This is a genomic window from Lentzea sp. NPDC020367, from assembly GCF_044387305.1.
Taxonomy (GTDB): Bacteria; Actinomycetota; Actinomycetes; order Mycobacteriales; family Pseudonocardiaceae; genus Lentzea.
Genome location: NZ_JBIRVV010000004.1, coordinates 113620 through 171290, shown reverse-complemented (window position 1 = coordinate 171290; position 57671 = coordinate 113620). Strand labels below are relative to the sequence as shown.

53 protein-coding genes (2 of these 53 only partly in view) are annotated in these 57671 nt (G+C 69.3%); 24 read left to right on the top strand and 29 right to left on the bottom strand.

Annotation, left to right across the window (positions count from 1 at the left end):
• Positions 1-473: the 5' end (the start) of an NAD(P)/FAD-dependent oxidoreductase gene (locus tag ACH413_RS18465; RefSeq protein WP_360034683.1), read on the bottom strand. It extends 790 nt beyond the left edge of the window; only the first 473 of its 1263 coding nucleotides appear in the window; it begins with the start codon at positions 471-473; its stop codon lies off the left edge, out of view.
• 41 nt (positions 474-514) lie between these two features.
• Between ACH413_RS18465 and ACH413_RS18460 the strand changes: the two genes are divergently transcribed.
• Positions 515-1822, top strand: a complete 1308-nt coding sequence (locus tag ACH413_RS18460; protein WP_360034686.1) for an FAD-binding oxidoreductase — start codon at positions 515-517, stop codon at positions 1820-1822.
• The gene (locus tag ACH413_RS18455) at positions 1716-1988 is read left to right on the top strand and encodes a Rieske 2Fe-2S domain-containing protein (protein WP_360034689.1); all 273 of its coding nucleotides are present in this window, start codon (positions 1716-1718) and stop codon (positions 1986-1988) included. Before ACH413_RS18460 ends, ACH413_RS18455 begins: the two co-directional genes overlap by 107 nt.
• Here ACH413_RS18455 and paaZ read toward each other — a convergent pair.
• The 6 genes from paaZ to ACH413_RS18425 all read right to left on the bottom strand — a co-directional run bounded on the left by paaZ (position 1985) and on the right by ACH413_RS18425 (position 8182).
• On the bottom strand, positions 1985-4006 hold the full coding sequence (paaZ, locus tag ACH413_RS18450) for a phenylacetic acid degradation bifunctional protein PaaZ (protein ID WP_360034692.1): 2022 nt from the start codon (positions 4004-4006) through the stop codon (positions 1985-1987). The two genes, ACH413_RS18455 and paaZ, sit on opposite strands and share 4 nt — an antisense overlap.
• A 101-nt stretch (positions 4007-4107) precedes the next feature.
• Positions 4108-4593: a CAP domain-containing protein gene (locus ACH413_RS18445; RefSeq protein WP_360034695.1), complete on the bottom strand. Its 486-nt coding sequence runs from the start codon at positions 4591-4593 to the stop codon at positions 4108-4110.
• On the bottom strand, positions 4578-4952 hold the full coding sequence (locus ACH413_RS18440) for a cysteine/serine endopeptidase inhibitor (RefSeq protein ID WP_360034698.1): 375 nt from the start codon (positions 4950-4952) through the stop codon (positions 4578-4580). The genes ACH413_RS18445 and ACH413_RS18440 overlap by 16 nt, the downstream gene beginning before the upstream one ends.
• A 27-nt stretch (positions 4953-4979) precedes the next feature.
• A complete protein-coding gene (locus ACH413_RS18435) occupies positions 4980-5720 on the bottom strand; it encodes a thaumatin family protein (RefSeq protein WP_360034700.1) in 741 nt (246 codons plus the stop codon).
• A 30-nt stretch (positions 5721-5750) separates the two neighbouring features.
• Entirely contained in the window at positions 5751-6968 is a 1218-nt protein-coding gene (locus ACH413_RS18430; RefSeq protein ID WP_360034703.1) for a helix-turn-helix transcriptional regulator, read from the bottom strand.
• A complete protein-coding gene (locus ACH413_RS18425; RefSeq protein WP_360034705.1) occupies positions 6965-8182 on the bottom strand; it encodes a LuxR C-terminal-related transcriptional regulator in 1218 nt (405 codons plus the stop codon). Before ACH413_RS18425 ends, ACH413_RS18430 begins: the two co-directional genes overlap by 4 nt.
• 222 nt (positions 8183-8404) lie before the next feature.
• Between ACH413_RS18425 and ACH413_RS18420 the strand changes: the two genes are divergently transcribed.
• Positions 8405-9382, top strand: a complete 978-nt coding sequence (locus ACH413_RS18420) for a hypothetical protein (RefSeq protein WP_360034708.1) — start codon at positions 8405-8407, stop codon at positions 9380-9382.
• Here the strand turns inward: ACH413_RS18420 and ACH413_RS18415 are convergent.
• The gene (locus ACH413_RS18415; RefSeq protein ID WP_360034711.1) at positions 9379-10278 is read right to left on the bottom strand and encodes a LysR family transcriptional regulator; all 900 of its coding nucleotides are present in this window, start codon (positions 10276-10278) and stop codon (positions 9379-9381) included. The genes ACH413_RS18420 and ACH413_RS18415 overlap by 4 nt on opposite strands.
• Before the next feature lie 71 nt (positions 10279-10349).
• On the opposite strand from ACH413_RS18415, the gene ACH413_RS18410 reads away from it, so the two are divergent.
• Positions 10350-11018: a nitroreductase family protein gene (locus ACH413_RS18410; RefSeq protein ID WP_360034714.1), complete on the top strand. Its 669-nt coding sequence runs from the start codon at positions 10350-10352 to the stop codon at positions 11016-11018.
• A 29-nt stretch (positions 11019-11047) separates the two neighbouring features.
• The gene (locus ACH413_RS18405; RefSeq protein WP_360034717.1) at positions 11048-11911 is read left to right on the top strand and encodes an AraC family transcriptional regulator; all 864 of its coding nucleotides are present in this window, start codon (positions 11048-11050) and stop codon (positions 11909-11911) included.
• Here ACH413_RS18405 and ACH413_RS18400 read toward each other — a convergent pair.
• Genes ACH413_RS18400 through ACH413_RS18385 form a run of 4 tightly spaced genes read right to left on the bottom strand, consistent with a single transcriptional unit; the run spans position 11889 to position 17525 of the window.
• On the bottom strand, positions 11889-13070 hold the full coding sequence (locus ACH413_RS18400; RefSeq protein WP_360034720.1) for a hypothetical protein: 1182 nt from the start codon (positions 13068-13070) through the stop codon (positions 11889-11891). The genes ACH413_RS18405 and ACH413_RS18400 overlap by 23 nt on opposite strands.
• A 3-nt stretch (positions 13071-13073) precedes the next feature.
• On the bottom strand, positions 13074-13889 hold the full coding sequence (locus ACH413_RS18395) for an SDR family NAD(P)-dependent oxidoreductase (RefSeq protein WP_360034723.1): 816 nt from the start codon (positions 13887-13889) through the stop codon (positions 13074-13076).
• A gap of 29 nt (positions 13890-13918) precedes the next feature.
• The gene (locus ACH413_RS18390; protein WP_360034725.1) at positions 13919-15865 is read right to left on the bottom strand and encodes an NB-ARC domain-containing protein; all 1947 of its coding nucleotides are present in this window, start codon (positions 15863-15865) and stop codon (positions 13919-13921) included.
• A 10-nt stretch (positions 15866-15875) separates the two neighbouring features.
• Entirely contained in the window at positions 15876-17525 is a 1650-nt protein-coding gene (locus ACH413_RS18385; RefSeq protein ID WP_360034728.1) for an AMP-binding protein, read from the bottom strand.
• A 94-nt stretch (positions 17526-17619) separates the two neighbouring features.
• On the opposite strand from ACH413_RS18385, the gene ACH413_RS18380 reads away from it, so the two are divergent.
• Entirely contained in the window at positions 17620-18411 is a 792-nt protein-coding gene (locus ACH413_RS18380; RefSeq protein WP_360034730.1) for a LuxR C-terminal-related transcriptional regulator, read from the top strand.
• A 77-nt stretch (positions 18412-18488) separates the two neighbouring features.
• Here the strand turns inward: ACH413_RS18380 and ACH413_RS18375 are convergent, their stop codons facing one another.
• Positions 18489-19235, bottom strand: a complete 747-nt coding sequence (locus ACH413_RS18375; RefSeq protein ID WP_360034733.1) for a transposase — start codon at positions 19233-19235, stop codon at positions 18489-18491.
• Positions 19192-19656 carry a hypothetical protein gene (locus ACH413_RS18370; RefSeq protein ID WP_360034736.1) on the bottom strand — a complete coding sequence of 155 codons (465 nt, stop codon included), beginning with the start codon at positions 19654-19656 and terminating at the stop codon, positions 19192-19194. Before ACH413_RS18370 ends, ACH413_RS18375 begins: the two co-directional genes overlap by 44 nt.
• Before the next feature lie 241 nt (positions 19657-19897).
• Between ACH413_RS18370 and ACH413_RS18365 the strand changes: the two genes are divergently transcribed.
• A complete protein-coding gene (locus tag ACH413_RS18365; protein WP_360034738.1) occupies positions 19898-20320 on the top strand; it encodes a nitroreductase family deazaflavin-dependent oxidoreductase in 423 nt (140 codons plus the stop codon).
• Here ACH413_RS18365 and ACH413_RS18360 read toward each other — a convergent pair.
• Together ACH413_RS18360 and ACH413_RS18355 are read right to left on the bottom strand one after the other, a co-directional pair.
• A complete protein-coding gene (locus tag ACH413_RS18360) occupies positions 20276-20839 on the bottom strand; it encodes a hypothetical protein (RefSeq protein ID WP_360034741.1) in 564 nt (187 codons plus the stop codon). The genes ACH413_RS18365 and ACH413_RS18360 overlap by 45 nt on opposite strands.
• The gene (locus ACH413_RS18355) at positions 20836-21399 is read right to left on the bottom strand and encodes a WHG domain-containing protein (RefSeq protein ID WP_360034744.1); all 564 of its coding nucleotides are present in this window, start codon (positions 21397-21399) and stop codon (positions 20836-20838) included. Before ACH413_RS18355 ends, ACH413_RS18360 begins: the two co-directional genes overlap by 4 nt.
• Before the next feature lie 130 nt (positions 21400-21529).
• Here ACH413_RS18355 and ACH413_RS18350 point away from each other — a divergent pair, with 130 nt between their 5' ends.
• Together ACH413_RS18350 and ACH413_RS18345 are read left to right on the top strand one after the other, a co-directional pair.
• Positions 21530-22960 carry a trypsin-like serine protease gene (locus tag ACH413_RS18350; RefSeq protein ID WP_360034746.1) on the top strand — a complete coding sequence of 477 codons (1431 nt, stop codon included), beginning with the start codon at positions 21530-21532 and terminating at the stop codon, positions 22958-22960.
• A 212-nt stretch (positions 22961-23172) separates the two neighbouring features.
• Positions 23173-24390, top strand: coding sequence for a family 16 glycosylhydrolase (locus ACH413_RS18345; RefSeq protein WP_396425019.1), 1218 nt, complete (start codon positions 23173-23175; stop codon positions 24388-24390).
• Between the two features lie 96 nt (positions 24391-24486).
• Here ACH413_RS18345 and ACH413_RS18340 read toward each other — a convergent pair whose 3' ends face one another.
• Genes ACH413_RS18340 through ACH413_RS18330 form a run of 3 tightly spaced genes read right to left on the bottom strand, consistent with a single transcriptional unit; the run spans position 24487 to position 26372 of the window.
• Positions 24487-25344 (bottom strand): ornithine cyclodeaminase family protein, encoded by an 858-nt coding sequence (locus ACH413_RS18340; RefSeq protein WP_360034749.1) that lies wholly within the window; start codon positions 25342-25344, stop codon positions 24487-24489.
• Positions 25345-25369: 25 nt separating this feature from the next.
• On the bottom strand, positions 25370-25531 hold the full coding sequence (locus ACH413_RS18335; protein ID WP_360034752.1) for a DUF397 domain-containing protein: 162 nt from the start codon (positions 25529-25531) through the stop codon (positions 25370-25372).
• A 10-nt stretch (positions 25532-25541) separates the two neighbouring features.
• Positions 25542-26372 carry a DUF5753 domain-containing protein gene (locus tag ACH413_RS18330; RefSeq protein ID WP_360034755.1) on the bottom strand — a complete coding sequence of 277 codons (831 nt, stop codon included), beginning with the start codon at positions 26370-26372 and terminating at the stop codon, positions 25542-25544.
• Here ACH413_RS18330 and ACH413_RS18325 point away from each other — a divergent pair.
• Positions 26296-26688 carry a zinc finger protein gene (locus tag ACH413_RS18325; protein WP_396425018.1) on the top strand — a complete coding sequence of 131 codons (393 nt, stop codon included), beginning with the start codon at positions 26296-26298 and terminating at the stop codon, positions 26686-26688. The genes ACH413_RS18330 and ACH413_RS18325 overlap by 77 nt on opposite strands.
• Positions 26670-26918: a hypothetical protein gene (locus ACH413_RS18320; protein ID WP_396425017.1), complete on the top strand. Its 249-nt coding sequence runs from the start codon at positions 26670-26672 to the stop codon at positions 26916-26918. The genes ACH413_RS18325 and ACH413_RS18320 overlap by 19 nt, the downstream gene beginning before the upstream one ends.
• A 15-nt stretch (positions 26919-26933) precedes the next feature.
• Here ACH413_RS18320 and ACH413_RS18315 read toward each other — a convergent pair whose 3' ends face one another.
• The 3 genes from ACH413_RS18315 to ACH413_RS18305 are packed head-to-tail and all read right to left on the bottom strand — an operon-like array spanning position 26934 to position 33446.
• Positions 26934-28718 (bottom strand): hypothetical protein, encoded by a 1785-nt coding sequence (locus ACH413_RS18315; RefSeq protein ID WP_360034760.1) that lies wholly within the window; start codon positions 28716-28718, stop codon positions 26934-26936.
• A complete protein-coding gene (locus ACH413_RS18310) occupies positions 28715-31510 on the bottom strand; it encodes a helicase HerA-like domain-containing protein (protein ID WP_360034763.1) in 2796 nt (931 codons plus the stop codon). The genes ACH413_RS18315 and ACH413_RS18310 overlap by 4 nt, the downstream gene beginning before the upstream one ends.
• A gap of 31 nt (positions 31511-31541) precedes the next feature.
• Positions 31542-33446, bottom strand: coding sequence for a hypothetical protein (locus ACH413_RS18305; protein WP_360034766.1), 1905 nt, complete (start codon positions 33444-33446; stop codon positions 31542-31544).
• A gap of 83 nt (positions 33447-33529) precedes the next feature.
• Here ACH413_RS18305 and ACH413_RS18300 point away from each other — a divergent pair, with 83 nt between their 5' ends.
• Positions 33530-33844 (top strand): DUF4190 domain-containing protein, encoded by a 315-nt coding sequence (locus ACH413_RS18300; protein WP_360034769.1) that lies wholly within the window; start codon positions 33530-33532, stop codon positions 33842-33844.
• On the opposite strand, the gene ACH413_RS18295 is transcribed toward ACH413_RS18300, so the two are convergent.
• On the bottom strand, positions 33828-34679 hold the full coding sequence (locus tag ACH413_RS18295; protein ID WP_360034772.1) for a hypothetical protein: 852 nt from the start codon (positions 34677-34679) through the stop codon (positions 33828-33830). The two genes, ACH413_RS18300 and ACH413_RS18295, sit on opposite strands and share 17 nt — an antisense overlap.
• A gap of 23 nt (positions 34680-34702) precedes the next feature.
• On the opposite strand from ACH413_RS18295, the gene ACH413_RS18290 reads away from it, so the two are divergent.
• The 3 genes from ACH413_RS18290 to ACH413_RS18280 all read left to right on the top strand — a co-directional run bounded on the left by ACH413_RS18290 (position 34703) and on the right by ACH413_RS18280 (position 40164).
• On the top strand, positions 34703-37816 hold the full coding sequence (locus ACH413_RS18290; protein ID WP_360034775.1) for a phosphodiester glycosidase family protein: 3114 nt from the start codon (positions 34703-34705) through the stop codon (positions 37814-37816).
• A gap of 48 nt (positions 37817-37864) precedes the next feature.
• Positions 37865-39547: a DEAD/DEAH box helicase gene (locus tag ACH413_RS18285; protein ID WP_360034778.1), complete on the top strand. Its 1683-nt coding sequence runs from the start codon at positions 37865-37867 to the stop codon at positions 39545-39547.
• Between the two features lie 80 nt (positions 39548-39627).
• Positions 39628-40164, top strand: a complete 537-nt coding sequence (locus ACH413_RS18280) for a hypothetical protein (protein ID WP_360034781.1) — start codon at positions 39628-39630, stop codon at positions 40162-40164.
• Here ACH413_RS18280 and ACH413_RS18275 read toward each other — a convergent pair.
• The 5 genes from ACH413_RS18275 to ACH413_RS18255 all read right to left on the bottom strand — a co-directional run bounded on the left by ACH413_RS18275 (position 40161) and on the right by ACH413_RS18255 (position 46735).
• Entirely contained in the window at positions 40161-40898 is a 738-nt protein-coding gene (locus ACH413_RS18275) for a methyltransferase domain-containing protein (RefSeq protein ID WP_360034783.1), read from the bottom strand. The two genes, ACH413_RS18280 and ACH413_RS18275, sit on opposite strands and share 4 nt — an antisense overlap.
• Positions 40899-41088: 190 nt before the next feature.
• Positions 41089-44490: a S8 family serine peptidase gene (locus ACH413_RS18270; RefSeq protein ID WP_360034786.1), complete on the bottom strand. Its 3402-nt coding sequence runs from the start codon at positions 44488-44490 to the stop codon at positions 41089-41091.
• 64 nt (positions 44491-44554) lie between these two features.
• Complete coding sequence (locus ACH413_RS18265) at positions 44555-44953, bottom strand: VOC family protein (RefSeq protein ID WP_360034789.1); 399 nt, start codon at positions 44951-44953, stop codon at positions 44555-44557.
• On the bottom strand, positions 44950-45750 hold the full coding sequence (locus ACH413_RS18260) for a helix-turn-helix domain-containing protein (RefSeq protein ID WP_360034792.1): 801 nt from the start codon (positions 45748-45750) through the stop codon (positions 44950-44952). The genes ACH413_RS18265 and ACH413_RS18260 overlap by 4 nt, the downstream gene beginning before the upstream one ends.
• A 10-nt stretch (positions 45751-45760) precedes the next feature.
• On the bottom strand, positions 45761-46735 hold the full coding sequence (locus ACH413_RS18255; protein ID WP_360034795.1) for an ROK family transcriptional regulator: 975 nt from the start codon (positions 46733-46735) through the stop codon (positions 45761-45763).
• 38 nt (positions 46736-46773) lie between these two features.
• On the opposite strand from ACH413_RS18255, the gene ACH413_RS18250 reads away from it, so the two are divergent.
• The 9 genes from ACH413_RS18250 to ACH413_RS18210 all read left to right on the top strand — a co-directional run bounded on the left by ACH413_RS18250 (position 46774) and on the right by ACH413_RS18210 (position 57292).
• A complete protein-coding gene (locus ACH413_RS18250; protein WP_360034798.1) occupies positions 46774-47781 on the top strand; it encodes a Gfo/Idh/MocA family oxidoreductase in 1008 nt (335 codons plus the stop codon).
• The gene (locus ACH413_RS18245) at positions 47778-48248 is read left to right on the top strand and encodes a heme-degrading domain-containing protein (RefSeq protein ID WP_360034801.1); all 471 of its coding nucleotides are present in this window, start codon (positions 47778-47780) and stop codon (positions 48246-48248) included. The genes ACH413_RS18250 and ACH413_RS18245 overlap by 4 nt, the downstream gene beginning before the upstream one ends.
• A 406-nt stretch (positions 48249-48654) precedes the next feature.
• Positions 48655-50061, top strand: a complete 1407-nt coding sequence (locus ACH413_RS18240; protein ID WP_360034804.1) for a family 2B encapsulin nanocompartment shell protein — start codon at positions 48655-48657, stop codon at positions 50059-50061.
• A 3-nt stretch (positions 50062-50064) separates the two neighbouring features.
• The gene (locus tag ACH413_RS18235; RefSeq protein WP_360034807.1) at positions 50065-51144 is read left to right on the top strand and encodes a hypothetical protein; all 1080 of its coding nucleotides are present in this window, start codon (positions 50065-50067) and stop codon (positions 51142-51144) included.
• A gap of 16 nt (positions 51145-51160) precedes the next feature.
• The gene (locus tag ACH413_RS18230) at positions 51161-52144 is read left to right on the top strand and encodes a hypothetical protein (protein ID WP_360034810.1); all 984 of its coding nucleotides are present in this window, start codon (positions 51161-51163) and stop codon (positions 52142-52144) included.
• A 36-nt stretch (positions 52145-52180) separates the two neighbouring features.
• On the top strand, positions 52181-53581 hold the full coding sequence (locus ACH413_RS18225; protein WP_360034813.1) for a family 2B encapsulin nanocompartment shell protein: 1401 nt from the start codon (positions 52181-52183) through the stop codon (positions 53579-53581).
• 3 nt (positions 53582-53584) lie between these two features.
• Complete coding sequence (locus ACH413_RS18220; protein WP_360034816.1) at positions 53585-54631, top strand: family 2 encapsulin nanocompartment cargo protein polyprenyl transferase; 1047 nt, start codon at positions 53585-53587, stop codon at positions 54629-54631.
• Between the two features lie 23 nt (positions 54632-54654).
• Positions 54655-55596 (top strand): 4-hydroxy-3-methylbut-2-enyl diphosphate reductase, encoded by a 942-nt coding sequence (locus ACH413_RS18215; RefSeq protein ID WP_360034819.1) that lies wholly within the window; start codon positions 54655-54657, stop codon positions 55594-55596.
• Positions 55586-57292 (top strand): 1-deoxy-D-xylulose-5-phosphate synthase, encoded by a 1707-nt coding sequence (locus ACH413_RS18210; protein WP_360034822.1) that lies wholly within the window; start codon positions 55586-55588, stop codon positions 57290-57292. Before ACH413_RS18215 ends, ACH413_RS18210 begins: the two co-directional genes overlap by 11 nt.
• Here the strand turns inward: ACH413_RS18210 and ACH413_RS18205 are convergent.
• Positions 57255-57671 carry the 3' portion of an acyltransferase gene (locus ACH413_RS18205; RefSeq protein ID WP_360034825.1) on the bottom strand. The gene runs 681 nt beyond the window's last position, so the window shows 417 of its 1098 coding nt (coding positions 682-1098); the start codon falls outside the window, past its right edge — the gene reads right to left on this strand; it ends in the stop codon at positions 57255-57257. The genes ACH413_RS18210 and ACH413_RS18205 overlap by 38 nt on opposite strands.

Genomic DNA, 57671 nt, shown 5'->3' with positions numbered 1-57671 from the left:
AGCCACTGCTTCGGGTCCCCTGCCGCCACCGCCGTCTCGAACGCCCTGAGCAGCCTCGACCGCAGGGCGACGGCCTGTTCGAGGGTCTTCATCGGCGGCGCGGACCCGGCCCACTCGTCGTGACCGAAGTAGCTGTCGCGCGAGCCGGCCGCCACGACCAGGGTGTCGTACTCGACCTGACGCGACCTCCCGTCCGTCAGGTCGACGTGCACGCGCTTGGCGGCCGTGTCGAACCCGGTCACCTCGCCCAGCAGGACGTGCGCGTTGCGTTGCCGACGCAGGATCGCCCGGAACGCCGGCGCGATGTCGCCCGCGGGCAGCAGCGCCGTCGCCACCTGGTAGAGCAACGGCTGGAACAGGTGGTGGTTCGTGCGGTCGATCAGCGTGACCTCGGCGTCCGCGCGCTTGAGCCCGCGCACGACGCCCAGGCCGCCGAACCCACCTCCGACGACGACTACCCGGTGTTTGCCCATGTAGATCGCATACCCGCTGAAGGCCGCGGGTATCCGCCGCCATGACCACCACCGCTGAGAAGTCGCTCTGGCTCGCCGCGCTCCCGGCGACGGCACGTGCCCCGCTGACCGGCGCGCACTCGTTCGACGTGGCGGTGGTCGGCGGCGGCATCACTGGCCTCACCACCGCGTTGCTGCTCAAGCGCCGCGGCCTGCGCGTGGTCGTGCTGGAGGCAGACCGGGTCGCGTCGGGCGCGTCCGGCAACAACACCGCCAAGGTCACCGCGCTGCAGTCCACCGTGTACTCGCGGATCCGGAGCACGCACGGCCTGGCCGCCGCGACCGACTACGCCACGGCGTCCCTCGCCGCCGTGGCCCAGGTCGCCGAGCTGGCCACCGGCATTTCCTGCGACCTGCGCCGTGCACCGGCCGTCACGTACGCCTACACCGAGTCCGAGGTGCGCGACGTCGACCACGAGCTCATCACCGCTCGCCAGGTCGGGCTCCCGGTCAGGGCGATCGGCGACGTCGGCCTGCCGTTCGAGGTGCACGCGGCCGTTCGGCTGGACGACCAGATCGCGCTGCACCCGGTGAAGTACCTGCGAGGCCTGGCCGACGCGATCGACGGCGACGGCAGCCTGGTGTGCGAACACAGCCGCGTGCTCGACGTGAGCGGGCACCGGGTGTCCACCGCGGACGGTCGCGTCACCGCCGAGAAGATCGTGATCGCCACGCACTACCCGGTGCTGGACCGGGGTCTGTACTTCCCCCGCCTGGAACTGACCCGCGCCTACTGCGTCGCGGCCCGCGTCAGCACACCGCCGCAAGCACTCGCCATCAGCACCGGCAGCCCCTCGTGGTCCATCTCGGCGCACGAGGACAAGCTGATCCTCGCGGGCCAGAGCCACCCGACCGGCAAACCCGTCGTGGAACCGTTCCGCCGCCTGGAGGACTTCGCCCGAAAGCACTGGCAGGTCGAGGAGATCACCCACCGCTGGTCGGCGCAGGACCCGACGTCCTACGACCACCTGTCCGATGATCGGGAGCTATACGCCGGGCAACACCACGCTGTTCACCGCCACCGGCTACATGAAGTGGGGCCTGACCAGCGGCACGTTCGCCGCGGCACTGCTCGCGGACCTGGTCACGGGCAAGCCGAACGACCTGGCCGACCGGTTCAGCCCGCACCGGGTGTCGCTGAGGTCGTTGCCCACGCTGATGAGGAAGAACGCCGAGGTCGCGCTGGAGATGGTCGGCGACCGCGTGCTGCCGGCCGACGCCACCTCCAGCGAAGACCTGCCGCGCGGCCAGGCCCACGTCGTCCGCGACGGCCTGGGCAAGACGGGCGTCTACCGCGACGACGACGGTGAGCTGCACGCGGTGTCGATGCGCTGCACGCACCTCGGCTGCCTGGTGCGGTTCAACGCCGCCGAGCGCAGCTGGGACTGCCCGTGCCACGGCTCGCGGTTCGACGTCGACGGTGAGGTGCTGGAGGGGCCGGCGACCCGGCCCCTCCCCCGCAAGGAACCGCGTTAGCTCTTGGCGACCAGCGTGAGCACGTCGTACTTCGCGACCGACTCGCCCTTCTGGTTCGCGACGTCCGCGTCCCAGCGGACCTCGCCGTACTCCTGGTCCTCGCGCGGCGTGATCTGCTTGACCGTCAGCGTCACGGTCAGCTGGTCGCCGGGGAACGTGGGCGTGACGAACCGCAGGTTCTCCAGCCCGTAGTTGGCCAGCACCGGTCCTGGCTCCGGCGAGACGAAGAGCCCCGCCGCGAACGACACCACGAGGTAGCCGTGCGCGACCCGGCCGCCGAAGAACGGGTTCGCCGCGGCGGCTTCCTCGTCCATGTGCGCGTAGAACGTGTCGCCGGTGAACTCCGCGAAGTGCTCGATGTCCTCCAGCGTCACCTCACGCGGCCCGGCCACGACCGTGTCGCCCAGACGCAGTTCGGCGAGCGTCTTGCGGAACGGGTGCACGGCGTCCTCGCGACGAGGCGCGCCCGTCACCCAGCGGTTCGTGATGGCGCTCAACGCGCGCGGGCTGCCCTGCACGGCCGTGCGCTGCATGTGGTGCAGCACGCCGCGCATGCCGCCCATTTCCTCACCACCACCGGCCCGGCCAGGGCCGCCGTGCACGAGCATCGGCAGCGGTGAACCGTGCCCGGTCGACTCGCTGGCGTCCTCGCGGTCCAGCACCAGCAACCGGCCGTGCCACGGCGCCACGCCGATGACGACGTCGCGCACGAAGTCCGTGTCGGCGGAGACGATCGAGCCCACCAGCGAACCGGCACCACGCGCGGCCAGCGTCACGGCGTCGTCCAGGGACGAGTACGGCATCAGCGTCGACACCGGCCCGAACGCCTCGACCTCGTGCGGCTGCACGGCGTCGGCGGCGGCGCGCAGCAGCATCGGCGACATGAACGCGCCGCGCTCGGCGTCAGCGTCCACAAGAGACAGAGCGCCGTCGCCGTAGACGACAGAAGCGTTCTCCCGCAACGCCTTCAGCGACCGCAGCACCTCCTCGCGCTGTTCCAGGCCGGCCAGCGCGCCCATCTTCACCGACTTGTCGGCGGGGTTGCCGATCACGACCTCCGCCAGCTTCGCGGCCACCGCCTCACCGACCTCGTCGATCAACGACGCGGGCACCAGCGCGCGCCGGATCGCCGTGCACTTCTGCCCGGCCTTGGTCGTCATCTCGGCCACCAGCTGACCGACGAACAGGTCGAACTCGGGCGTGCCCGCCACGGCGTCCGGCCCGAGGATCGAGCAGTTGAGCGAGTCGGCCTCGGCGTTGAACCGCACCGACGACCGGATCACGGCCTGGTGCGTGCGCAGGTGCTGGGCCGTGGACGCGGAGCCGGTGAAGCCGACCAGGTCCTGCTCGGTCAGGTGGTCCAGCAGGTCGCCCGCCGAACCGCAGACCAGCTGCAGCGACCCCTCGGGCAGCAGCCCGGAGGCGAGCATCAGCTCGACCATCTTCTCGGTCACGTACGCCGTCTGGGAAGCGGGCTTGATCAGCGACGGCACGCCGGCGATGAACGCGGGCGCGAACTTCTCGAGCGGCCCCCACATGGGGAAGTTGAAGGCGTTGATCTGCACCGCGACACCGTGCAACGGCGTGCAGATGTGCTGGCCGACGAATGTGCCGCCCCGCCCGAGCGGTTCGACGGGCCCGTCGACGTAGACCTTGTCGTTCGGCAGCTCGCGCTTGGCCTTGGACGCGTACCCGAGCAGCACGCCGAAGCCGCCGTCGATGTCGATCCACGAGTCGGACTTCGTCGCCCCGGACCGCGCGGACAGCGCGTACAGCTCGGCCTTGTGCTCCTTCAGGTACAGCCCGAGAGCCTTCAGCAGCTGCGCGCGCTGGTGGAAGGTGAGCTCGCGCAACGCGGGCCCGCCGACCTCGCGCCCGTACCGCAGCGCCGCCCCCATGTCGACGCCCGCCGACGAGATCCGTGCGATCTCCTCGCCCGTCACGGCGTCGTGCAACGGCGCGCCCTCCGCCGAAGGCGTGTGCCACCCACCCGACACGTAGCTGCGCAGCAAGCTCATCGAGCCAACCCTTCTCGCTGGGCGCTGGATCTTCAGCGACCCGACCACCAGGCAACGTATCAGGGGTGGCGGAGGGTGGCGCAGCGCTCGGCGGACGGGGTTCAGCGCGTTCCGAAGTCCTGCGTCCAGTAGTGGCCGTAGGTGGTGTTCTGCCGGTACTGGTGGCCGACACCGATGTCACGCAGGGCGCAGTTCAGGATGTTGGCGCGGTGCCCGGAGCTGTTCATCCACCCGCGCACGACGTCGGCGGCGGTGCCGTACCCGGCGGCGACGTTCTCGGCGGCCCTGGTCCAGCGGGTGTAGCCCGCCCGTTCGATCCGGACGACCACGGTGCTGCCGTCCGAGCCCGTGTGGCCCATGAAGTTCTTCGCGGCCATGTCGGCCGAGTGACGCTGTGCGGCGGTGCTCAGCGCGGCGTTCTGCTTCAGGGCGGGGCAGCCTGCCTTGGCGCGTTCGGCGTTCGTGAGGGCGATGACGTCCTCTTGCACGGTGGCCGCCGCGGCCTGGGGTGTGAGTGTGGCGGCCAGTGCCAGGGTCGCGGCGGCGAGCAGGGAGGCGCGCGACGCGATCATCAGACGATCTCCCACGTCACGTTGATGATGCCGACCGCGGTGTCGGCCAGGCCGGCGAAGGCGGGCTGGCTGAGGTCGATCTTGTTGCTCGCGCAGCTCGGGCACTTGTCCTTGATCGGCACCGTGATGGTCCTGCCGTTGTGCGTGACCCGGATCGACTTGCGGCACAACGGGTCGTTGTTCGGGTTGGGTGTCGTCCACAGCGCGGCGGGGGCCGCGACCAGCAGCTCGGTCGCCGCGTTGATCTTGGTGCCGCAGGCGCCGTAGCCGGCGTCGTTGTAGTAGCTGGCGGTGCCGCTGACAGCCGAGGCGGTGCCGGTGAACACGAGCGACAGGACCGCGGCCGCGCCGAGCACCTTGACGGTGGACCTCATGGTTTTCCTTTCGCGGTGGGGACCGTTTCAGGCCACGGAGTGGAACGTGACCTTGAAGCCGCTGCAGTTCGCGCACTGGAACACGGTCTGGTTGCCGGGTTCGGTGTCCTGCCGGGACCAGGCGTAGGCCTTGGGGCAGCGGGATTTGATGGTGTTGCTGTAGTCGGTCGGCGCGTCGCGGTTGGGGTTGACGCAGTTGATGCGCTGACCGTTGGCGCCGTACTTGACGTACGCGGGGTTGCAGCGGGGCAACAGGTTCTCGGTGCACCCGGCGGTGCTGCACGACGTGGACCCCGGCGGTACGACCGCGTTCACCGCGGCGATGGACACCGGCACGGAGAAGGCGTTGACGTAGCTGACGTTGTACCAGGGCGCGAGCGTGTCCCGGGAGTCGAAGTTGAACTCGGCGAGGCTGGCCGGCTGTTCCCCGGTGACGCAGCGGGCGGCCTGGACTCCGCAGTCGCCCACCGCACAACGGAAGTTCGCACCGGAGGTACCGGTGCACCCCTGCCGGGCGAAGAACGTGCCGCGCCAGTGGCCGGGTGCGGAGGTCTCGGGGATCGTGATGGTCGCGGACTGGCCGTTGGTCAGCGTCGGCAGGTTCGTCAGCGCCTGGGAACCGTCCGCGTTGACCGTGCTGCCGACCCAGATCGTCTGTCCGGTGTTGTTGACCAGGGTGACCGTGTGGTTGATCGCCGCGTTCGCGGTCGGCAGACCGGCGACGGCGAACGTGAGCGCGAACAGGGCCGCGAGCAATCGGGTGAGCATCTGCGGGCTCCCTCCGTCAGAGCTCCACGATCACCCGGAGGAGCCCGCGGGGGCATCACGGTCGGTCCGCAAGGTTTCCTGGTCGGGCCCGGCCCACCCGGTCACCCGCAACTCCCGCCGGCCCGACAGCCCGAGCTTGCGATAGACCCTGGTCAGGTGTAGTTCGACGGTCCGCGTCGCCATTGCGAGCCGGGCCGCGATCGCCCGGTTGGGCAAGCCCGCGCGCACGAACCGGGCGATCTCCGTCTCGACTGGCGTCAGCACCGGTTCGTCGACGCGCGCAGCGGCGGTCATGGCCTTCTCCGCCCGCCGCACGATGGCGGTGTCGCCGACGTCCAGGGCCGTGGCACGCGCTTGTGCGTAGATCTCGTACGCCTGCCTGCCCTGTGCGGTGAGCCGGGCGCCGTAGTCGCAGAGCACTTCGGCGAGTTCCATCCGGGCGTGTGCCAGTTCCAGCAAGCGAATCGCCCGCTCGTACGCAGCGAGGCCCTCACCGCCGGGAGAACTGGCCGCGACCGCCGCCAGGCTCCAGCCAAGGGCTCTCGGCTCGCCCCACCGGACCGCGGCGGCGTGTTCCTCCGTCGCCAGGCGCAGGGCCTCATCGGTGTCACCGCACGCCAGCGCGGCGCGAGAGGCCCACGAGCGCCACGGCATGACGGCGGGGTTGAGGACACCGGCCGCGGTGAACTCCCGCCCGCACGCGAGATGCCCCGCCAGGGCGTCCCGTGGACGGCCCGTCGCCATCGCCACCACCGCACCGGCCGCGAGCAGCAGCGCACGATCGGGGTGGTACCTCGCGTCAAAGCCGTGGCCGAGCAGCACGGCCTCGGCGGCACGCGGTTCCCCTCTGGCGACGAGCAACTCCACCGACCAGAGCAGCACCACCGGGCGGATCTCGTCCTCGACTCCGTTGTCCCGCAACACGTCCAGCAACGACGAGCACCGCGCGAGATCGCCGGTGCGGCGCGCCACGCCGGCTCGGGCGAGCACCATGTGCTCTGCCATCACCGGGTCGCCGGGACTCTCGTCGAGCAGGGCGAGGCTGTGCTCGTCGGCGGCCACGAGCTCGCCCGCGCAGACCAGCGTCCCCACCGCGCGCGACATGCACGGCGCGTGCTCCCGGCAGCCGGGCGTCGCCAACGCCAGTTCGGCCGCCTGGACGGTTTCGGTCCAGTTCTCCCCCACCGCGAGCAGACGCGTCGAGACCGCCGCAGGGCACTCGGGGTCAGGACAAGGCGCCCACCTCACGCCGTGGGGACCAACGCCCGGCGCAGACCCGGCCGCCCCGCCACCCCCATCTTGCGGTAGACGGCGGTGAGGTGGATCTCGACGGTGCGCACCGTCAGGTTCAGCTCGGCTGCTATCTCCCGGTTCGATCTGCCCGACCTGGCCATCAGGGCGATCCTGCGTTCCCGGCCGCTCAGGGCGGACTCGCCGTCGTTGCGCAACAGCCGCGACGCCAACGCGTCCGCCTCGCGAGTCCACTGTGGACATGATGCGGTCTCCCGCAACCGCCGGGCGTGCTCACGGGCCCGTTCGATCTCACCGCGCGCGAGCAGGAGCTGAACCAGGTCGTGACGCGCACGCAGCGCCTCGCCCGCGGCCGGTTCCAGCCAGGTGAGCGCTTCCTCGAGCAGGACGTCGTCACCGCCGCGCGCCAGGGCGCAGGCGTGCAGGGCGAGTCCGATTCCCCTTGGCGCGCCCCATCTTCTGGCGGCGACCAGGTCCTTGTCCGCGCAGATCCGCGCGAGCACGAGATCTCCGAGATCGGCGGCGGCCAGCGCGGCGGACGACCTCCAGGGCAGCACCGCCGGGTTGACGACACCCCACTCCGCGAGCCGCCGTCCGCAGTCGAGGAACTCGTCCAGCGCCAGGGCGCTCTGCCCCTGTGCCAGCAGGAGCCGGCCGCGGGCGAAGCACAGCTCGGCGCTGTCCGGGCCCTCGGTCTCCAGCACGGCGTGCGCCCGGTCGAACTCGCCGGTCTCCGTGAGCGCCAGGGCCAGCCAGGCGACCGCGACGCCCCGTGGCCGGACGCCGTCCAGCAGCCGCGCCGCCGCGCGCGGATCGCCGCGCAGCAACATGATCCGTCCGCCGAGGAGTTCGTGGCCGGTGGCCGCGATCCAGTGCCGGTGCGCCAGGCCGACCTCGCCGGCGTGGACCAGGACCGTCACCGCCTGCCAGAACGTGCCCGCGTCCAGCGGCCGGGCCGAGGCCAGCACGCGCTGGGCGATGCCGGACGCCTCGGCACGGCCGGTGCCGCGATTGACCGCCTGCACCGCCCGGAAGAGGGCCGGATCGGATCGCCCGCGCGTTTTCGGGAACCCCGGCAGGTAGGCGAGAGCGGCAGGCTCCAGCCCCGGTACCGCGTCGCGCGCGAACTCGTCCGCCTCATTCCACCGCCCACTGCGCACCAATTCGAAACGGGTGCGGCGAACCTCCTCGAGCAAACCGTTGTTCGTCATCCGGCGACGTCCTTTCCGAGAAATGCGTCTCATCTCATCTGGACGATCAACTGGTCTGGACCTTACCGCCAAATACGCCTTCATTGAACAGAAAGGTTTGGCCCTCCCCAGCGCGACGAGCGCGACCTCGAGCCTGATAATACGTATTACAGTCTTGTTTCATCGCATCGTCGGCTCTACGGTCCGGATCACCCCGGAGTCCTCGACGCAAAGGAGCGCCCCATGCCACCGAACCGCCGTCAACTGTTACTGGGCACCGCGGGAGCGGCCTTGCTGACGGGAGTCGCGCCTGCCGTGGCGGCGCCGGCGGGCTTCCCGGACTACCGGTACACCAGACTCGCTCTCGTCAAGAACAAGCTTCGCTACAACCCGACCAACGAATTGATCTTTCCCACCATTCGCGGCACAAAAGATCGGATCTCCGGCGCACTGGCGGCCTACTACCTCTACTACGCGCCCCACGACGCACCAGGCGGAATCTGCCTGGCTTACGCGAACTCGCTGGAGGAGGAGTTCACCGAGTACGCCGGTAACCCGATCATTTCAAGGAGCTGGCCGGGCGAGTACAGCGTGTCCCACGTGTCGTCGCCGCACGCGATGTGGAACGACGACGTGAAGCGGATGTACCTGTACTTCCACGGCGAGAACACCGTGACCCGGCTCGCCAGCTCCGCCGACGGCATCCACTTCTCCTACGAGAAGGAGGTGCTGTCCACGCGCCTGCAGCCCGCGGGCACCACCGAGACCTCCTACGCGAGGGTGTTCCGGCACGACCTGCCGTCGCGGAGCGCCCGGTACGTGATGGTGTTCATGATCAACAACAGCACGAACCGCCGGGACATCGGCTGGGGCTGGTCGGCGAACGCACGCGACTGGACGTTCTCCCAGACCCCGCTCGTCCGGCACCAGGACGTGGGCGCGGTCAACGTCGGTGGCCCGCACCTGTTGTTCCGCAACAACAGCGTCTACGTCGTCTACAACACCGACATCGGCAGCGGCGGGAACATCCTCATCACCGAGGTGGGCCTCGACTTCAGCAAGCGCAACCACCTGGGCGTCTTCCACGACTCGACGTCCGGATCACCGGACAACGGCAGGTCGGCCGCACCGTCGTTCGGCACCTACCAGGGCCGGGAGTACATGATCTACGAGGCCGGCGACCGGCTGGCGGGCAACATCGCCATCGCGCGAGCGCTCTAACCGAACAACGCGGCGCAGTGCTCGGCGAACGCTTGCGCACGGCGCGTCAACGGCCCACTCGCCCAGCCGAGCACCACGGGTGTGGTGGGCACGTTGTCGCGCAACGGCACTGCCAGCACCTCCAGTCCCTCGTACGACCGGGCCAGCGCGGGTTGCTGGACGGTCATCGAGTAGCCGATGCCGCGCGCCACCAACGACCGGGCCAGCTCGAAGCTGCGCGCCCGGTGCGTCACCACCATCTCGACACCGGCGGCGGCGAACACCGAACGGAAGTAGCGCTCGCTCGGTGGCACGTCGAGCAGCACGAACGGATCGCCGGCCAGTTCGCTCAACGCCACCGCACGCCGTCGGCGCAACCGGTGATCGGCGGGCAGCAGGACCCTGGGCGGCTGGTCGTACAACGTCCTGGTCGCGATGCCGGGCACCAGGTCCTGGTCGTAGAGGAACGCGATCTCGCACCGTCCGGAGATCAGGTCCTCCCCGATCTCCGGCAGGCTCCCCTCGACGAACCGGACGGACACCTCCGGATGCGCCCGCTCGAACGTCGCGATCGCCGCGGGCAGGTGGAACGGCGCGATCGGCGCGTAACAGCCCACGGTCAGCACTCCGCTCACGGTCGAACTGAGCCCACGCGCCTCGGCACCGAGGTCCCCCATCGCCCCGACGACCCTGCGAGCGTCGGCGAGAACCTGCGTGCCCGCCGCCGTCAACGCGGCACCCCGGCGCGGCGATCGCATGACCAGCCGCAGATCCAGCACCCGTTCCAACTCGCTCAACGCCAAGGAGATCGCGCCCTGCGACACGTGGCACCGCGAAGCGGCGGACGTCAGCGAACCCGTCTCGGCCACCGCGATCAGGTATTCGAGCTGCCGCACCGTCACGTTGGGCAGATTCATGAGCCGAGCTTATAACTGACCGAAGAAACGTGAACTGGCCAAAAGAGTCGCCCACCGGCATCGTCCGAGAAGTGACCCGACCGCACCGCCATCCGTTCATCCCGTACACACCGCCGCGCATGCCGATCGAGGACGGACTCGACCACGGCAGGGCGTTCCACCGGCTGCTCGACGAGCGGAGGTCGGTGCGCTGGTTCTCCCCCGACCCGGTCCCGGCGGAAGCGATCGAACTGGCGGTGCGGGCCGCCAACACCGCCCCGAGCGGCGCGCACCAGCAGCCGTGGCGGTTCGTCGCCACCCAGAGCCCGGAGCTCAAGCGCCGCATCCGCGCTGCGGCCGAAGAAGAGGAACGCCGCTTCTACCACGAGCGCGAGATCCCGGACTGGCACGCGGCGCTCGCCCGGCTGGAGACCGACGCGGACAAGGAGTTCCTGGAGGTCGCGCCCTGGCTGGTGGTCGCGTTCGCGCAGAAGCAGCAGGACGGCAAGAAGACCTACTACACCAACGAAAGCGTCGGAATCGCCTGCGGTTTCTTCATAGCGGCGCTGCACTCGATGGGCCTCGCGACGCTCACGCACACCCCGAACCCGATGACGTTCCTGACCGATCTCCTCGGACGCGACGGCGAACGGCCGTACATCCTGTTCCCGATCGGCTACCCGGCCGACGACTGCGAGGTGCCGGACCTGCACCGCAAACCGCTCGCCGAAGCACTCACGTTCGCCGACGAACTTGCCTGATCCCCCCACCAGCGGGGAGCATCGACCAGGTGGACGAACTACGCGCGTTGCTGGCCAAGCACGCCCGGCCGGACATGACCACCATCATCGACGACGTCCTGGTCTCCAGGACCACGCTGGGCGGGCCGCCCACGCCGTCGATGTCCGGCACGATCCTCGCGTTCGTCGCCCAGGGCCGCAAGCGGATCGCGTTGGGTGAGCGCGTCTACGACTACCGGGCCGGCCAGTACCTGGTGGCCTCGGTCGACATGCCGATCACCGGCAACTACGTCGACATCAGCCCCTCCGAGCCCGCGCTCGGCATCGGCATCGTGCTCAAACCGGACAAGGTCGCCGAAATACTTCTCACCAACGACCTCCCGAAACCCGCGGGCACCCCGGAGGGCCTGGCCGTCAGCGACGCGAGCCAGGAGCTGATCGACGCGGTGACGAGGCTCGCGCGCCTGCTCGACCAGCCGCGCGACGCGCGAGCGCTGGCCCCGTTGATCAAGCAGGAGATCCTCTGGCGGGTCATGACCGGCGAGCAGGGCGCGGTCGTCCGTCAGCTCGGCACCCAGGACAGCAGCCTGAGCCACATCGCCAAAGCGGTCAGGTGGATCCGCGAGAACTACGCCGAGTCGTTCAAGGTCGAGAACGTCGCGCGGATCGCGGGCATGAGCGAGTCGGCGTTCTACCGCAACTTCCAGGCCGTCACGGCGATGAGCCCGATCCAGTTCCAGAAGCAGATCCGGTTGCAGGAGGCCAGGTTGCTGCTCGCGACGAACCGGGACGTGACGAGCGTCAGCCACCGCGTCGGTTACGACAGCCCGTCGCAGTTCAGCCGCGAGTACCGCCGTCAGTTCGGCGCGCCGCCCAGCCAGGACGCGAAACTCACGCTCCAGCCCGCTCTCTGACGTTCAGGTACACGGCGCGGACCTCCAGCGTCCGCTCGACCTTCTCGATCACGGGCGCGAAGAACTGGCGCCGGTGCTCGGCGTCGCTCATCGAGATCACCGAGAAGTACATGCTGCCGAACGCGGCGAACAGCGTGGCGTTGCGCAACATCGCCGACGGCACACCGGGGATCACGGACGCCTTCGCCGGCGCCCCGATCCACTGCTCCGCGATCTCGGGCGTGACGACGATCAGGCCGAGGACCACGAAGAACGCGAACAGCGCGAGCCCGATCACCGCCGCCTGCACCAGCTGCCGGATCGCGAGCATCACCAGCAGGTTGCGCGACTGCCGGCCGTTCAACCGCTTGGGCGGCAACGGTTCGGTGATCTCCACATCGGACAGCGGCGTGCCCTTGCAGGCACCGGTGAGGATCTCGGGCCGCAGGTCCTGTTCGACGCGGCCGATCTCGTCGCGCAACCGGGCGGCCGCCGCCAGCACCGTGATGGCGGCGAACAGCAGCACGACCAGGCTGACCCGAGGCCAGCGCAACTGGTTCATCGCCTGCCACAGCTCACCGGTGAAGAACAGGAACAGCGTCACGAACAGCATCGGCGGCAACGCCCGGCCGATCAGGTGCACGCTGTTGCCCAGGTCGGCGATCACGTGCCGGCTGGCGGCCTTGAGCAACGCGCCCAGCCCGTAGGTGGTGGCCAGCATGGTCGCCACGAAGGCCGCCCCGAACACGACGACGAACCAGATCAGGGCGACCCACACCGACTCGGTCTCCTGGTCCCCGTCCGGCGCGGTGAACTTGACGTCGATCGCGGACTGGATCAACGGCGTGATCACCGGTATCGCCGCGTAGACGACCAGCACCAGCACGGTCATCCGCGGCGAGAAGTTCGGCATCCGCCGCACGAACAACGAGAGCAGGACCCACGCGGACACCATCGCCGCGACGATCGCCCCGAGCAGCACCCACCGCGACAGCCCGGCGGACTGCTGCAGCACCAGCCACGCGAGGCTGCCGACCGCCACGAACGCCAGCGCCGGCAACATTCGCGGCAGCACGTGCGACCGGAAGCCGTAGCCCTCGATCATCGTCGGCGCGCCCTGCCGGACGAACCACTGCTCGGTCCGCCGCACGACCGTCTCCGAAGCCACGGCGAGGATCATGCCTCACCGTTCGAACAGACGCGCCATGATGCTGTAGTAGTGGGTCGGGGTGATGCGGGCGAGCAGGTCGAACGCGTAGGCGTCCGGCCCGACCAGCACCCGCGCCTTGCCCTTCTCGACGCCGCGGTGGATGACCTCGGCGGCCTTGTCCGGGGTGGTCAGGGCGATCTTGTCGAAGTCCGCGGCGATCTGCTCCAGCGACCGGCCCTGTTCGTCGAGCTCGGTGTGGAAGCGCCCCTTGCGGACGATGTTGGTCTTGATGCCGCCGGGGTGCACGGCGACCGCCGAGACGCCGGTGCCGCGCAGTTCCTGGCGCAGCGAGTCGGTGAAGCCGCGGACGGCGAACTTCGCGGCGCAGTAGGCGCTCTGGTTCGGCATCCCGCACAGCCCGAACACGCTGGAGGTGTTCACGACGACGCCGTAGTTCTGCTTGACCAGCAGCGGCAGGAACGCCCGCGTGCCGTTCACGACACCCCAGTAGTTGATGTCGAACAGCCAGGAGTCGTCCTCCGGCACGGAGTTCAGCACGCTCGTGGAGGTGGCGACGCCCGCGTTGTTGAACACCGCCGCGAGCGGCAGGTCCAGCCAGGCCTGCACCTCCTTGGCGAACCGCCGCACGTCGTCGGCGTCGCGGACGTCGAGGATCCGGCTCAGCACCGGGCCCTTCAGCGAGGCCGCGGTCTCCTCCAGCCCGATCTCGTCGACGTCGGCGATGATCACCGGCGAACCGTGCCGGGACAACCGCTGGGCGAGGCTGCGGCCGATTCCCGAGGCCGCCCCGGTGATCACCGCCGGACGTCCTGAGATCTTGCGGACCATCGCGTGTGCTCCCTGCTGTCGTGAGCACCTCACGTTTCCAGTGATCGCTCCCGCACGCCAGAGTCGATCAGCTTCGCCCGAACGCCCGCCAGGTCCGGGTGTCCGAGCCTGGTGAGCAGCACTTCCGCCCGTGACCACGCCCTGCGCGCGCCCTCAGGGTCTCCGGCGGCGGCGAGCGCGTCGCCGAGATCACCCGCGCACTGCGCCTCGCCGTACCGCTCCCCCAGCCCCGCGAGCTGGTCGACCGCCAGCGACAGCACCACGGCGGCGCGGTCGTGCTCGCCTCGTCTGTGGTGGACGTGTCCCAGCGTGCGCAGCGCGTACGCCTCGCCGTCGAGGTCGCCCAGCACGCGCAACCGGTGCAGCGCCTCGGTGGAGTGGTCGAGCGCCGCGTCGAGGTCGCCGATCATCGCGTTCGCCCAGCCGAGCGCACCCTGGATGAGCGCGATCCACGACGGGTTCCTGGTGGTGATGAACTGTTCCAGCGCCTTCTGGGCGTGCGCGAGCGCGGTGGTGAAGTCCTCGGCCATCGCGTGCGACCAGGCGATCGAGAAGTGCGTGACGCCGACGTTCACGGCGTCGCCCTGGTGCAGCTCCAACGCTCTCGCGAGGTCGGCCTGCGCGCCGGCGTGGTCGCCGAGCATGGCCTTGCCCCGTCCGAGCAGGTGCAGCGTGACGGCCTCCGCCGACCGGTCCTTCAGCCGTCTCGCCGCGGCCAGGGCGAGGTGCTGGGTGGACGCCCTGTCGTCCCACCGGCCGCGGCGGTACAGGAACGTCGACATCGTCCACGGCAGCTGCCAGGCGTGGACGTCGAAACCCTTCCGCACGGCCAGTTCCGTGGCCGCGAGCAGCACCGGCAGCTCGGCTTCCAGCCACGCCAGCGCTTCCTCGTACCCGCCGAACGACACGGCCGACTCGACGTCGATCGACGGCCAATGCGGTGCCAGACACCGTTCCGCCGCGAACGCCGTGTGGAGGTAGTGGTCGAGCAACCGCCGCAAAGCCGGCTGGGCCTCGTCCTCCGTCGCCAGCTCGGCGGCGAAGGCCCTGAGCAGGTCGTGCAACCGGAACCGGCCAGGCACGTGCTCGTCCACCAGGTGCGCGCGGGTCAGTTCCGCCAACGGCCTGCGCGCCTGGCCATCGAGCAGGACCTCGGCCGCCCGCAGATCGAGATCCGGTCCACAGTGGACGCCCAACAGCCGGAACAACCGCGCCGCGTCCTCCGGCAACGCGTTGTAGGACGCGGAGAACACGGCGTCGAGCGCGTCGAGGCGTTCTTCCCGAAGCTCGTCCACCAGCGCCCGCAACGGAAACGCCGGATACGACAGCACCCGCGCGGCCACCACGGCCAGCGTCAGCGGCAGCCCACCCGAGCACCGCACCAGCTCCGCCACGGCGTCAGTGTCGCCGAGCCGATCCGCACCAAGGCGCAGTGCCAGCAGCGCGACGGCCTCGTCGTCGGCCAGGACCGGCACGGTGAGCGGCTGGGCCTGCTCGTAGGCCACCAGGCCGGGCATCCGGTTGCGGCTGGTGACGATCACCAGGCTGTCGGCACCGCCCGGCAGCAACGGCCTGACCTGCTCCTCGTCCCGGGCGTTGTCGAGCACGACGAGCATCCGCAGGTCCGCCACCAGCCCGCGGAACAACGCACCGCGCGCCTCCAGGTCGTCCGGGATCCGCTCGGGGACCACGCCCAGCGCGTCCAGGAACCCGCGCAGCACCACCGCGGGCGACGAGGGCGCGGCGGCCGGGTCGAACCCGCGCAGGTTCACGTAGAGCTGACCACCGGGGAACCGGTCGAGGTTGTCGTAGGCCCAGCGCACGGCCAGCGACGTCTTGCCGAACCCGCCGGGCCCGCCGATCACCGCCACCCCGGACTCGATCGCGTCCAGCGCCTTGAGCTCGTCCAGCCTCCCCACGAACACCGGCGGTCTGGCAGGCAACTGCCGTGGCACAACGGTTTCTGGTCTCCCCACCAGCCCGATGCTAGGCGCGGAGTTCGGGGAACTGGTCGTCCCGCCACTCCCCTGTTCCGTCGAAGCCCTCTTCTTCCCGCGTCCGCAGGTCGACCCGCCGGATCTTGCCGGACACGGTCTTGGGCAGCTCGAAGAACTCGAGCCGCCGGATCCGCTGGAAGGGCGCCAGGTGCTCGCGGGCGTGCCGCAGGATCTGCAGCGCCGTCTCGCGGTTCGGCTCCCAGCCCGCGCTCAGCGCCACGTACGCCTTCGGCACAGCGAGCCTGAGCGGATCAGGCGCAGGAACCACGGCCGCCTCGGTGACCGCCGGGTGCTCGATCAGCACGCTCTCCAGCTCGAACGGCGAGATCTTGTAGTCCGACGCCTTGAACACGTCGTCCGTGCGCCCGATGTAGAACAGGTAGCCGTCGTCGTCACGGCTCGCGATGTCGCCCGTGTGGTAGTAACCGCCGGCCATCGCCTCGGCGTTGCGTTCGTCGTCGCCGTGGTAGCCGACCATCAACGACATCGGCCGTTGCGCGAGGTCGATGCAGATCTCGCCCTCGTCCGCGAGTTCGCCGGTGATCGGGTCGACGAGCACCACCGGAACGCCCTGCAGCGGCCGTCCCATCGAGCCGAGCTTCACCTCGGCGCCCGGCACGTTGCCGACCGACAGCGTCGTCTCGGTCTGGCCGAAGCCGTCGCGGATCGTGAGGCCCCACTGCTTCTGAACCTGCTCGATCACCTCGGGGTTGAGCGGTTCCCCCGCGGCCACGACCTCGCGCAACCCGCCCGGCCCGCCGCTGAGGTCGGCCTTGATCAGCATCCGCCACACCGTCGGCGGCGCGCAGAACGTGCTGACGTTCTTCGCCCGGATCTGGCCGAGCAACGCCGCGGCGTCGAACCGGGCGTAGTTGTAGACGAAGATCGTCGCTTCGGCGATCCACGGCGCGAAGAAGCAGCTCCAGGCGTGCTTGGCCCAGCCGGGCGAGCTGATGTTGAGGTGCACGTCGCCGGGCTTCACGCCGATCCAGTGCATGGTCGTGAGGTGCCCGACCGGGTACGAGGCCTGGGTGTGCTCAACGAGCTTGGGACGGCTGGTCGTGCCGGAGGTGAAGTACAGCAGCAGCCGGTCGTCCGCGGTGGTCTTCGGGTGTGGCAACGGGCCGTCCGGCGCCTCGGCGGTCTCGGCGTAGTCCAGCGGCCCCGTGCCGCCGACCGTGATCACGACAGGCCCGGCCGAGAGCTTCGAGGCGTCCTCGGCCCGTGCGATGACGTGCCGCACCGAACCCCGGTCCAGCCGGTCGGCGAGGTCGGCCGGTCCCAGCGCGGTGGTGGTCGGCATGATCACCGCGCCGAGCTTCATCACCGCGAGCATCGACTCCCACAGCTCGACCTGGTTGCCCAGCATGATCATCACGCTGTCGCCGCGACCGACGCCCTGCCACGCGAGCCAGCGCGCGACGCTGTTCGACCGGCGGCGCAGCTCGTCGAACGAGTAGGCGCGCTCGGAGCCGTCCTCCTCGACGATGTGCAACGCCGTGGCGGTGTTGCCCTCCGCGATGAAGTCGAACCAGTCGTGCGCCCAGTTGAAGCTGCCGTCGAAGCTCGGCCAGGTGAACGCGCCGGGGTCCGTGAGCATCAGGTCGCGGGCCGCGCGGTAGATGTCGTGACTGGACATGACGCAGAGGATGGGAGTGCCGGAGCCGCCGGTGTACCCCCGGATGGGGGTGTACCCCTTTTCGAGGGTGCTGCCGTCAGCGAAACTGCTGGACGTGCTGCCAGACCGTTTCCAGGCAATGCTGCCGCAGCGACTGGACATGCTCCGCCGAGCCACCGGGCTGCCCGTCGTGTTCGGTGGAGCCTTGACGCCTGGCCACGACCTGCTGCTGAGCAGTTTCCTCGGCACGCACGGCTCGTCGTTGCACGGTCTGCGCGTCGGCACCGGCCGGGGCCTGGGCGGCACCGCGATCGCGATGGGCACCGCCGTGCGCGTCAACGACTACGCCTCGACCAGGGCGATCACCCACGAGTTCGATCAGATGGTGGTGGTGAACGAACGCCTGACCTCGGTGTTCGCCTACCCGGTGACCGTGCGGGGCACCGTTCGCGGCGTCCTCTACGGAGCCGTGCGCGGGCAGACGACAGTGGGTGACCGGGCGATCAGGATGGCCGGCGCCATCGCGCAGGGATTCGCACAGGACCTGGACATGCCCTCCCAGCAGAATCAGACACTGCACACGCAGGCCGCACTCCGCGAGCTCGCCGAGGTCGCCAAGCTCGTCGGCGATCCCGTGCTGCGCGAACGTCTCCGCAAGGTGCACCAGAACCTCGGCGGCGAACCACCCGTCAGCGTCCCGACCGGTCTGACCCCGCGGGAACTCGATACGCTTCGGCTGGCCGCGGTCGGTGCGTCCAACCGGGAGATCGCCGCCGAGCTCGGGCTGAGCACCGAAACCGTCAAGGCCTACCTCCGGGGCGCGATGCGCAAGCTGGGGGTGCACAACAGAACCGCCGCGGTCCACGCGGCGAGGTCGACGGGAGCGCTGCCAACTTCCTGGCCCTGAAGCGCCGAGGTTGATGCTCGAACCTTCAAGCCAAGTCGCGTTCTCCGTGCGCCACTGGCTGTGGCGTGCGGGCCGCATCAACCCGTCGCCTGTGCGGCGGTGGGTTCGGGTGCGTTGACGTGTACCCACGCCGACCGTGCCCGGTTTCGGACGTTCACGGCGGCGACGACGTCGGCGGGTCCAGCGAGACCGCACCGGCGACAGCAGAAGGTGTCCCTGTCGGGACGATTGGAACGAGACGTGTGCTTGCAGCGCGGGCACATCTGCGATGTGTAGCGCGCGTCCACGACGAGCACGGGTACGCCGGCGTGGCGGGCTTTGTAGCGCACGTGTACTTCGAGCTGGTGGAACGGCCAAGAGCTGTGGGTGGCTCGCTGGTGCCGGGCAACCGTGACCCGGTCGCGGATACCGCTCAAATCCTCGAGAGCGATCCCGCGACCGGTGCGTTCGGCAACAGCCACCAACTGCTTGGCGACCTTGTGGTTGACGTGCGTCGAATACCGCTGCTCCCGACGCGCTCGCTTCTTGAGCCGCCGGGTCGCCGACTTCGTTCGCCTGGCCTGCAACTCGGCGCGGACACGGGCGTGCCGGCGCCGGTAGCGGCCCAGCCCGCGGCCCTGGAAGTTGTCAGCGTCACTCGTGGTCGCGAGGTTCACGATGCCCCGATCCACGCCCAACCAGTCGACCGGCTCGAACACTGGCTCCTCGGGCACCTCGCAGGTCGCGATCAGCAACCACATGCCATCGCGGTGCACCAGATCACTCTCGCCCTTGCGGTACTCACGCAAGGTCTTGAGCTGGCCTGACGAGCCGACGAACCGCACGTCCTTTCATCCGGCCCGCTGTGGTCCAGATCGACACGGTGCCCGCGTCGTGGTTCCACGACAGGCACCGATCGTCGAACGGTTGCGCCGCGTCCGGCCGAAACGCGATCGGTTTCGACTCGGCCTTCACCCGTCGCTTCGAACAAGGCCTGCCCAGGTTCCCGGCCCGGATGGTCGCGTGCAGCGCGGTGTAGGCGTCCGCGACCTTCTTGATCACGTGCTGAGCGGCCTGCGCGCCCAGACCGCGGGCCTTCAACTCCGCGTAGGTGTGCTTGCGCAACGCGTACTCACGGAACACCCCGTGTTCGAACGCGACCCGCGACACCCAGTCCGCAGACTCGTTGCAGCCGCGCAGAGTCGCCGCCAACGCGGACACCTGCACGGCGTCCGGCAACAGCTTGACCTGCACAACGATCTTCACGAAGGCGACCGTACATCGGTCTTGGTCACCTCAATTGGGCCGAAACCGGACATTCGCGGGCTCGCAGCGTCGCCTGCGGCCGGCACGCACGCTGGCCTTCACCCCGAATACGAGCGCGGTCCGTTCACTGACAAGATTCGTGCCGGGCACGGGCAGATCATGCGCGGCATGGGCCTGTCGACTGCGCCGGGAAACCGCAGATGACAGGTAACCCAGCCCCAGAAGCAGAGGAGCGCTCTGAATGTCCTGGCAGGAAAAGGCCGTCATCGGCACCGATCGCCTGCTCTACAAGCTGACCGGCGGCAAGGTCGGCCTCGTCTCGTTCAGCAAGCAGACCGGCCTGACGCTGATCACCGTCGGCGCCAAGTCCGGTGAGCGGCGCGAGAACCAGGTCCAGTACGTGGCCGACGGCGACACGATGCTGGTCGTCGGGTCGAACTGGGGCAAGCCCCACCACCCCGCCTGGACCACGAACCTGGTGAAGAACCCGGACATCCAGGTGAACGTGCGCGGCGACGTCCGCGACGTGCGGGGCACGCTGCTGGAAGGCGCCGAGCGCGAGGCCGCCTGGACGAAGATGGTGGCGGCCTATCCCGCGTTCCAGGACTACGTGGAGCGGTCAGGCGGCCGCGAGCTGCGGGTCTTTCGCCTCACTGCGCGCTGAGTCCCACGCCAGCCACACGCAGCCCACGATCATCAGCACGCCGTGGGCGATCCGCACGGCCGGCGGCGTGAAGAACTGCGGGAGGAACAACGCGAACCCGGCCGCGAACACGATCGCCGCGGTGGTGCGGAGCTTCAGCGCGACCATCACCGCCGCGACGCCCATCGTGACGAGGCCGATCCCGAAGGTCGTGACGGCGAACGGGTTGTAGCGCACGGCCTCGGCCAGTTCGAGGACGTTCGGCTGTGCCGCGATCGCGTGCAGGCCGAAGTCCTCGGCGCCGTAGTACGGCAGCGTGAGGCCCGCACCGACCCAGAACGTGATGGCGGCCGTGCGGTGGATCTCCAGCAACGCGATCGGCACCAGGATGAAGCCGATCATCGCGAACAGGTGCGCCAGCACCCACGCCGTCGAGCCCATCGAGGCCGCTGCACCTGCTGCCGTCGTTTCGTCGTGCCACGGCCTTAACGCCGGGTACAGCAGGAACAGCAGGCCCGCGGCGGAAAGCGTCCACTTCATGATTGCCCCCTGAGATCGTCGAGATACATCCGGACGAGCTGGTCGTAGGTGTCGTCGAGGTCCTCTGGCAGGCCGAAGCCGCCGCTGGACTCGATCGACGCGAAGCCGTGCGCGATCACCCGCAGCCGTCGCGTGGCGTGGATGGCGTTCGAGCCCTCCAGGCCGTAGCTCCGCAGCGTGGCGAGAATGAGTTCCATGAACTTCACGCCGGCCTCCCGCTGCAGTTCGTCGTGCAGCGGATCCATCGGCGCGGCCAGGTAGCGCTTCGGGTGTTCCTGCATGTACGCGCGGTACGCGTACATGAGCGCCCGGACGGCGTCGTCCCCCGCCCTGCCGACGACGGCGCCGGTGAACCGGGCGGTCATCTCCTCCATCACCCGCAGGCCGACGTGGCCCCTGAGCTCGCCGAGGCTCGCGATGTGCTTGTACAGCGAGGGCGTGGCCACCCCGGTTCTGGCGGCGACGGCGGAGAGCGTCAGTGCCTCGACGCCGTGCTCGTCGACGAGTTCCAGTGCGGCGTCCACGACCTTGGCGGTGGTGAGACGGGGTCGTACAGCCATAGCCCAAAAGCTAATGCCATTAGCCTCGCACGTCAAGCGAAGGTTTTGTGGAGATCTTGTGGATCTCCGGCGCGAGCGGCCCCATCGCGGATATGAATGGCAGGTCACTCGCATCGACAAGGAGAAACCATTGCGATTAGCCAAGATCCTGGGGGCGGTCACCGCGAGCGTGCTGTTCGCGTCGACCATCGCGGCTACATCGGCCACGGCCGCACCGACGACGATCGACCCGAGCACCGTCAGGGAGTCGATCGACTACCTGATGCAGACCTACCGCGTCAGTGAGCGGGAGGCGTTGCGCCGGCTGGAGCTCCAGAACGAGGCCACCAAGCTCGAGAAGAGCCTGAAGAGCGAGGCCGCCGGCGAGTACGGCGGCATGTGGATCGACCAGGAGGCGGGCGGCAAGCTCGTCGTCGCGATGACGAAACCCGTTGCCGCGCAACGACACATCGCCGCGTTGCCCGACCGCGCGAACGTCAGCGTCCGCACGGTCAAGAACTCCCTGGCCTCGCTTCAGGCCACCTACGACCGGATCAGCGGCCAGGTCGGCGCCAAGGCGGAGTCGGTGTACCTGCCGGCCATCAGCCAGACCGAGAACAAGGTCGTCGTCTGGGAGCGCGCCTGGCTCAAGAAGCCCGGGATCGCCGCCCAGGCGGAGCCGCGCACGTTCGACGCCGACCCGAGCCTGGTCTCGGCCCGCACGCTGCAGAAGCCGACCCCGTACTCGGCCGACCCGATCGACTGGGGTTTCTGCCACCCGCTGTACTGCACGAACTACGGCCCCATGCGCGGCGGTCTGCGCCTGGACATGAGGCGTGACAACGGCACCACCGGTGGCTGCACCAGCTCGTTCAACCTGCGCACGACCGGCGGCGCGTTCCCGGGAGTGCCGTGGGTGCTGACCGCGGGCCACTGCATGGCGACCAAGACGAACAACGTGCCGACCGAGCACAACCGCGAGGTGATCCTCAACCAGCACGGCATCGAGAAGAACTTCTACCCCTACGACTACGCCGCCCTGCGGTACGTCGACACGGCCACCGCGAACAGGTGGCTGGAGAGCCAGACCAACCGCAACATGGTGCTCAAGTACTGCCGCAACGGCGGTCTGGACAGCAACGGCGACACCCCGTGCGGCCCGCAGGCGACCTCCCAGAACCAGGAGATCACCTCGGTCACGCCGCTGGCGCAGGTCCTGCCCGGCGCGGTCGTGTGCTCCTCGGGTTCCGGTGCCAGCTCGGTGAACTACCCGGACTCCTACGACAGCGGCCCCGGCGCGGACTACCTCGTCGGCACGCGGTGCGGCCGGGTCCTCTCCACCGACGTCGGCATCAACACCGACCTGTGCTCGCGCAACGGTGACAGCGGCAGCCCGCTGTTCAGCCAGGTCACCAAATCGGCCCTGGGCATCCTGGAGGGCAGCCAGCAGGCCCGCAGCGGCCCGTGCCAGCTGGGCGAGCTGACCGACTACGCCCCGATCTCGACGATCCTCGAAGACCTCAGCGCCCGCCAGGCGAGCGGCGGTTCGGTCTTCAACGTCATCACCACCCCGCAGGGCTGATGCCCGCAGTCTCCGGAGGGCCCTGCTTCGGGCCCTCCGGAGACGCGCCTTTGACTTAAGCAGCCTTAAATCCACTGGCAGCGAGCTAGATCACTTGAGAGCGCTCTCATCTGACAAATTCATGAAAACCTTTACACGTTGACCGAGGGTCACGGCGCGACAACACTTCCGAACCACTGGGCGCACAACTAACACCCGGAAAGGTCGGTTCGATGCAGCGACGCATCGGGACGGCCCTTGCCGCTGCCTTGATGGTGGCTGCAGGGATCACCGTCGCCACCACCAGCCAAGCTCCCCCTGCCAACGCGGCGGTGACCTGGGCCGACGAGTTCAACGCTCCCGCCGGTTCAGGTGTCGACGGCGGCAAGTGGAACATGGAAGTGGGCAACAACAACGGCAACAACAGGGAAAGCCAGTGGTACCAGTCGGGTACCTCGAACGCCGCGCACGACGGCCAGGGCAACCTGGTCATCACCGCCAAGCGGGAGAACCCCGGCAACTACAACTGCTGGTACGGACGGTGTGAGTACACGTCCGCCCGCATCAACACCGCGAACAAGTTCACCCAGACCTACGGCCGGTTCGAAGCGCGCATGAAGATGCCGCGCGGCAAGGGAATCTGGCCCGCGTTCTGGATGCTAGGCGCGGACATCAACACCGGTAACCCGTGGCCGGGCTCCGGCGAGATCGACATCATGGAGTTCCTGGGACACCAGACGAACACCGTGTACGGCACGATCCACGGCCCTGGTTACTCCGGTGCGGGCGGCAAGTCCCACGCCTACAACGGCCCGAACTTCTCCGACGGTTTCCACAACTTCGCGGTTGACTGGAAGCCCGGCGAGATCACGTGGTCGGTGGACGGCAACGTCTACGCCCGAAACACGCCGACCGACGTCAACGGCAACCCGTGGGTCTTCAACAAGCCCTTCTTCATCATCATCAACCTCGCGGTCGGTGGCGAATGGCCGGGTTACCCCGACGGCAGCACGACGTTCCCGCAGCAGCTCGTGATCGACTGGGTCCGCGTCTCCAACGACACCCCCAGCGGTGGCGGCTCGGAGATCCGCGGCATCGGCGGCAAGTGCCTCGACGTCCCGTGGGCGAACACCGCCAACGGCACGCCCATCCAGATCGTCGGCTGCAACGGCAACGCCGCCCAGAAGTGGAGCCGTCCCGGTGACGGCACGATCCGCGCGCTGGGCAAGTGCCTCGACGTCAACGGTGGCGGAACCGCCAACGGCACAGTGGTCCAGCTATGGGACTGCAACGGCTCGGCTGCCCAGCAATGGGCCGTCAGCGGGGCACAGGACATCGTGAACCCGCAGGCCAACAAGTGCCTGGACGCCATCGGAGGCTCCTCGGCCGACGGCACGAGAACCCACATCTGGGAATGCCTCGGCGTTGCCAGCCAGAAGTGGGCCGTCTGAGTTCTCTCCACGTCGGGTTGCGCATGACCTGACGAGGAGGATCACGGCGCTGGACGTGAACCCCCGCGGCGGATGGGTTCACGTCCAGCGCTTTTTCTATGCCAGAAGCCTTGCGACAGCCCAGTCCTGCACCGCGACGCCGACCGACTTGAAGACCGTCCGGCCTTCTCGCAGCGGCGGGTTTCCCAGCGCCGCACCGAGTTCGACGAGCGACTCCAGCCTGAGCACGCCGCTGTTGACCGCGCGGATGATCTCGCCGGCCTCACTGAGCGCGGCCTCGACCTGGTCCACCACCACGACTCCGGCGGTCGCCAGCAGTTCCTCGGGCAGCTCCCGCATCACCGGCCGGTACGACCCGATGGCGTTGACGTGCACGCGTTCCTTGAGCGAGTCGCACCGGAACAACGGCACGGTGGACGCCGTCGCACAACACACGATGTCCGCGCTCTCAACCGCTTCGTCCGGGTCGTTCGCCACGTCCATCACCGTGTCCGGCAACTCGTCCTTCATGCTCTCCAGCAACGCCTCTGCCTTCTTGGCGTTCCGGTTGAACACGACGAGCTTCTTCAACGGCCGCACCGCGTGCACGGCCCGGATCTGGTCCGCCGCCTGCGCCCCGGCACCCAGCAACGCGAGGTGCGAGGCGTCCTCGTCGGCCAGCAGATCCGTTGCCACGCCTACGACAGCGCCGGTCCGCAGGGTCGTGAGCGGCACCGCGTCCGTGACGAACTGACCGTCCGGATGCGAGAACACGACCGTGCCGGTGATCACCGGGTCCCGTTCGAGCTCGATGCTGATCACCTTGACCACCGTGGACCGCGAGGGCCGGTGGTGCGCCGCCATCACGAGCGACCGGCTGTCGCTGAACGCGTGCCGCGCGGGCAGGTCGAACTCCTCCGCACTGAGCCCGACGAACGCTTCTCTCACGGCATCGATCGCTGCGGGCATGCTCATGGTTCGGATGGTAACGACCTGCCGGTCAACGCTCCCGCGTGACGCCCGCCAGGAACGCGGTCCAGGCGGCGGCGCCGATCTCGATGTGGGCGGCCGGCGCCTTGCTGTCCCGGATGCCGATGCCAATGGCGACCTCGACGCAATCACTTGCGTTCGCGCTGTGGGTGCTCTTGCGCCATTCGGCCATGTGCGTCTCCTCAACCGGCGATGTCCTTGATCAGACTCCTCGATTGTTCCTCGCCCAACGCCGTCCGAGCGAGTGATTCGACCACCGCGTCGTAGCTCTTGATGGGAAGCGGAGACTCGATGATCAGGCTGGCGTTCTCGCTCTCCACGAACACCACCGGCTCGATCTTGTGGAACCGCAGCAGGCTGAACGGCCCCGAATGCCCGGCGTGCGCGCCCAACGAGGTCGGAATGACCCTGATGACGACGTACGACCGCATCGACACCTTCTCCAGGTGCTGCAACTGCGCACGCATGACCTCGTCGCCGCCGACCGGCGTCCTGAGCACGGACTCGTGGAGGTAGAAGGTCGCCTTCAACCCCGGCCGCAACGCTTCCTGTCGTGCCACTCGCGCCGTGACGCGCTCTTCGATCTCTTCTTTCGGCACGTTCGCGTTCGCTTCGACCACGGCCCGCGTGTAGTCGGGAATCTGCAACATGCCGTGGACGACCAACGGCTGCCAGCTCACGAGCGTCTTCGCGATGGCCTCGTGCTGGACGAGGGTGCGCGGCAGGATCGGCTCGGCGGCCCCGTGCTCCTGCAGCCAGCCCTTGACGTTCGTGGCGCGGAAGAGCTTCTGCAGGTGTTCCCGCTCGTCCGACGGCGTCCGGCACGCCCCGAGCAACAGCGCGAGCTCCAGTTCGGTGGCGCCACCCTTGCCGTTGATCAGGTCGGACAGCTTGGCTTCCTGCCAGTCGACGATTTCGGCGATCTTGCGCGAGGTCATGCCCGTGGCGGCGATGGCGGCGCGAAGCCCGTCACCGAACTCCCGACCCCTTGCAGTGGAGAATCTTTTCGGCATGGCGAGGACCGTAGACCCATTCCTGGGACCTCCAGAACATTTACCGGCAACACAACCCAAAAGGGCGTTAGCTTGGAGCTCCTCCAAGTTGCAGAATAATCCTGTGAGATTTCGATGGACGCCCCACGAAGGGCGGCGACACGCCATCTCCGACGAGCCGGCCAGGGGGCGGCTCGTCGAGACACTATGCGGCGATCCCTATGTGCCGCAAGAGTTCAGCCTGTGGCGAGACAAGATAGTGTGGCCGACGTGCTGGGACTGCGACGGCATCTGGCGCGAGAACGAGGGGATCCTGCCATGGCCGCGGAAATCCTGACGGAAGACCTTCTGCGCATATCTCTTCAGCGCCTCTCGCGTGAGGTGGTGAAGACTTATCCACAGTTCGGCGAGCTGCTCGCACAAAACATGTTGCGAACGTGCGGCCTGATTCCCGATCTGGAACGCGCCGAGCACTATCGCGACCTCGGCACGTTGCTCATCGACCTGGGCCGCCTTTACCTGGCAGAGGCCGACATGCTTTCGACCGTCGAGCAACCACCGTCCTGAGACGCGGCCGGAGGGCTAGCCCGGGGTCTCGTCTTCTGGCGGCACCGGCGGCATCTCGTCTTCGGGCGGCTGTGGCGGCGTCTCCGGGGACTCGGCAGGCGGAGGTTCGATCTCGGGCGGCGGAGTCTCGCCCTCTTTCTCGCGCTTGAACTCCTCGCCCTGACGCCGGACCTCGTCGGCCTGCTCCTCCATGCGCTCCTTGAACTCGTCACCTTGCCGCTCGACCTGGTCGTACCGGTCCTCCGAGTCCTCCTTGAACTGGTCGCTCGGACCGCCGGGCTCCTCCTTGTCCGCGATGCCCTTCTTCAGTCCGTCGACGTAGCCCGCGACGATCTGGGTCGTGGGTTCCAGGCCGTCCCGGTAGAACGCCAGCGCGGCCTGGACGAGCGGGGTCATCGCACCGCTGTCGCCAAGCTCGCTCACTCCCGGGATGAAGTCCCCGGCTTCCTCGGCGAGCCCCGCGCCGACTTCGAGAACCGCCTCTTCCTCGGCCGTGCCGACCTCATCGGCAGCACGCGTGCCGCTGCCGTCGTCGGCCCCGTCCACGTCCTTGCCCTTGAACTTCTCCCCCTGACGCTCGACCTCGTCAGCCCTGTCCTTCTGCCGTTCCTCGAACTCCTGCCCCTGACGCTCGGTCTCGTCGGACCGCTCCTCCATGCGGTTCTTGAAGTCCTCGCCCTGCGACTTCAGATCCCCTGACCGTTCAGCGGAAACCTCAGACCGCTCCGAACCGCCGCCCTCGGGTGCACCGGAGGAGGCCGACGCCTCGACGGGCCGGTTCTCCGGGGAGGACGTGGCCACGTCGGGGTTGTTCCGGTACAGACCTTCGGAGATGTCCTCGCCGGGATTGAGCGGCGACATGTCGTGGGCAGGCGCGCGCCCGATCTCGACCGAGGGCTGCGTCGCCGGGATGCCGGACCTGTCCGCGGAGGCGGTCACGCTCAGGCCGGCGGTGGCGTCCACCTGGTACGCGCCCAGCGACTGCCGGTCGACCGCGACCTCCTGCTGCGACCAGTTGCCGTCCCAGCGCGGATCACTCGGCCGGAGTTCGAGTTCCAGTTCCTCGGTGTCGTCCGGGTTCTCGGCCGCTTGTTCGGCATCGGCACGGTCAGCATCGTCATCCGCGCGATCGTCCGCGGCTTTCTGATCCTCGGCCTTCTGATCCTCGGCTTCGGCACGATCCGCGTCATCCTCGGCGCGATCGGCATCATCGTCAGCCTGATCATCCGCAGTCTCCGCACGGTCGTCCTCGGCGTCCGCCGCTTCTGCGGCCTCGGGCTCGTCGTCCTCCGGTTGCTCGGTCTCCTCGGCGGCCTCAGGCCCGGGATCATCCTCAACAGGTTCGGCGGGTTCATCATCATCGACAGGATCGTCGTGATCCTCGGCGGCCGGTTCATCGTCCGCGGGATCGTCCGGCACCTCGTCGTCCACCGGGTCGTCCTGCTGTTCCTGCCGGTCATCAACAGGTTCATCGTCATCCACCGGATCGTCCGACTCGTCCGGCTCCTCGACAGATGCCGGTTCATCGTCCACCGGATCGTCATCGTCCACGGGATCGTCGTCGTCGACGGGATCGTCCGGCTCATCAGGAGACGCATCGGACACGTCAGGTTCGTCGTCGTCCACCGGATCGTCCTGCGAGTCATCAGAGTCAACCGGTTCCGCGGACTCCGACGGCTCGGCCGACTCGTCCGACTCGGGGCCGTCGTCGTCGACGGGCTCGTCAGAACCCGAGTCCGGGGCCGGCGGCTCTTCCGGCTCCTCCGGCGCTTCCGATCCGATGTCGCTCGTCTCGCTCATCGGGGATCCTTCTGGTCCAGCCTCAGCACCGCGGCCGCGCGCCAGGTCAGGTTCAGGAAGCCGGTCGCCGCCCTGAACTGCTCCACCCGGTCGGCCTTGTTGCTCAGCCGGGCGATGGCGGACTCCACCGCGGTCGGGCGCTGGGTGCCGAGCACGGTCTCGTCGCCGCCGCGCCAGTGGTCCGGGTGGGCGCGCAGGGAGTTCAGCTGCTCGGCGGTGGTCGCGCCGTCCAGGTCGAGGCCGCGGTCGCGCCACCGGGCGGTGTCCGGGTGGGGCGTGGGGAGGTCGGTGCGTTTCAACGCCTGGTAGACGTCGAACCAGCGGTAGCGGCCCGCCTGCCAGCGCACGTCCGGCACGGAGCAGCCGTGCGGGAGGCCGGAGAGGGTGCGGGTCGCGCTCTCGGTCAGGTGCCGGATGAAGTCGTCGGCCTGGTAGCGCTTGCTGATGCCGTTATAGCGAACGTCCACAGCGGACTGAACGCGGTGCGCGAGAGCACATTCCAGTGACCGCTGGGAGTAGCGCAGCGACGCCAGCCACGCGGGGTCCGGTTCCGGGGCGGGGCGGCCGGTGATGTGCGCGACGGTGAGAAGTTCGATCCACAGCACGAAACGCTCGTCCTCGTCCGCGCGGTGCACGGCGTCGGTGAGCTCTCGCAGGGTGCACGGCTCCGCCGAACACAGCGCGCCGCAGGCGGCACTGCGCGGGCTCACGGCAGGGGAACGCGAGACCAGCTCGGTGGACTCGCTCGACTCGTTCAACGGCATCAGCAGCCGCAGCGGGCGGTCCATGCCGTCGGTGAACACCGCCGCGCGGCCGGGCGGCAGCGTCACGACGTGGCGGGACTGCGCCTCGCTCAGGTTCATCGTGGCGCCGACGCTCTGCCTGTCGTCGTCGGCGGGCAGGCGGTGCAGGATCTTGCACGCCGTGTTCTTCACGACGTCCGGCACGATCTTGCCCGGGATCTGTTCCGCCACCACGATTCCCTCGCCGTAGGCGCGGATCTCGGCCAGCAGCGAGGTGAACAGCTCCACGGCGTGCGCGGCCGGGCTGCCGGGCTCCACCCGCTTGAGCAGGCGGTGCGCCTCCTCCAGCACCAACACGTGCCGCAGCCCCCGTGTCTCCGGCGGGTGCACGCGGAGGTGTTCGAAGATCCGGATCAGCACCGCGCCGATGAAGAACGCCTTGTCCGCGTCCGACCCGATGTCCTCGATCTCCAGCACCACGTTGCCCTGCAACAACTTCGCGACGTCGAGCGGATGGCCGCCCTCGAAGAAGCGGCCGGGTGTGCCCAGGCGCAGCGAGCCGATCCGGACGTCGACGAACCCGCGGACGTTGTCGGCGACCTCCTTGCCGTACCCGATGCCCTTGACGACCTCCTTCGCGACCGTCTGCAGGTCGCCGAGGCTCGGGTAGCGCACGGCGCCCGCCCGGTCGCGGACCTCGCCGGTGACCGGGTCCCATCCCTGGTCGGTGTAGCACCGGGTCAGGGCCTGCGCCAGCACCTGAGGGAACGGCTCGTCGGCCTCGAAGGCCGCGAGGAACAGCGCGCGGACGTAGTCCATGTGCGTCTGCAGCGGGAAACCCTCGGCGGGCTCGAGCGGGTTCAGCCCCGCCGGATACGTCGCGGGGTCGCCGGGCCGGATCACGGTCACGGCACCGGGCACGCCCAGACGTCCTGCCATGGCGGCGTATTCGGCCTTGGCGGGTTCGATCACGAGCCACGGCACCCCGGCGGCGTTGAGCCCCTCCAGCAGGTGCCGGACCGTCTGCGACTTGCCGGACCCGGTGGCGCCCGCGACGAACGTGTGCCGGTTCAGGGTGTCGAGCGAGACGGAGAACTCGCCGACCGGCTGGTCCGCGTCGTCGAGCACGGTGCCGAGCGGCACGTCACCCGTCGTCTCCGGGGTGACGTCGAACAACGGTGGTTCGATCACGCGGATGCCCGGCAGCTCGCGGCGCGGCGGACGGGCGAGGGCGGCCACCAGTTCCGCGGTGGCGGAGAAGGGAGAGCTCAGTTCCACGCTCTTGCCCCGGTCGTGCCACACGTCCGCGAAGGTGCCGCACTCCTCCCCCGGGACCAGCACGTACGGCAGCGTGTCGAGGTCGCTCGAACCGCACAGCAACGCGGCGGCCGTGCGGGCACCGACGTCGTCCGGGGCGCCGACCAGCACGTGCACCGACCACAGTCCGACGGCCTTGGCGCGGGACAGTTCCCGGTAGCGGGCCTCGGCACGCACCAGCGCGATGCGGTCGGGCTCCGAGTTCTCCCGCTGCCGCAACCGCGGCATCGTCGTCTCCAGGACCAGCAGCTCGCGGTCGACGGCTTCGGCCGCGAGGGGTTCCGCGACGACCAGCCAGACGAACTCACCGGACAGGTGGGTCACGTAGTCGTCGAAGCCACCCCTGCCGGGAACGTCGGCCTGCGGTGTCCACAAAGGATCCTGCCCGCCCACGCACCGGACCCACGAGCCCAGGCCCGCCCACCGCGCGGCGATCTCCCCGACCGGCACCTCGGCGCCGAGACTGCCCGGCGGGTAGAGCAACGGCACGTCGCCCGGCGCGGAGGACGTGCGGGCGACCGGTGAGTGTGGCCGTCCACCCACGAGGATCCGCAGCCCCTGGCCGGCGCGCTCCCGTTCCCACGCGACGACGAACGCGGCGTCCTCCCGGCCGCGAAGCCCCACGTGCGCGGCCGTCAACGCGGCGAACAGCTGGGCCGGCGCGCGCCCGCCCGTCTCGTCCGGGCGGTCCGCCACCGTGGCCATGTCGTCGCCGCGAGGGACGACCGTCATGCGGTGGAGGACGAAACCGTCGAGCATGGACTCAGGAGACCCGTGCATCGATGGCCACCCGGTCGAGGAGCACGATGCCGGGGTTGCAGTCGCCGAGGACGACCCTGCGTCCCGTGGGAGCGGTCTCCACCATGACGAACGCCGTGGGCGCGAGGCCCTGCAGCGTCGTCGGCTCGACCGTGAACTCGTAGACGCGGGCGTCGGTCCGCCCGAGGGTCTCCGACTTGGCCTCGGACTGGCTGCGGGTGTCCGACCAGTTCGCTTCCCTGCTCTCCGCCCTGCTGCTGAACGACGACCACGAGCTGCCGGAGGACGAGCTGCTCCCGCTGTCGGAGAAGGAACTGCTGGAGCTGCCGCCCGAACTGGAGCCCCTGCTGGTGGTGACGCCCTCCGAACCGCCCTCGGACGTCGACGAGCCGTGCGTGAGCGTCTTGCCGATCTGTTCGGTCAGCTGGGACATCACGAACTTGTGCCCGCGGCCGATGAACTCCGCGGCGGCCGCGGCCTCCTCGCCGTTGCCCAGCTGCATCAGCAGGGTGGCGGTGCCACCGGCGCCGAGGAGCTTGCGCAGGTCGTCCCGCAGGTGCTGGATCAGGAAGATCAGCCGCACGCCGGAGCGCCGCGCCTGCCTGGCCATCGCCTCGAGCGCTTCCAGGCCGATCTGGTCGGCGCCGGCGACGACCAGCGTCTCGCGGCCGGTCACCTGCCGGGAGTGCAGTTCCTGCAGGGCGCGGTGGAACACGACGTGGTCGAGGAACCGGCGGTGCCTGCCGGTCCGAGCCCTGGTCGCGATCGTCGCGAGTCCGCGCACCGGCCACACGTCGCGGAAGCCGGTGGAACCGGCCGCGTCCTGCTCGGCGCGCGCCAGCGAACGCAGTTCCCCTTCCAGGGCCTGGAGTTCGTTGCGGACCTGGTCGGTGTTGCCCGCCGTGTCGACGTACGAGTTGAGCTTGCGCAGCTCGTCCGCCGCGAGCGTCTCGTCCGATCCGGCGTCGTAGACGCGGCGCAGCACCTGGAGGCCGGCGACCAGCTTCGCGAACGTGACGGGCCCGGCGAGCCGCTCGGCGATCGCCGTCAGCAGGTCGATGTGCAGCCCGCGCTGGTCCGCGGCCATCATCGTGCGGTTGAGGTTGTACATGGACTCGGCCAGCACCTCGGCCAGCTCGGTCGCGTCGAGTCCGGTGAGCAGGCCGAGACGCGTGAGGTCGCGTGGCGCCTCGTGGGCGTGGACCTCGTAGCCCTGACGCTTGGCGGCGTGCGCGACGTTCTCGCCGACGGACATGTCGGTGAAGTCCAGCAGCAGCATCGACGATCCGGACGCGAGCTGCGCGGCGCCGATCGTGGTGAGCAGGCTGGCCCAGCCGTCCTCGGTGCCGCCGAAGACGTCGATCCGGCCCGGCCTCGACGCGAGCTGCAACGGGTGCCACAGCATGGCCGTGAGGAACCGTTCGGCCTCCTGCCGGTCGTGCTCCTCGATGCGGGCGCGCCACCCGGCGTAGGCGTCGTTGTAGCGCTGGACCGCGCCGTTGTACTCGGTGTCGTAGCGCCGCTTCATCACGCTGAAGCGGCGTTTGGTGCGGAAGAACGAGAAGACCACGAGCACGACACCCACGATCAGCACGATCCACGTCGCCCACTGCTCCAGCTCGGGCACCGTCGCGCGGGTCGGCCTGAGCAGCGCGCCCGTGAACACCACCGCGAAGAACGTGGCGACGAGCCCGCCGATCAACGAGAGCCAGGCCTTCTTGCTGCGTTTCTGCAGGACCAGGAAGTCATGCGGGGCGTAGACCTGCTCCGCCACCGGCTCGTGGGCCGCCTCCGGGCTGATCGCGGGCAGCGCGGGAGCGGTGAACTCCCAGCCCCATCGCTCCTGGCCGCTGAACAGCCGCTGCCACATCTGATTCGTCCCGGCCACGACGACGTCCTGCCCCTGCACGAGCCCTCCCCAGTGCGCTCTGAAAGATCGAGCATCACTGATTGTGCCGGATGGCCTAGCGCGCTGTGACACAATCGCGAACTGTGTCGGTCAATTCATCGGGGGAACCGCCGCAAGGGCCCAATCCGCCCGCCTACCTGCAGCTGTCCCAGGCTCCGCCGCAGCAGTACACGGGGCCGGGCCGCAACGGGTGGGCGGTCGCCTGCTTCCTCTGCGGCCTGGTCGGAATCCTGGGCTTCCCGATCCTGCTGTGCTGGATCTTCGGCTTCATCGCGCGGTTCCAGATCATGCGGACCGGTCAGAAGGGCCGCCTTCTGGTGCACCTCGGGTTCATGGCGTCCGGCATCTGGATCCTGATCATCATCGCCAAGGCCGCGCAGCTCACGCCGAATCTGTGATCACGACCGCGCGCCCGCTGGTGTCGAACTCGTGCGCCAGGGTCCGCAGCGGCTGACCACCAGCGGCCCACGCGGCGGTCCAGGTGAGGCATTCCGCGGCGCCGTTGCCGCCGCGCTCGACCAGGCCGGTGCCGATCTCGTCGAGCCATTCCTGCGACGTGCCGGCGATTCCGGTCAGGAACGCCTCGTCCCAGGTGCGCACGAGCTCGCGGATCGTGCCTTCACGCCGTGCGCGCTCGTTCACGTCCTTGATCCACGTCTGGCGCTCCTCCTCCGTGAGCACCACGCCCGTCTCGGGTTCGCGGAAGCCCGGCAGGTCGTGCGCCAGCCCGCCCGAGCCGACGTAGAGAACGCGCTTGTCCTCGAAGAACTCCCCGACGCGGCGGCCCAGGGACGCGGCCCGGCGGAAGGTCGCGTGCGGCGGCGAGGCGCAGTTGATGAAGATCGGCAGCACCGGCTTCGTGGAGATCGTGCCCAGCAGGTCGCGGGTCGTGTGGCCGAACGCGTGGTCCAGGGCGGCGCTGTAGGCCGTGGCGACGTCGAACTCGTGCGCGACCAGGTCGGCGATCAGCGCGCGGCCCAGGTCGGCGGGCACGTCGTAGGAACCGGTGGGTCCGGCGACGTCGCCCTGCGCGGTCGCCTCCAGCACCACAGCGAAGGTCGGGACCACGGAACGGAAAGCGCGGCGGTGGTCGGTGCCGAAGAAGACGACGAGTTCCGGGTCGAACTCGTCCACGGCCTCGCGGGCGGCGCCGATCGCCTCGCGGACCGGGCCGTGAGGCGCGCTCGGCAGGGTGATCAGGTGCGAGGCGCAGACCGTTAGGCGTTTCTTCACCGGCCCAGCCTAGGTTCCGGCGAGTGACGAGACGTGCACTTGCGGTGATCATCACCGCGGCCCTGCTTGCGCCCGTTTCCCCCGCTCACGCCGAGGTCGCCGGACGCATCGAGACCGAACGGACCGAGAGACCCGTCGCTCCCGGCGTCACGCTCAGCTCCTTCGACCGGTACGAGGCCGGCGGGTGGGTCCGCGGGGACGCACTGGCCGTCGACCTCACGAAGGCACAGGTCGGGTACGTCGATCCCGGCACCGTGGCGCAGGCGGCGCCGCTCTCGCAGCAGACGCCGAGAGCGGTCGCGGCGATCAACGGGGACTTCTTCGACATCAACAACTCCCACGCTCCCGAGGGCGTCGGCGTCCAGGACGGCCGGCTGCGCAAGTCCGGCGCGGGCAGGGCCGTGGGCATCGACGCGGCCGGTATCGGCAGCGTGATGGAGACCTTCTTCGAAGGCGCGCTCAACGGGACACACAAGCTGACGCAGCTCAACAGCGCACGCATCGACGTTGACGGGATCGGCGTCTTCAATCCGTTGTGGGGCACCTACAGCAGAGCGCGCGCAACGCAAGGTGCGGCCAACACGGCCGAGGTGATCGTCAAGGACGACGTCGTGCAATCCGTGGGCATCCCGAGCGCGACGCCCGTCGAGGGGTACGCGCTGGTCGGCCGGGACAAGGGCGCCGACGTGCTCAGAACCCTCAAGCCGGGCGACCGCGCGGACATCACCTACCGCAACCGCACCAGCGATGGCAGCGAGCCGAAGACGGCCATCGGCGGGCGCCACCTCTTGGTCAAGGACGGCAAGAACGTCGCACCGGCCGATCCGCTGCACCCGCGCACCGCGGTCGGGTTCTCCGCGGACGGCAAGAAGATGACGATGCTGACCGTCGACGGACGCCAGGGCGCCTACCTGCAGGGCCTGGATCTGAAGGACCTCGCCGACGCCATGATCGAACTCGGCGCGCACAACGCCCTCAACCTCGACGGTGGCGGCTCGTCGACCATGCTCGCCCGCGAACCCGGCACCACCGAGCTGAAGGTCGTCAACACGCCCTCGGACGGCGGCGAGCGCCCGATCCCGAACGGCCTCGCGCTCTACGCCCCCACCGGCACCGGCAGGCTGACCGGCTTCGACGTGCAGACCGCGAGCACCCGCGTCTTCCCCGGCATGACGCGCAGGATGACCGTGCGCGGCCACGACGAGACGTTCGGACCGGCTACGAACAACGAGCACGTCACGCGGGCGACGGGCGGCTGGGCGATCGGCGACACCTTCCACGCGGCACCGCACTCGGGGCCGGCGTCGTTCACCGCCTTCCGCGGCCTCACGACGAGGACCGCGAAGCTCACCGTGCTGGGCGAGCTGACCAGGCTCGCACCCGAGAACACCCGGATCAGCCTGACCGAGAACGAGCGCAAACCTTTGCGCGTCAACGGTTTCGACGCGAAGGGCTTCAGCGCGCCGATCGAACGGGCCGACCTCGGCCTCAGCTACGACCGGAGCGTCATCGAGGTCACCCCGGACCTGCGGATCAGGGCCCTGAAGACCGGCGCCACCACGATCAGGGCACGTTCCCAGGGCAAGGAGACCCGGATCGCGGTCACGGTCGGCGTGCACGACCAGCTGATCGGCTCGTTCGACGACGCTCCACAGTGGACCTTCGGCTCGGCCCGCGCGACCGGGGAGGTGGAACCGGAACCGGACGGCCACACCGGTGCGGGACTGAAGCTGAGCTACGACTTCACGCAGTCGACCGGCACGCGCACCGCCTACGCCGTCCCGCCGAAGCCGCTCCAGGTCGACGGGCAACCCCTGTCGCTCGCCGCCTGGGTCAACGGCAGCGGCCAGGGCGAGTGGACGGCGTTCACCGTCACCGACTCGACAGGACAGTCGCGATCGCTCTACGGCCCCTACATCACCTGGCACGGCTGGCAGCGGATCGAGGTCGCGGTGCCGCCGGAGCTCAAGTTCCCGGTCCAGGTCACGAGGTTCACCGCGATCGAGACCAAGGCGGACCGGTCCTACCGGGGCGAGGTGGTCGTCGACGACATCGTGGCGAGGGTGCCTCCGGAGATCATCCTGCCTCCCGCGCCGGACCTGCGCGAGGACGTGATCGGGCAGGCGGAGGGCTGGACGTTCGCGGTCATGTCCGACGCCCAGTTCGTGGCGCGCGCCCCGGACAGCGACCTGGTCCGCTCCGCCCGCCGCACGCTGAGGGAGATCAGGAACTCCGGCGCCGAGTTCGTCGTGATCAACGGGGACTTCGTGGACGAGGCGTCTCCAGAGGACCTCGAGCTCGCGCGCAGGGTGCTGACCGAGGAGCTCGGCGACTTCCCCTGGTACTACGTGCCGGGCAACCACGAGATCATGGGTCCGGGCACGATCGACAACTTCCGCCGCGAGTTCGGCGCCACCCACCGCACGTTCGACCACAGGGGCACCAGGTTCGTGCTGCTCGACTCGTCGACCGGGACGATCAGGGGCGGCGGCCTCGATCAGGTGGAAATGCTCCGGAACGCGCTGCACAGCGCCGAAGGTCAAGCGGTCGTGCTGATGCACCACCCGCCGCGCGATCCCACGCCCGCGCGCACGAGTCAGCTCGCCGACCGGTTGGAGGCCTCGTACTTCGAGCGGCTGTTGTCCGAACGAGACAAACCCACGGCGTTCATCGGCGGCCACGTCGGCGGGTTCTTCGCGTCCACTGTGGACGGCGTGCCGTTCGTGATCAACGGCAACTCCGGCAAGGCACCCGCGGAAGCCGGCGGGTTCACCGGATGGACGCTCGTCGGCGTCTCCCGCGACGGCGTCAAAGCCGAGATCCGGCCTCATGTGGACGCACTCCAGGTGCAGGCTCCGTCCACCCTGCGCACCGGCGCCACGGAAACGGTTGCGGCGACGGTGAAACAGGGATCCCGGTCGGCGCCGGTGCGTTATCCGATGGGCGCGGTGTGGGAAGGGTCACGTGGACTGCACGTGGGCGCGAAGGCCGGGATCAGGCCGTGGCACGTGGCTTGGCTCGAACCGGACAGCGGTGTCCTCACGGGTATCAGGCCTGGTCAGGTCAAGATCTCGGCCACGGTGAACGGCGTGACGAGCAGCGCGGACGTGCTCGTGAGGCTGCGGGAGGCTGCTTGACCTGGTCTGAGTGAGTGCGGTGTGAGGCGGTGGGGGAAGATACTCGCCATGACCACCGCCGACAACGGTTCCGCCGAAAACGGTTTCGCCGACCTGGGGCTGCGGCCCGACCTCCTCAACGCCCTCAACGCTCTGGGCTACGAGGAGCCGACGCCGATCCAGAGTGAAGCGATCCCGCCGTTGCTCGCGGGCAACGACCTGCTGGGCCAGGCGGCCACGGGCACGGGCAAGACGGCGGCGTTCGCGCTCCCGCTGCTCGAGCGCATCGCCGACAGCATCGGCAAGGGCGAGAAGCCGCTGGCCCTCGTCCTCGCGCCTACCCGTGAGCTGGCCGTGCAGGTGTCGGAGGCGGTCCACCGCTACGGACGCCACATGGGCGCACGCGTCCTCCCCATCTACGGCGGCCAGCCCATCGGCCGTCAGCTGCGCGAGCTGTCCCGCGGCGTCGACGTGGTGGTCGCGACCCCGGGCCGCGCGATCGACCATCTCCAGCGCGGCACGTTGCAGCTGGGCGACCTGAGGGTCGTCGTGCTCGACGAGGCCGACGAGATGCTCGACATGGGCTTCGCGGAGGACATCGACGCGATCCTGAGCGAGACGCCCGCCGAACGGCAGACCGTGCTGTTCTCGGCCACGATGCCGCCGCGCATCGACCGCATGGCCAAGAGCCACCTCCGCTCGCCGGTGCTGATCCAGATCGAGCGCGAGAAGACGGAGCCGGGCGAGGCCCCGCGCGTCCGGCAGACCGCGTACCTGGTGCGCCGCGAGCACAAGCCCGCCGCCCTCGGCCGTGTGCTGGACGTCGAGTCGCCGACCGCCGCCGTCGTCTTCTGCCGCACCCGCGACGAGGTCGACCAGCTCACCGAGACGCTCAACGGCCGCGGCTACCGCGCCGAGTCGCTGCACGGCGGCATCAGCCAGGAGCAGCGCGACCGCGTCATGTCGCGCCTGCGTTCCGGCACCGCCGACCTGCTGGTGGCCACCGACGTCGCCGCCCGCGGCCTCGACATCGAGCAGCTCACGCACGTCGTGAACTACAACGTGCCGTCCGCCCCCGAGGCGTACACGCACCGCATCGGCCGCGTGGGCCGCGCCGGCCGTGAGGGCGTCGCGATCACCCTCGTCGAGCCGCGCGAGAACTCGATGCTCAAGACGATCGAGCGCGTCACCAAGACCAAGATCCCGGTCGAGAAGGTCCCGACGGTCGCCGACCTGCGCGCCCGCCAGCTGGAGCTGACCCGCTCGTCGCTGCACGAGTCGCTGCTCGAGGACGACCTCTCGCGCTTCCGCGTCGTGGTCGAGACGCTGGCCGACGAGTTCGACGTCATGGAGATCGCGCTCGCCGCGGTCAAGCTGGCGCACGAGGCCTCCGGTGCCGCCGCCGACGAGGAGGAGATCCCGGAGGTCCGCCCGCGGGAGGACCGTCCGCGCCGCGACAGCGCCGGTGCCCCCTCCGGCCCGCGCCGCGAACGCCGTGGCCCGACCGAGGGCATGACCAGGCTCTTCCTCGGCGCCGGCCGCTCGTCGGGCATCCGGCCGCAGGACATCGTCGGCGCCCTCACCGGCGAGACGAACCTGAAGGGCCGCGACATCGGCGCCATCGAGATCGCCGACCGGTTCTCGCTGGTCGAGGTGCCGGGCCCGGCCGCGAACGACGTGATCGAGCAGCTGCGCGACGCCACGATCAAGGGCAAGCGCGTCACGATCCGCCGCGAGCGCCAGCCCCGCTAGCATTGCCGAAACAGCCCCTCCGGACGAGTTCCGGAGGGGCTGTTCTCGTTTCGACAGGCACGTCGCCAGGGGGAGGCACCGTGAACTACCGCTACTTCGCACGCGTCACTTCGACGCACCCGTCCGTGGACGAACCGTCCATCGTCTGTCGTCAGTGGACGGACGAGGAGGGCCGCACCCACGAGGAGGAGTACACGCAGAACCTCACGTGGCAGGCCGGCAACACCGTGCACCTCGTTCGCAGCGGCAAGATCGAGGGCGAGATCCATCCGATCACCGAGGAGGCCGCCCAGCGGTTCGAGGAGTTCCAGGCGGTTCGCGTCCGGAGCTACGAACCCGCCGACGGCCAGTACTTCTACTCCCTGGTCGTGACCAGCCTCAACCCCGTGGAGAATCCTCGCGCGCTCCTGCGGACCTGGCTCAGCCCCCAGGGCTACTCGATGGAGCAGGCCTGGACCGCGACGCACGGCTGGGTGAACAGCATCTACATGTACGAGCTCAACTACAACCACCTCGACGGTGAGGCCGTGGGCATCGCCGAGGAGGAAGTCGAGCGGTACAAGGAGATCGCCCACCAGAACCACCTCAAGGCCAACCGCGGCACCGACGACCGCTAAGGCTTGCGGGCCTCGACCAGGAACCGCGTGGAGGTGCACGCGAACTCCCCGTGCTCCTGGATGTGCTCGTGCATGGCCAGGAGCCGGTCCCGATATCCCTCCACGGTGAACCCCGGCACGGTCCACAGCACCTTCCGCAGGAAGTGCACCACCGCGCCGACGTCGAAGAACGCCACCCGCAACGTCACCGGTTCCAGCCGGAGCACCTCCAGCCCGGCGGCCTCGGCGTCGGCGCGCGCCCGTTCGGTGCCTCGGGCCTCGCTCACCGGCTGCGGTCCCATCATGAAGTCCGTGAGCCCCGCGTTCGTGCCCGCGCCGATCTGCTGCGAGAAGTAGGTCCCGCCGGGCCGCAGCACCCGCGCGATCTCCCGCCACGGCGTCACGACCGGATGCCTGCTGATCACCAGATCGAACGACGCGGACCGGAACGGCAGCGGACCGTCGTCCGGTGCCTGCACGACGAGCGGCAGGTTCCCCGACGCCACCAGGGCGTTCGGCGGCCACGACTCGGTGGCGGCGAGCAGGGGTGGCTTGACCGGCGCCGACGCCGTCACCTCTCCCCCGCCGGTCTGCAGGTCCAGCGCCGACGAGACGGCCGCTAGCCGTGTGGCGATCAGCGACGCGTAGCCCCACGGCGGGCGTTCCTCGGTGGCCCTGCCCTCGAACCACGAGAAGTCCCAGCCCTCCAGCGGCACGGCCGCGCCCTCGGCCACCAGCTCCTCAAAAGTCCCCATGGTCGTCATGCGACCACAGCGGCACCGAACCGGCCACCGAGAAAACGGCGGCACCTGCCCCGGGCGCTGAGACGCCGCGTCCCTGGATCGTCTCGCGCACGGCGGGGCAGGTGCCGCAGGGGGTTACAACGACCGAACGGCCGCGTGGTTACGCCCTATTGACGCAACACACACGACCGTTCGGCCTATCTCAGCGCAGGCGGTATGCCCGCAGCACCGTTTGGTCGACGGTGTTGCCGTCCGCATCAGCCGCGACCACGCGCAACGACACGAACCCACCCGCCTTTCCACCGGCCGGGACCAGCGACTTCACCGGAACCCAGGTGACCCCGTCGTCGAACGACGCGTACGCCTGCAGCGAGCGCAACGAGGCGGTACCCGCCCCTGCCTGACGCGACGCGGTGAACTTCGCCGGCATCGGCACACCGGCCTTCCAGCTGTTGCGCAGGTCGACCGGCAGCGAGTAGTCGACCTCCAGCAACGGCAGCCGGCCGTCGGCGGCACCCGAGAACTCCCACGTCGTCTTCACGGTCGTCGACAACGCCAGCGTCTCGCGGGACGCGTCCAGCAGGAGCTTGTACCGGCCGTCGCGGGCGGGGGCGTGGAACGAGCCCTGCCGGACGTCGGCCCAGCCCTGCGCGACGCCGTCGTGCTGCAGTTCGAGCGTGCCCCAGCCGCCGCGGTGCCAGTTCTCCACCCAGCCGGAGCCGCCGAACGGCGAGATGCGGGAGTTGATCAGGTCACCGGACCGTTCGACGCCGCCGCCGTCCGCCCAGGTCACGAGCGGCGAACCGCCGAGCCGGGGTGAGGTGACCGCGCGGAGGTTGGTCCGCTCGTACTTCTTGCCCGCCTGGTAGGTCACCGGTGCGAGATCGGCCCACGAGGTCGTGCTCGGGTCGTCGTCGCGGCCGAACATGCGACCGTCGAAACCCTCCTGGTACCAGGTGCCCGGGCTGAAGTACTCGGTGCGCTGCGCGGGAGCGGAGATCCGTTCGTCCAGCACCCTGCCGAGGGCGCCGCCGACGACCGGGGAGTTCCGTTGCGAGACCGAGCCGTCCGCGCCGGACGTGTGGTAGCGCGCCTTGACCTCGGCGAGTTCCGAGTGCCGGATCTTCTTGGTGCCGACGGGCAACGCGCCCTTGTCCCGCAGGAACAACGTGTACGACACCGGCGAACCCGCGATGGCCCGCAACGTCAGCTTCGCCGGCGTGGTGGTCAGGTGGTGTTCCGCCACCGTGATCACCGGAATCGCCGACTGCGGCTCGAGACCGAACGGCACCGGACCCGCCCACAGCACGGCGACCGCCCCGGCGTCCTTCATCTCCTGGGCGACCGCGTAGGGGTCCTCGCCCGCCTGACGGACCAGGGCGAGCTTGCCGCGCACGTCGGCACCGCGTTCGGCCACGTCGAGCCGGTGCTCGCCCGGCGGCAGGTACTTGCTGCTCTCGTAGTACCGCACCGGGAACCCGCCCGGGACCGAGACCAGCGGCTGTCCGCCCTTGAGCCCGGAGTCGTAGGTCAGCTCCGGCAGCGGCGCGCCGAACGACAGGCCGTACAACGGAACCCGGCCGTCGATGATGCTGGCGACGCCGCTGATCTTGCCCGGCTTGAACGGCACCGCCAGCGTGGCGTCGCGGTACCAGACGACCGAGTCGCGTTCGGGCAGTTCGACGCTGATCGGCTTGCCCTGCCTGGCGTCCAGCGCGACGGACACGTCCGCGGTCAGCGAGACGCGGCCCGCCACCTCGGTCGCGGAGACCGGCGTGAACCAGGCGTAGTTCGGTGTCAGCTCGTCGATGCGGCCGATCACCGCGTAGTCCGCGACCGGCAGCCGCGACGTTCCGCTGCCGTCCACGATGGAGAGCACCGACGCTTCCTGAGTGGACATGTTGACCACGACGACGAACTCGTCCGCGACCGGCTTGCCGTCGCGTCCGGTCATCGACACCTTCAGCTCGTGCCGTTCCTCCTGCACGTACGCGCCGACGGCGGTCGTGAGGGAGACACCGTCAGCAGAAGCCTTGAGGTGCCCGAAGAACGTGCCGTTGCCCTTGCTCGGATCCAGCACGACGTCGACCGCGGCGCTGCCCTGAGCCGGCACGGTCACCGACGCCGGGACCGCGAAGTCCGCGCCGAGGTTGTGCCGCAACGTCAGCAAGACCGGCTCGGTGCCCGCGTTCGAGTAGGTGATCGTCTTCGTGAACGTCTGGGTGTGCGGCCATGGCAGGAGCCCGAACGACAGGCTGCCCACCGATGCCCGGACCTGCTGCTTCACCGCGCGTTCGACGTCGAGCAGACCGGTGCCGACGCTCGTGGGAGAGTCCGCGACCGGCTTGACCGTCGCCATCAGCGCGGCCTTGAGCTCGGCCGCCTTCCACGCCGGGTTGCGTTGCGCGAGCACCGCCGCGGCACCGGCCACGTGCGGCGTCGCCATCGACGTACCGGTCAGCTTGGCGTGCAGGTCGTCGACCGCGTGGTCCCACAACGTGTTCTCGGCGCGGGCGGCCACGATGTCCGTGCCCGGTGCCGCGATGTCCGGCTTGACCGCGTGGTCGTTGATCCGCGGACCGCGCGACGACCACTCCTCCAGCACGCCCTGCTTGGTCATGTTCGCCACGGCCAGTGCCGCGTCGGCCGCCGCCGGTCCGGAGACCTGCCGCCGGGTGCCGTAGTTGCCCGCCGCGATCACGAACAGCGCGCCGGTCTCGGCGGTAAGCTCGTTCACCTTGAGGGACAACGGGTCCGTGCCGTCGGACTGGTCGCCGCCCAGCGACATGTTGACGACCTTGGCCTTGACCTCGCGCGCCGCCCACTCCATGCCGGCGATCACCGCGCTGTCGAAGCAGTACTCGGCCTCGCAGACGCGGCCCACCGCGAGCGAGGCGCCCTTCGCGACGCCGACGTACTGGCTGCCGCGCCCCGCGACCGTGGCCGCGACGTGCGTGCCGTGGCCGACGTTGTCCTGGATGCCCGCCGGGGTGAAGTCCTTGGACACCGAGACGACGCCCGCGAGTTCCGGGTGCTTCTGGTCGTAGCCCGTGTCGAGGACCGCGACCGTGACGCCGGTGCCGTCGAACCCGGCCTGCCACGCACCGGGCGCGCCGACCATGGGCACGCTCTCCGTGAGCGAGATCTTCGACTTGCCGTCGAGCCACAGCTTCTCGGCCCGCAACGCGCTGGTGCGCCGTGCCGTCCACTGCTGCGCGGCGTCCTTCTTCTGCACCGCGGCGGCCGCGCGGAAGCCGTTGGTGAGCAACGGAATCCGGTCGATCTTGTCGTCGGTGTACCCGTAGCCGTGCAACGAGGTGACGTCGAAGAAGCGCTTGTCGACGCGATCCTGCCCCACCGCGTCGACCGCGTCCGCCGGCACCACGTACTGGTGGTCGTTCTGGACGTACTGGGCGAACTGCATGCCGGGCCTGCCCTCGACCCTGACGAGTTCCCCGCGCTCATTGACGACGACCTTGTCACCGCTGATCAGCGTGATGGTCGACGTCTTCTGAGCTCTCAACGGTTCTGCCTGCGCCGTCGCCGCCGGACTGAGCAGTCCGGCGGCGAGGGCGGCGATCACCAAACATCGTGCAAAACGCACGTGTCCTCCCCTAGGTGTGAACCTCTCCACCCAGGGAGACTCCAAACTCCGCGTGAAGGTTGCCTCACGCTCCGCGATAAGTGCCGAAGCTCCAGCGGTTGCCCTCGGGATCGGCCACGGTGAAGCCGCGCGAGCCGTAGTCCTCGTCGCGCAGACCGCGGATCTCGGTCGCGCCGTGCGCCAGCGACTGCGCGAGGAGCTCGTCGGGCCGGTCGGTCACCACGTAGACGGATCCGGCGCCGACCTTGGTCGCCTCGACCTCGCCGACCGACCGCACGGCGGACCCCAGCATGATGCCGCCGCCTTCTGGCCAGACCATCTCGCAGTGCACGACCTCGCCGTCGGCCTCCCCCGGTACGACGAGATGTTCCTTGAACCCGAACGCCTCCACGAGGAAGCGGATGGCGGCGGGAGCGTCCTGATAGGACAAACAGGGCCAGCAGGTAGGTGGTGGTGTGCTCATGAAGGCAACTCTGCGCCCTGACCGTGCTCGCTGCCTTGTACGAATGGAAGCTCGGCCGCGATCCACTCGGTCGGGGTCGCCCCGCACAGCGCCCGCCAGTCCCGGTTGAAGTGCGCCTGGTCGGTGTAACCGCAGGCAGCGGCCACTTCCGTCAACGTGGGCCGACGTTCGCCGCGCAGCATCCGGTTCGCGCGCTCGAACCGCATCACGCGGCCCATGACCTTCGGCGTGAGCCCGTACTCGGCCGCGAACCGGGCGCTCAGGTGCTGCCGGCTCCACCCGACCTCGGCCGCGATCTCCGCGACCGGCGCCCCGGCGGCGAGCCGTTGCCACGCCCACGCCACCTCGACCTGCTGCCGCACCGGTTTCACCAGCCTGCCCAGCATCTCGTCCATGCGCGCGAACCGATCCGTCCACGTCGGCGCGTCCTGCAGCCGTTCGCGCAGCTCAGCGGCCGGAGCGTCGAGGGAGTCGAGCCCGACCGTGAGGGCGCTGAGCTCGCCGGCCGGCATGCCGAAGAACGCCCGCATCCCCAGCGGCGTGAGGTCGCACTGGACGCCGTGCTGGAACCCGTCGTGGGTGATGATCACGGCCTCGTCGTGCAGCCCGCCGCACAGCGCGGCGAACCGGCCCTCGGACAGGTCGACCGTGCCGTCCATCGTGACCACGAGCGTGAGCGAGCGCGACGGCAGGCCGCGGTGAATGCCGGGCTCGGTACGCATCCGATACCCGGAGTACCGCGTCACGAACGGCCTCAGTCGCGGGTGCGGCAGGCCGACGACGTGCTCGACGTCCACGCCGCCGATGCTAGAACAACTCGCCCAGGACCAGCAGTGCGGCGCCGGTTGGCACCAGGTCGGGGCCGTAGGACGTGACGCTCACGTCCACGTCCGGCATCGCCCGCAGGTACAGGTCCGGAGACTCCAGGACCTTCCGTCCACTCAGGACGATCTGGTCGAGGTCCAGCAACTGCACCAGGTTCGCCACCGCCGCGCCGAGCACCCGTGCCGCCTCCACCCCGGTCGTGGCCGCGTGCACCGCCTCCACGCACCCACGCCGTCCGCAGACGCACAGCGGCCCGTCGAGCTGGATGGTCGTGTGCCCGAACTCGCCGGCCCCCGACCGTGCGCCTCGATGCACCTCGCCTCCGAGGAGCAGCCCCACGCCCAGACCGGTGCCCACGAACACCAGTGCCGCGTCCCGCAACGGCCGTCGCCACGCCTCGGCGAGCACGGCCGCGTTGGTGTCCTTGTCGACGACGACCGGCAGCCCGAGCCGTTCCTCGGCCAGCGCCTTCAACGGAACGCCGGACCAGCCCGGCAGGCCGTTCGGCGACACCACGCCGTCGCGGAAGTCCAGCGGACCGGCGATGCCGATGCCAAGCCCGAGCACCTTCTCCCCTGCCTCGACCAACGGCTCCAGGGCGTCCAGCACGTCGTCCGGCGTGAACATCGGGGCCAGCGGCGCGACCGCCGACGACACCACCTCGCCGGTCAGGTCGAGCTTCACCACCCGCAGCTCGTCGCGGTCGACGTAGGCCCCGTACGCACAGGCCCCTCCGGCGGCGAGCCGCAACGACATCCTGGGTTTGCCACGGCCCCCGTCGCGCACGGCGCCGGTCTCCTCCAGCAGACCCGCCGAGATGAGCCTGGCCACGATCTTCGAGACCGCCTGCGGGGTCAGTCCTGCCTGGTCGGCGATGGAAGCCCTGCTCAGAGCCCCGGAGCGGACGAGTCTGAGCACTGTCCTGTCGTTGTGCGAACGCAGCGAGGTGAGGTCCACGGTCGCAATTATTCAACAGCGTTGCTTTAATCGGAAGCATGACTCGAGTCGGACTTCTGGGCTACGGCATCGCGGGGCGGGTCTTCCACGCCCCGCTGATCTCCTCCACGGACGGCATGGACCTCGTCGCGATCGTCACGGCGAACCCGGAGCGGCAGGCGCAGGCCCGTGCCGCGCACCCGGACGCCAAGATCGTCACCGCCGACGAACTGTTCGAGCTGGACCTCGACCTCATCGTCGTCGGCACGCCGAACCGAACGCACGTCGAGTACGCGAAGCGCGCCATCGACAAGGGCGTCGCGGTCGTGGTCGACAAGCCGTTCGCGCCGTCGTCGGCCGAGGCCGCGGAACTGGTGGCCGCCGCGAAGGCCAAGGGCGTGCCGCTCACGGTCTTCCAGAACCGCCGCTGGGACAGCGACTTCCTCACCGTCCGCAAGATCATCGGCCAGGTGGGTGAAGTTCGGCGGTTCGAGTCTCGATACGACCGCTGGGTGCCGGAGATCTGGGACAACTGGCGCGAGTTCGGCGCTCCGGAGGAGGCCGGCGGCCTGCTCTACGACCTGGGCGCGCACCTCGTCGACCAGGCGTTGCAGCTGTTCGGTCCGGTCAGGAGCGTCTACGCCGAACTCGACCGGCGACGTCCCGGCGCGCAGGTGGACGACGACGTGTTCGTGGCGCTGACGCACGAGAACGGCGTCCGCTCCCACCTGTGGGCCAACGCGCACGCGGCGAACCTCGGCCCGCGCTTCCGGCTGCTCGGCAGCGAGGGCGCGTTCGAGATCAGCGGCCTGGACGAGCAGGAGGACGCGCTCGAGGCCAGCCGCCGCCCCACCGATCCGGACTGGGGCCGCGAAGAACGGACCGGCCGGCTCGGCATCCTCGACGACACCACCGAGATCACCGTGGAACCCGGTGCGTACCAGACCTTCTACGCCGAACTCCAGGCTGGACGGATCCCCGTCGACCCCGCGAGCGCCGTGGACGCGCTGCGGGTCATCGAGGCCGCTTTCCTTTCCGCACGCGAGAACAAGGTGGTGTCCCTGTGAGCCCGTCCAGCGAAGAACTGCTCGCCCAGGAGCGGAAGCTCCAGTTCACGCGCTTCGGCAACGACGTCGCGATCGATCTCGGCCTGCACCTGCTCGCCGCCGCGAAGGAACAGGGCCTGCCGATCGCGATCTCGGTGCAGCGGGCCGGGCACCGGCTCTTCCACGTCGCGCTGCCCGGCACCGCGCCGGACAACGACAGGTGGCTGGAGCGCAAGGCGCGTGTCGTCGACCTGTTCGGCCACAGTTCGTTCTACGTCGGCACGACGTTCCGCGAAAAGGGCTCGACGTTCGAGGCGGAGTCGGGGCTCGACCCGGCGCTGTACGCGGCACACGGCGGCGTCTTCCCGGTCATCCTCCGCGGCACGGGTCCGGTCGGCACCGTCGGCGTCTCCGGGCTTCCCCAGGCCGAGGACCACGCGTTCGTCGTCACCGAGCTGGAATCATTCCTGAACGGCCGCGAAGCGTAATAGCACGAATAGCCGTTGGTACAAAATCCGGCTATCGCCTCCGAACATCACCGGAAGGCGCAGCTGTGCATTGCCCCACACCACTTCGAGTGGATTCGACCCCACTCGAAGTGGTGTTTGCATATCATCCGGACAAGGCCCGTCGGTGCGCTCGAAAGAGTGATCCTACTGGGCCAAACGAGTGCCCTATTCCATCAATGCGCGAATAGCGCTCGGTCACCCACCTGCCGATACAACACCGGTTGCCTGCGGCAGCAGTTGTACGCTCCGTAGCATCATCAGGCCTAAACCACCCACCCGAATGTCGCCTTCTTGGCCCCTTCACAGCTCTCAAGAGCGCGAACTAACGTCCGTTCCGGCTTATCGGTTTGGTCCATTAGCGCATTGAGATAGGTGGGTGTGGGTTGTGACTGTGACGGATTCTGACCTCAATGAGGGCCGTCAGCAGCTGAGTTTGGGCACGGCCGCCGCACGTAATCTGGCCACGACCACCAAGTCCGTCCCGCAGATGCAGGGAATCACTTCCCGCTGGCTGCTCAAGGTGCTGCCCTGGGTGCAGGCGGCGGGTGGTGCCTATCGCGTCAACCGGCGGCTCACCTACACGCTGGGCGACGGCCGCGTCTCGTTCACGAACATCGGCGCGGAGATCCGCGTGGTGCCGATGGAGCTCACCGAACTGGCACTGCTCAAGGGCTTCGACGACGAAGAGGTCCTCGCGGCGCTCGCCGGCCGCTTCACGCAGCAGGAGTTCGGCATCGGCGACGTCATCGTCGAGAAGGGCCGCCCGAAGGACACCGTCGTGCTGATCGCGCACGGCAAGGTCGACAAGGTCGGCACCGGTGAGTACGGCGGCGACACCGTGCTCGGCAACCTCGCCGACGGCCAGTACTTCGGCGAGACCGTGCTGGCCGGGCCGCAGGGCGAGTGGGAGTACACGGCCAAGGCCGTCACCCCGGTCACCGTGCTCACGCTGTCGTGGGACGACTTCCAGGCGCTCAACGGGGAAGCGGGCGGCCTGCGCGCACACATCCAGCAGACCTTCAACAGCCGCAACAAGCCGCAGGACGAGCACGGCGAGGCCGAGATCGGCATGTCGTCCGGTCACGACGGCGAGCCCGTCCTGCCCGGCACGTTCGTCGACTACGAGCTTTCGCCGCGCGAGTACGAGCTGAGCGTCGCGCAGACCGTGCTGCAGGTCCACAGCCGGGTCGCGGACCTCTACAACAACCCGATGGACCAGGTCGAGCAGCAGTTGCGGCTCACGATCGAGGCCCTGCGCGAACGCCAGGAGCACGAGATCGTCAACAACAGGTCGTTCGGCCTGCTGCACAACGCGGACCTCAAGCAGCGCATCCACACCCGTTCCGGCCCGCCCACCCCGGACGACTTCGACGAGCTGCTGTCGATCGTGTGGAAGGACCCCGGCTACTTCCTCGCGCACCCGCGCACGATCGCGGCGTTCGGCCGTGAGCTCAACAAGCGCGGCCTCTACCCGCAGCACATCGACTTCAACGGCCAGCAGGTGCCGGCCTGGCGCGGCGTCCCCGTGCTGCCGTGCAACAAGATCCCGGTCTCCGACACCCGCACGTCGTCGGTGATGCTGATCCGCACCGGCGAGCAGAACCAGGGCGTCATCGGCCTGCACCAGACCGGCATCCCGGACGAGTACCAGCCCGGCCTGTCGGTGCGGTTCATGGGCATCAACGACCAGGCGATCATCAACTACCTGGTCAGCGCCTACTACTCGGCCGCCATCATGGTGCCGGACGCGATCGGTGTGCTGGAGCACGTCGAGCTCGGTCGCGAGGGATAGGTCTTGGCCTCCTTCACCATGCCGGAGTTCTACGTGCCGCACCCGGCGCGGATGAACCCCCACCTCGAACGCGCCCGCGTCCACTCGACTCAGTGGGCGCGGGACATGGGGATGCTCGACACCGGGGTGTGGACCGACGAGATCCTCGCGGGCGACGACTACGGGTTCATGTGCGCGTGGACCCATCCGGACGCGCCCGCGGAGATCCTCGACCTCATCACGGACTGGTACGTCTGGGTCTTCTACTTCGACGACGAGTTCTTCGCGGAGTTCAAGCAGAGCAAGGACGTGTCGGGAGCGAAGGCGTATCTCGACCGGTTGCCGGCGTTCATGCCCCTCAACGGCACGGACCCGTGGCCGGAGCCGCAGAACCCGACCGAACGCGGCCTCGTCGACCTGTGGCAGCGGACGATTCCGCTGATGTCGCAGGACTGGCGGCGCCGGTTCACCACGAGCACCCACAACCTGCTGCTCGAGTGCATGTGGGAGATCAAGAACATCGAGAGCGGCACGGTCGCCAACCCGATCGAGTACATCGAGATGCGCCGCAAGGTCGGCGGCGCGCCGTGGTCGGCGAACCTGGTGGAGGTCTCCGAGGCGGCCGAGGTGCCCGCGTCCATCGCGGGCACCCGGCCGCTGCGGGTCCTGTCCGACACGTTCTCCGACGCGATCCACCTGCGCAACGACATCTTCTCGTACGAGCGGGAAGTGTTGAAGGAGGGCGAGAACTCCAACGGGGTGCTCGTGTTCGAGAAGTTCTTCGGCCACGACACGCAGACCGCGGTCGAGGCCGTGAACACGCTGCTGACCTCGCGCCTGCACCAGTTCGAGAACACCGTCTTCACCGAACTTCCCGTGCTGTTCTCCGAGAACGGCGTGGACCCGCTGGAGCAGGCCCGCGTGCTCAAGTACGTGAAGGGCCTGCAGGACTGGCAGTCCGGCGGCCACGAGTGGCACCTGCACGCCGGCCGGTACACGAAAGTCGAAGGAGGCGCGGGCAACTCCGCCTTCTTCCGCACGATCCTGCGCGGGCCGACCGGCCTGGGCACGTCCGCGGCGTGGCTGGGGGTGGCTCGTGGTTGAGGTTCCCTCGTTCGACATGCCTTTCGCCGCAAGGCTTTCACCGCACGTCGACCGCGTCCGCCAGCACACCAGGACGTGGGTGCGGGACATGGGCATGCTCAACGGCACGCCGTGGACCGAGGCGTTCTACGACGCTGCGGACTACGGCGGCTTCGGCCCGCTGACCCACCCGACGGCCTCGCTCGACGACCTGAAGCACATCAACGACTGGCACACGTGGGGCTTCTACGTCACCGACGCGTTCCAGGCCGGCTTCCTCCGGCCTCGCAACGTCGCGGGCGGCAAGGCGTTCGTGGCGGCGTTGAAGTCGGTGCTGAGCGGCTCGCTCCCCTCGGCGAACCCGGCCGAGCGGGGCCTGGCCGACCTGGTCTCGCGGTCCACTCTGGACAACGACGACCAGGAACACCTGGTCGAGTTCTTCGACGCGTTGCTGTGGGAGCTGCACAACACCGCGCAGGGCAGGGTGCCCGACCCGATCGACCTCGTGGAGATGCGGCGCCGGTCGATCGCCACTGAGCTGTCCGCGAAGCTCGCCCGCAAGTCCGTCGGCGCGGAACTGCCCGCGGAGTTGTTGCGCAACAGCACGATGCGCGCTCTGGTCGACTCGTTCGGCGACGTTCCCGCGCTGCGCCAGGAGATCGTCGGCTTCGACCTCCTCTACGCGACCGGCGGCAGCACGACCAGCGCTGTTCTCGCCGTGCAGCAGTTCTTCGACTGCGACCTCCAGCAGGCCGTCTCGGTCGTTGGCGACCTGATCGCGGCCCGGTTGCGGCAGATCGGCTCGATCCTCGGTGAGCTGCCGTCGATCGCCGAGGAGTACGGCCTCGACGCGGAGGCCAAGGCCGGGTTGCACCGGTACGTCGAGGCGTTGAAGTCGTGGCTGGCCGGCGAACTGCTGTGGACGCAGAGGTCCGGCCGCTTCAGCTACTCCCCGGTCCCCACCCGGAAGTCGTTTCACCGGCCTTCTGGCCTTGGCACGGCCGCAGTACTCGTTCGCTAGTTCCAACTCAGCACCAACAGATTGGCAGGACTTCCAGTGACTGTTACCGATCCGGGCCTTGGGGTCGAGGGCGGGCAGCTGAGCCTTTCCACGAAGGCGGCCCGCAACCTCTCGACGACCACCAAGTCCGCACCGCAGATGCAGGGGATCTCGCCCCGGTGGCTGCTGCGCATGCTGCCCTGGGTCGAGGCGAAGGGTGGTGCGTTCCGCGTCAACCGCCGGCTCACCTTCGCGATCGGCGACGGCCGGGTCACGTTCACCTCGGTGGGTTCCGAGGTGCGGATCGTGCCGCAGGAGCTGGCGGAGTTCGTGCTGCTGCGCGGGTTCGAGGACGAGGCCGCGCTGACCGCCGTCGCGAACCGCTTCGAGCAGCGCGAGTACCTGCCGGGCGAGGTGATCGCGCACCGCGGCGAGTCCGTCGACGAGATCATCGTCATCGCGCACGGCAAGGTCACCAAGACCGGGCTCGGCGAGTACGGCGACGACGTGGCGCTGGGCACGATCGCGGACGGCGAGTACATCGGCGACGAGCCGGTGCTGTCCGGTGCCGACAAGGACTGGAGCTTCACCGCTCGCGCGCTGACGCCGACGACGGCCGTCGTGCTGTCGCGGGCGGCGTTCCGGCAGCTCAACGGGCAGATCGAGCCGTTGCGCGAGCACATCGAGCAGCAGCTGGCGAACCCGACGAACGCGTCGAACAAGCACGGCGAGGCCGAGATCGACATCTCGTCCGGCCACGACGGCGAGCCGACGCTGCCCAGCACGTTCGTCGACTACGAGCTGCGCCCGCGGGAGTACGAACTCTCGGTGGCGCAGACGATCGTGCGCGTCCACACGCGCGTGGCCGACCTCTACAGCCAGCCGATGGACCAGGTCGAGCACCAGTTGCGGCTGACCATCGAGGCCCTGCGCGAGCGGCAGGAGTTCGAGCTCATCAACAACAAGGAGTTCGGCCTGCTCGCCAACGCCGACCTCAAGCAGCGGGTCAGCACGAACTCCGGCCCGGTGACGCCGGACGACATGGACGAGCTGATCTCGCGGCGCCGCAACACCAAGCTGATCCTGGCCCACCCCAAGGCGATCGCGGCGTTCGGCCGGCAGCTCAACAACCGCGGCCTGTACGTGCCGACCGTGGAGGTCGAGGGCAAGCCGCTGCAGTCGTGGCGCGGCATCCCGATCGCGCCGTGCGACAAGATCCCGGTCAACAAGAACGGCACCACGTCGATCATCGCGATGCGGCTCGGCGAGGAGAAGCAGGGCGTCGTCGGCCTGCGCCAGACCGGCATCCCCGACGAGTACGAGCCCGGCCTCAACGTGCGGTTCATGGGCATCGACGAGCACGCGATGCTCAAGTACCTGGTGTCCACGTACTACTCGGCGGCCGTGCTCGTGCCGGACGCGCTGGGTGTGCTGGAGAACGTGGAGATCGGTCTCTAAGTCATGACAGCCGAGATGACCGAACCGCTGGCGGCCGGCAGGCCCGCCGGTGAGCTGCTCGCGTGGAGCCGGAGCCTCGTGCTTCCGGCTCTGCGCAAGGCCGTCGACCAGTTGCCGCCGTCGATGCGCACGATCGCGGAGTACCACCACGGGTGGCGTGACGAGTACGGCAACCCGGTGCTGGAGAACGGCGGCAAGGCGATCCGCCCCGCGTTGGTGCTGCTGGCGGCTGAGGCCGTCGGTGGCACCGCCGCCTCCGCCGTTCCGGCGGCGGTCGCGGTGGAGCTGATCCACAACTTCTCACTGCTGCACGACGACGTGATGGACCGCGACACGACCCGGCGCCACCGGGCCACGGCGTGGACCGTGTTCGGCGTCAACGCGGCGATCCTGGCCGGCGACGCGTTGCAGGCGCTGGCCGTCGACGTCCTCGCGGCGTCAGGGCATCCGCGTGCCCTGGAGGCGATCCGGACGCTGGGCGACGCCACGGTGGCGTTGCTCGAAGGGCAGGCGTACGACCTGGACTTCGAGACGCGCAACGACGTGCGGGTGCCCGAGGTCGAGCGGATGGCCAGGGGCAAGACGGGCGCTTTGCTGGGCGCCTCAACGGCTTTGGGCGCGTTGTACGGCGACGGGTCCGACGAGCAGGTCGAGGCGATGCGCGGCTACGGCGCCGAGCTGGGTCTGGCGTTCCAGCACGTGGACGACCTGCTCGGCATCTGGGGCGACCCGGAGGTGACGGGCAAGGCGGCGCACTCGGATCTGGTGAACCGCAAGAAGTCCCTGCCCGTCGTCCGTGCGCTGAACGCCGGTGTGCCCGCCTCCGCGGAGCTGGGGACGTTGTACTTCGGCGCGCAGGAGATGAACGCGGAAACGCTTGCGCGGGCGGCATCCCTGGTCGACATGGCCGGTGGTCGCGCGTGGAGCCAGACGCAGGCCGACGAACTCCACACGCAGGCGCTGGTTCGTCTCGGCGAGGCCTCACCGACCGCGCGTGCGGCGGTGGAGCTCGGCACGCTCGCCCAGCTGGTCACCCACCGGGACCACTGAATCCCCTTTTTGGAAGGCACTAGATGACGGAACATCCGCCGCGTTCGGTGCTGCTCGCCTCACCCCGGTCGTTCTGCGCCGGGGTGGAGCGCGCCATCGAGATCGTGGAACGACTGCTCGACCAGCGCGGCGGCCCCATCTACGTGCGCAAGCAGATCGTGCACAACGTCCACGTCGTGCGCTCGCTCGAGGCTCGTGGCGCCGTGTTCGTGGAGGAGCTGTCCGAGGTGCCTGTCGGTGCCACGGCGGTCTTCTCCGCGCACGGCGTCTCCCCCGCGGTGCGCGCTGAGGCGCGGGACCGTTCGCTGGACGTGCTGGACGCGACCTGTCCGCTGGTGACGAAGGTGCACGCCGAGGCGCGGCGCTTCGCCGAACGCGGCGACACCATCGTGCTGATCGGGCACGCCGGGCACGAGGAGGTCGAGGGCACGTTCGGCGAGGCTCCCGACCAGATGGTGCTGGTGGAGACCGTGGCCGACGTCGAGGCGCTGGAGATCACCGGTCCGGTGTCCTACCTGACGCAGACGACGCTGGCCGTGGACGAGACGACCGAGGTGATCGAGGCGCTGGAGCGGAAGTTCCCGCAGGTGCGCGGCCCCGGTTCGGACGACATCTGTTACGCCACCACGAACCGGCAGGTCGCCATCCGCGAGGTCGCCGCGCAGTCGGACCTGGTGCTGGTGGTGGGGTCGCGGAACTCGTCCAACTCGGTGCGGATGGTCGAGCTCGCGGCCCGCGGCGGCACGCCGGCCTACCTGATCGACGACGCGTCCGAGATCGACCCGGCCTGGCTTTCCGGTGTGTCGTCGGTGGGGTTGTCGGCCGGTGCTTCCGCGCCCCCTGAGCTGGTGGACGAGGTCGTGGCGGCGTTGGAAGCACTGGGTTCCGTCTCCGTGTCGACGCACACGACCGCGACGGAGACGATCGCCTTCACGTTGCCGCTGGCGGTGCGCCGTGCTGGCTGACATCGCCTCGCCCGCGGACGTCCGGGCGCTCTCGTCCTCTGAACTTTCTTCGCTGGCGGCGGAGATCCGGTCGTTCCTGATCTCCAAGGTGCACCGGACCGGTGGCCATCTCGGCCCGAACCTGGGTGCCGTCGAGCTGACGATCGGGGTGCACCGGGTCTTCAACTCCCCCACCGACGTGGTGCTGTTCGACACCGGGCACCAGTCGTACGTGCACAAGATGCTGACCGGCCGGTGCTCCGACTTCGACTCGTTGCGCCAGGCCGGTGGCATGTCCGGCTATCCGTCCGCCGCCGAGTCCGCGCACGACGTCATCGAGAACTCGCACGCCTCCACCGCACTGTCCTATGCGGACGGTCTGGCCAAGGCGTTCGAGCTCGGCGGCACCGATCGCCGGGTCGTCGCCATCGTCGGGGACGGCGCGCTGACCGGCGGGATGTGCTGGGAGGCCCTGAACAACATCGGCGGCTCCTCGCGTCCCGTCGTGGTGCTGCTGAACGACAACGGCCGCTCCTACGACCCGACGACCGGTGGTTTCGCGGCGTCCCTGCTGGCCGGGTCGGCGCGGCACCTGTTCGAGGCGTTGGGTCTCGCCTACATCGGCGAGGTCGACGGGCACGACGTCCACGCCGTCGAGAACGCCCTGTGGGAGGCCAAGTCCCTCGGTCGTCCGGTCGTCGTGCACTGCAAGACGGTGAAGGGCAAGGGGTACGACGCCGCGGAGTCCGACGAGGCCGACCGCATGCACGCCGTCGGCGCGTCCGGTGCCTCCGGCGGGCGAACGTGGACCGACGCGTTCTCGGACGAGATCGTGGCCATCGGTGCCGCACGTCCGGACGTCGTGTGCCTGACCGCGGCGATGCTGGAACCGGTGGGGCTGCGGCCTTTCTCCGAACGCTTCCCGGCGCGCGTGTTCGACGTCGGGATCGCCGAGCAGCACGCCGTGACGTCCGCCGCCGGCATGGCCATGGGCGGCCTGCACCCGGTCGTCGCCGTCTACGCGACGTTCCTGTCCCGCGCCTTCGACCAGTTGCTGATGGACGTGGCCCTGCACCGGCTCCCGGTGACGTTCGTGCTGGACCGCGCCGGGGTGACCGGCCCGGACGGCGCGTCGCACCACGGCATGTGGGACGCCTCCGTGCTGCCCGTCGTGCCCGGCCTGCGCTTGGCCGCACCACGCGATCCGGCTTCTCTGGCCGAGTTGCTGCGCGAAGCCGTCGAGGTGTCGGACGGCCCGACGGTCGTGCGCTATCCGAAGGCCGCCGTCGGTCCGGACGTGCCCGCACTGCGGCGCGTGAACCACTTCGACGTGCTGCGCGAGGAACCGGACGCCGAGGTGTTGCTGATCGCGGTGGGCCCTCTCGCCGGCCCCTGCCTGGCCGCGGCGGAGGACCTGGCGTCGCACGACGTCCGCGTCACCGTGGTCGATCCACGCTGGACCGCTCCCCTGGACCCGCACCTGGTCAAGTACAGCGGCCAGCACCGCCTGGTCCTGGCGGTGGAGGACACGACGTCGACCGGTGCCCTGGGCGCCCGTCTGGGTCAGGCCCTGGCCGGTTCCCCGACCTGTGTGGCGACTTTCGCGCTGCCGCCGCGCTTCCTGCCGCACGACTCCCGCGCCCGCATCCTGCGAGCGCACGGCCTGGACGCTGCCGGCATCACGACGAGCGTGCTGAAGCGCCTCGGCGTGAAGTGACGACCCAGCCGATGGCGAACGCCAGCGCGATCGCCCCCGCCCCGACCAACGGCGCTTTGAGTTCAGCGGGCAGTGGCAACGGGCGCAGGGCGGTCGCGAGGCTGAGCAGAATCGGCCCCTGCACGACGAACGCGACGTAGGCGGACCGCGCCAGCCCCTCGGTGAAGGGCCCCTGGCGCGCAAGCCGGCGTTGTGCCAGCCCGATCAGCCACAGACTTCCTGCCACCACGAGGATTCCCTCGACGAGGGCGAGAGTGAGTGCCTGCCACTTCCAGCCGCCCAGGAACGGCTCGGCGCTCTTGGCCAGGTCCAGCACGCCCATGAGCGCGGCCGCGACCGGCAGGACCGCGATCGTGCCGATGACGACGTTGCGGGTCAT

Bases quoted from the DNA above. Each gene is read 5' to 3' on its own strand.
- ACH413_RS18345 (WP_396425019.1), top strand. From the start codon at position 23,173: ATGCAGCGACGCATCGGGACGGCCCTTGCCGCTGCCTTGATGGTGGCT.
- ACH413_RS18275 (WP_360034783.1), bottom strand. From the start codon at position 40,898: ATGGGGACTTTTGAGGAGCTGGTGGCCGAGGGCGCGGCCGTGCCGCTG.
- paaZ (WP_360034692.1), bottom strand. From the start codon at position 4,006: ATGAGCTTGCTGCGCAGCTACGTGTCGGGTGGGTGGCACACGCCTTCG.
- ACH413_RS18325 (WP_396425018.1), top strand. From the start codon at position 26,296: ATGCCCGTGGCGGCGATGGCGGCGCGAAGCCCGTCACCGAACTCCCGA.
- ACH413_RS18310 (WP_360034763.1), bottom strand. From the start codon at position 31,510: ATGACGGTCGTCCCTCGCGGCGACGACATGGCCACGGTGGCGGACCGC.
- ACH413_RS18365 (WP_360034738.1), top strand. From the start codon at position 19,898: ATGTCCTGGCAGGAAAAGGCCGTCATCGGCACCGATCGCCTGCTCTAC.
- ACH413_RS18215 (WP_360034819.1), top strand. From the start codon at position 54,655: ATGACGGAACATCCGCCGCGTTCGGTGCTGCTCGCCTCACCCCGGTCG.
- ACH413_RS18320 (WP_396425017.1), top strand. From the start codon at position 26,670: ATGGCCGCGGAAATCCTGACGGAAGACCTTCTGCGCATATCTCTTCAG.
- ACH413_RS18400 (WP_360034720.1), bottom strand. From the start codon at position 13,070: ATGATCCTCGCCGTGGCTTCGGAGACGGTCGTGCGGCGGACCGAGCAG.
- ACH413_RS18355 (WP_360034744.1), bottom strand. From the start codon at position 21,399: ATGGCTGTACGACCCCGTCTCACCACCGCCAAGGTCGTGGACGCCGCA.
- ACH413_RS18315 (WP_360034760.1), bottom strand. From the start codon at position 28,718: ATGAGCGAGACGAGCGACATCGGATCGGAAGCGCCGGAGGAGCCGGAA.
- ACH413_RS18230 (WP_360034810.1), top strand. From the start codon at position 51,161: ATGCCTTTCGCCGCAAGGCTTTCACCGCACGTCGACCGCGTCCGCCAG.
- ACH413_RS18335 (WP_360034752.1), bottom strand. From the start codon at position 25,531: ATGGCCGAATGGCGCAAGAGCACCCACAGCGCGAACGCAAGTGATTGC.
- ACH413_RS18330 (WP_360034755.1), bottom strand. From the start codon at position 26,372: ATGCCGAAAAGATTCTCCACTGCAAGGGGTCGGGAGTTCGGTGACGGG.
- ACH413_RS18265 (WP_360034789.1), bottom strand. From the start codon at position 44,953: ATGAGCACACCACCACCTACCTGCTGGCCCTGTTTGTCCTATCAGGAC.
- ACH413_RS18440 (WP_360034698.1), bottom strand. From the start codon at position 4,952: ATGAGGTCCACCGTCAAGGTGCTCGGCGCGGCCGCGGTCCTGTCGCTC.
- ACH413_RS18415 (WP_360034711.1), bottom strand. From the start codon at position 10,278: ATGAATCTGCCCAACGTGACGGTGCGGCAGCTCGAATACCTGATCGCG.
- ACH413_RS18460 (WP_360034686.1), top strand. From the start codon at position 515: ATGACCACCACCGCTGAGAAGTCGCTCTGGCTCGCCGCGCTCCCGGCG.
- ACH413_RS18285 (WP_360034778.1), top strand. From the start codon at position 37,865: ATGACCACCGCCGACAACGGTTCCGCCGAAAACGGTTTCGCCGACCTG.
- ACH413_RS18220 (WP_360034816.1), top strand. From the start codon at position 53,585: ATGACAGCCGAGATGACCGAACCGCTGGCGGCCGGCAGGCCCGCCGGT.
- ACH413_RS18360 (WP_360034741.1), bottom strand. From the start codon at position 20,839: ATGAAGTGGACGCTTTCCGCCGCGGGCCTGCTGTTCCTGCTGTACCCG.
- ACH413_RS18420 (WP_360034708.1), top strand. From the start codon at position 8,405: ATGCCACCGAACCGCCGTCAACTGTTACTGGGCACCGCGGGAGCGGCC.
- ACH413_RS18435 (WP_360034700.1), bottom strand. From the start codon at position 5,720: ATGCTCACCCGATTGCTCGCGGCCCTGTTCGCGCTCACGTTCGCCGTC.
- ACH413_RS18340 (WP_360034749.1), bottom strand. From the start codon at position 25,344: ATGAGCATGCCCGCAGCGATCGATGCCGTGAGAGAAGCGTTCGTCGGG.
- ACH413_RS18425 (WP_360034705.1), bottom strand. From the start codon at position 8,182: ATGACGAACAACGGTTTGCTCGAGGAGGTTCGCCGCACCCGTTTCGAA.
- ACH413_RS18250 (WP_360034798.1), top strand. From the start codon at position 46,774: ATGACTCGAGTCGGACTTCTGGGCTACGGCATCGCGGGGCGGGTCTTC.
- ACH413_RS18385 (WP_360034728.1), bottom strand. From the start codon at position 17,525: ATGTCCAGTCACGACATCTACCGCGCGGCCCGCGACCTGATGCTCACG.
- ACH413_RS18395 (WP_360034723.1), bottom strand. From the start codon at position 13,889: ATGGTCCGCAAGATCTCAGGACGTCCGGCGGTGATCACCGGGGCGGCC.